This is a genomic window from Paraburkholderia sediminicola, assembly GCF_046030555.1.
Lineage (GTDB): Bacteria > Pseudomonadota > Gammaproteobacteria > Burkholderiales > Burkholderiaceae > Paraburkholderia > Paraburkholderia sediminicola_E.
Window position 1 is genome coordinate 1 of sequence record NZ_JAQQCH010000017.1, and the last position, 57,671, is coordinate 57,671.

Annotated in this window: 40 protein-coding genes (1 of these 40 running past the window's edge); 25 read left to right on the forward strand and 15 right to left on the reverse strand. The window is 62.0% G+C overall.

All coding sequences use genetic code 11. The features are described from left to right. Nucleotides 1–637: 637 nt before the first annotated feature. Nucleotides 638–1,849, reverse strand: coding sequence for an MFS transporter (locus PQQ52_RS22875; protein ID WP_408216231.1), 1,212 nt, complete (start codon nt 1,847–1,849; stop codon nt 638–640). Between the two features lie 388 nt (nt 1,850–2,237). On the opposite strand from PQQ52_RS22875, the gene xdhA reads away from it, so the two are divergent. The 3 genes from xdhA to xdhC all read left to right on the forward strand — a co-directional run bounded on the left by xdhA (nt 2,238) and on the right by xdhC (nt 6,895). Then, a complete protein-coding gene (gene xdhA, locus PQQ52_RS22880; RefSeq protein ID WP_408216234.1) occupies nt 2,238–3,767 on the forward strand; it encodes a xanthine dehydrogenase small subunit in 1,530 nt (509 codons plus the stop codon). 133 nt (nt 3,768–3,900) lie between these two features. After that, complete coding sequence (gene xdhB / locus PQQ52_RS22885) at nt 3,901–6,267, forward strand: xanthine dehydrogenase molybdopterin binding subunit (RefSeq protein WP_408216236.1); 2,367 nt, start codon at nt 3,901–3,903, stop codon at nt 6,265–6,267. A 61-nt stretch (nt 6,268–6,328) separates the two neighbouring features. Continuing rightward, on the forward strand, nt 6,329–6,895 hold the full coding sequence (gene xdhC, locus PQQ52_RS22890; protein ID WP_408216239.1) for a xanthine dehydrogenase accessory protein XdhC: 567 nt from the start codon (nt 6,329–6,331) through the stop codon (nt 6,893–6,895). 42 nt (nt 6,896–6,937) lie between these two features. Here xdhC and PQQ52_RS22895 read toward each other — a convergent pair whose 3' ends face one another. From PQQ52_RS22895 to PQQ52_RS22905, 3 genes are all read right to left on the reverse strand, one after another. Then, nucleotides 6,938–7,918: a LysR substrate-binding domain-containing protein gene (locus tag PQQ52_RS22895; RefSeq protein ID WP_408216241.1), complete on the reverse strand. Its 981-nt coding sequence runs from the start codon at nt 7,916–7,918 to the stop codon at nt 6,938–6,940. 245 nt (nt 7,919–8,163) lie between these two features. After that, nucleotides 8,164–8,808 (reverse strand): 2-hydroxychromene-2-carboxylate isomerase, encoded by a 645-nt coding sequence (locus tag PQQ52_RS22900; RefSeq protein ID WP_408216244.1) that lies wholly within the window; start codon nt 8,806–8,808, stop codon nt 8,164–8,166. Between the two features lie 238 nt (nt 8,809–9,046). Continuing rightward, nucleotides 9,047–10,534, reverse strand: coding sequence for a TAXI family TRAP transporter solute-binding subunit (locus tag PQQ52_RS22905; RefSeq protein ID WP_408216246.1), 1,488 nt, complete (start codon nt 10,532–10,534; stop codon nt 9,047–9,049). A 691-nt stretch (nt 10,535–11,225) separates the two neighbouring features. Between PQQ52_RS22905 and PQQ52_RS22910 the strand changes: the two genes are divergently transcribed. Both PQQ52_RS22910 and PQQ52_RS22915 read left to right on the forward strand, forming a co-directional pair. Continuing rightward, nucleotides 11,226–11,579 carry a BON domain-containing protein gene (locus PQQ52_RS22910; protein ID WP_408216249.1) on the forward strand — a complete coding sequence of 118 codons (354 nt, stop codon included), beginning with the start codon at nt 11,226–11,228 and terminating at the stop codon, nt 11,577–11,579. A 340-nt stretch (nt 11,580–11,919) separates the two neighbouring features. After that, nucleotides 11,920–12,168 (forward strand): hypothetical protein, encoded by a 249-nt coding sequence (locus PQQ52_RS22915; protein ID WP_408216251.1) that lies wholly within the window; start codon nt 11,920–11,922, stop codon nt 12,166–12,168. Between the two features lie 146 nt (nt 12,169–12,314). Here PQQ52_RS22915 and PQQ52_RS22920 read toward each other — a convergent pair whose 3' ends face one another. Beyond that, complete coding sequence (locus PQQ52_RS22920) at nt 12,315–13,103, reverse strand: sulfite exporter TauE/SafE family protein (RefSeq protein WP_408216254.1); 789 nt, start codon at nt 13,101–13,103, stop codon at nt 12,315–12,317. Between the two features lie 168 nt (nt 13,104–13,271). Beyond that, a complete protein-coding gene (locus PQQ52_RS22925; RefSeq protein WP_408216257.1) occupies nt 13,272–13,919 on the reverse strand; it encodes a LysE family translocator in 648 nt (215 codons plus the stop codon). Nucleotides 13,920–14,234: 315 nt separating this feature from the next. Here PQQ52_RS22925 and PQQ52_RS22930 point away from each other — a divergent pair, with 315 nt between their 5' ends. The 4 genes from PQQ52_RS22930 to PQQ52_RS22945 all read left to right on the forward strand — a co-directional run bounded on the left by PQQ52_RS22930 (nt 14,235) and on the right by PQQ52_RS22945 (nt 19,493). Then, the gene (locus tag PQQ52_RS22930; RefSeq protein ID WP_408216260.1) at nt 14,235–15,128 is read left to right on the forward strand and encodes a LysR family transcriptional regulator; all 894 of its coding nucleotides are present in this window, start codon (nt 14,235–14,237) and stop codon (nt 15,126–15,128) included. A 330-nt stretch (nt 15,129–15,458) separates the two neighbouring features. Further along, a complete protein-coding gene (locus PQQ52_RS22935) occupies nt 15,459–16,436 on the forward strand; it encodes a hydroxymethylglutaryl-CoA lyase (protein WP_408216263.1) in 978 nt (325 codons plus the stop codon). Next, nucleotides 16,433–17,713, forward strand: coding sequence for a CaiB/BaiF CoA transferase family protein (locus PQQ52_RS22940; protein WP_408216265.1), 1,281 nt, complete (start codon nt 16,433–16,435; stop codon nt 17,711–17,713). Before PQQ52_RS22935 ends, PQQ52_RS22940 begins: the two co-directional genes overlap by 4 nt. A gap of 295 nt (nt 17,714–18,008) precedes the next feature. Then, nucleotides 18,009–19,493, forward strand: coding sequence for an MFS transporter (locus PQQ52_RS22945; RefSeq protein ID WP_408216268.1), 1,485 nt, complete (start codon nt 18,009–18,011; stop codon nt 19,491–19,493). 1,219 nt (nt 19,494–20,712) lie between these two features. Here PQQ52_RS22945 and PQQ52_RS22950 read toward each other — a convergent pair. Then, the gene (locus tag PQQ52_RS22950) at nt 20,713–21,696 is read right to left on the reverse strand and encodes a helix-turn-helix domain-containing protein (RefSeq protein WP_408216271.1); all 984 of its coding nucleotides are present in this window, start codon (nt 21,694–21,696) and stop codon (nt 20,713–20,715) included. Between the two features lie 318 nt (nt 21,697–22,014). On the opposite strand from PQQ52_RS22950, the gene PQQ52_RS22955 reads away from it, so the two are divergent. Both PQQ52_RS22955 and PQQ52_RS22960 read left to right on the forward strand, forming a co-directional pair. After that, nucleotides 22,015–22,791 (forward strand): SDR family NAD(P)-dependent oxidoreductase, encoded by a 777-nt coding sequence (locus PQQ52_RS22955; protein WP_408216273.1) that lies wholly within the window; start codon nt 22,015–22,017, stop codon nt 22,789–22,791. Nucleotides 22,792–22,867: 76 nt separating this feature from the next. After that, nucleotides 22,868–24,406 carry an amino acid permease gene (locus PQQ52_RS22960; RefSeq protein WP_408216276.1) on the forward strand — a complete coding sequence of 513 codons (1,539 nt, stop codon included), beginning with the start codon at nt 22,868–22,870 and terminating at the stop codon, nt 24,404–24,406. A gap of 113 nt (nt 24,407–24,519) precedes the next feature. Here the strand turns inward: PQQ52_RS22960 and PQQ52_RS22965 are convergent, their stop codons facing one another. Beyond that, on the reverse strand, nt 24,520–26,463 hold the full coding sequence (locus PQQ52_RS22965) for a hypothetical protein (protein ID WP_408216279.1): 1,944 nt from the start codon (nt 26,461–26,463) through the stop codon (nt 24,520–24,522). A gap of 847 nt (nt 26,464–27,310) precedes the next feature. Here PQQ52_RS22965 and PQQ52_RS22970 point away from each other — a divergent pair. After that, complete coding sequence (locus tag PQQ52_RS22970) at nt 27,311–28,396, forward strand: glycosyltransferase family 4 protein (protein WP_408216282.1); 1,086 nt, start codon at nt 27,311–27,313, stop codon at nt 28,394–28,396. A gap of 25 nt (nt 28,397–28,421) precedes the next feature. Here the strand turns inward: PQQ52_RS22970 and PQQ52_RS22975 are convergent, their stop codons facing one another. From PQQ52_RS22975 to PQQ52_RS22990, 4 genes are all read right to left on the reverse strand, one after another. Next, nucleotides 28,422–30,812, reverse strand: a complete 2,391-nt coding sequence (locus tag PQQ52_RS22975; protein WP_408216284.1) for a hypothetical protein — start codon at nt 30,810–30,812, stop codon at nt 28,422–28,424. Between the two features lie 164 nt (nt 30,813–30,976). Beyond that, entirely contained in the window at nt 30,977–31,429 is a 453-nt protein-coding gene (locus PQQ52_RS22980; protein WP_408216287.1) for a GDP-mannose mannosyl hydrolase, read from the reverse strand. A gap of 72 nt (nt 31,430–31,501) precedes the next feature. Continuing rightward, nucleotides 31,502–31,651 carry a hypothetical protein gene (locus tag PQQ52_RS22985; RefSeq protein WP_408216290.1) on the reverse strand — a complete coding sequence of 50 codons (150 nt, stop codon included), beginning with the start codon at nt 31,649–31,651 and terminating at the stop codon, nt 31,502–31,504. Between the two features lie 178 nt (nt 31,652–31,829). Then, entirely contained in the window at nt 31,830–34,133 is a 2,304-nt protein-coding gene (locus PQQ52_RS22990) for a hypothetical protein (protein WP_408216293.1), read from the reverse strand. 801 nt (nt 34,134–34,934) lie between these two features. Between PQQ52_RS22990 and PQQ52_RS22995 the strand changes: the two genes are divergently transcribed. The 9 genes from PQQ52_RS22995 (at nt 34,935) to PQQ52_RS23035 (ending at nt 47,357) form a co-directional block, all read left to right on the forward strand. Continuing rightward, the gene (locus PQQ52_RS22995) at nt 34,935–35,921 is read left to right on the forward strand and encodes a GlxA family transcriptional regulator (RefSeq protein ID WP_408216593.1); all 987 of its coding nucleotides are present in this window, start codon (nt 34,935–34,937) and stop codon (nt 35,919–35,921) included. 103 nt (nt 35,922–36,024) lie between these two features. After that, on the forward strand, nt 36,025–37,614 hold the full coding sequence (locus tag PQQ52_RS23000; RefSeq protein ID WP_408216295.1) for a sugar phosphate nucleotidyltransferase: 1,590 nt from the start codon (nt 36,025–36,027) through the stop codon (nt 37,612–37,614). Nucleotides 37,615–37,672: 58 nt separating this feature from the next. Continuing rightward, nucleotides 37,673–39,058, forward strand: coding sequence for an undecaprenyl-phosphate glucose phosphotransferase (locus tag PQQ52_RS23005; RefSeq protein ID WP_408216298.1), 1,386 nt, complete (start codon nt 37,673–37,675; stop codon nt 39,056–39,058). Between the two features lie 67 nt (nt 39,059–39,125). Continuing rightward, nucleotides 39,126–40,265 carry a polysaccharide biosynthesis/export family protein gene (locus PQQ52_RS23010; RefSeq protein ID WP_408216301.1) on the forward strand — a complete coding sequence of 380 codons (1,140 nt, stop codon included), beginning with the start codon at nt 39,126–39,128 and terminating at the stop codon, nt 40,263–40,265. A 49-nt stretch (nt 40,266–40,314) separates the two neighbouring features. Next, complete coding sequence (locus tag PQQ52_RS23015; protein ID WP_408216304.1) at nt 40,315–42,549, forward strand: polysaccharide biosynthesis tyrosine autokinase; 2,235 nt, start codon at nt 40,315–40,317, stop codon at nt 42,547–42,549. 78 nt (nt 42,550–42,627) lie between these two features. Further along, the gene (gmd, locus tag PQQ52_RS23020) at nt 42,628–43,746 is read left to right on the forward strand and encodes a GDP-mannose 4,6-dehydratase (protein ID WP_408216307.1); all 1,119 of its coding nucleotides are present in this window, start codon (nt 42,628–42,630) and stop codon (nt 43,744–43,746) included. A gap of 5 nt (nt 43,747–43,751) precedes the next feature. Next, on the forward strand, nt 43,752–44,711 hold the full coding sequence (locus PQQ52_RS23025) for a GDP-L-fucose synthase family protein (RefSeq protein ID WP_408216309.1): 960 nt from the start codon (nt 43,752–43,754) through the stop codon (nt 44,709–44,711). Between the two features lie 114 nt (nt 44,712–44,825). Then, on the forward strand, nt 44,826–45,968 hold the full coding sequence (locus tag PQQ52_RS23030) for a glycosyltransferase family 4 protein (protein ID WP_408216312.1): 1,143 nt from the start codon (nt 44,826–44,828) through the stop codon (nt 45,966–45,968). A gap of 54 nt (nt 45,969–46,022) precedes the next feature. Then, nucleotides 46,023–47,357, forward strand: coding sequence for a glycosyltransferase WbuB (locus tag PQQ52_RS23035; RefSeq protein ID WP_408216315.1), 1,335 nt, complete (start codon nt 46,023–46,025; stop codon nt 47,355–47,357). A 31-nt stretch (nt 47,358–47,388) separates the two neighbouring features. Here the strand turns inward: PQQ52_RS23035 and PQQ52_RS23040 are convergent, their stop codons facing one another. Then, nucleotides 47,389–47,895, reverse strand: a complete 507-nt coding sequence (locus PQQ52_RS23040) for a hypothetical protein (protein WP_408216317.1) — start codon at nt 47,893–47,895, stop codon at nt 47,389–47,391. A 176-nt stretch (nt 47,896–48,071) separates the two neighbouring features. On the opposite strand from PQQ52_RS23040, the gene PQQ52_RS23045 reads away from it, so the two are divergent. The 3 genes from PQQ52_RS23045 to PQQ52_RS23055 all read left to right on the forward strand — a co-directional run bounded on the left by PQQ52_RS23045 (nt 48,072) and on the right by PQQ52_RS23055 (nt 53,459). Continuing rightward, nucleotides 48,072–48,692, forward strand: a complete 621-nt coding sequence (locus PQQ52_RS23045) for an LbetaH domain-containing protein (protein ID WP_408216320.1) — start codon at nt 48,072–48,074, stop codon at nt 48,690–48,692. Nucleotides 48,693–48,920: 228 nt separating this feature from the next. After that, complete coding sequence (locus PQQ52_RS23050) at nt 48,921–50,663, forward strand: FAD-dependent oxidoreductase (RefSeq protein WP_408216323.1); 1,743 nt, start codon at nt 48,921–48,923, stop codon at nt 50,661–50,663. A gap of 381 nt (nt 50,664–51,044) precedes the next feature. After that, nucleotides 51,045–53,459 carry a glycosyl hydrolase family 95 catalytic domain-containing protein gene (locus PQQ52_RS23055; RefSeq protein WP_408216325.1) on the forward strand — a complete coding sequence of 805 codons (2,415 nt, stop codon included), beginning with the start codon at nt 51,045–51,047 and terminating at the stop codon, nt 53,457–53,459. Nucleotides 53,460–53,560: 101 nt separating this feature from the next. Here PQQ52_RS23055 and PQQ52_RS23060 read toward each other — a convergent pair whose 3' ends face one another. Next, entirely contained in the window at nt 53,561–54,787 is a 1,227-nt protein-coding gene (locus PQQ52_RS23060) for a glycosyltransferase (RefSeq protein ID WP_408216327.1), read from the reverse strand. Beyond that, a complete protein-coding gene (locus PQQ52_RS23065; RefSeq protein ID WP_408216329.1) occupies nt 54,784–56,277 on the reverse strand; it encodes an O-antigen ligase family protein in 1,494 nt (497 codons plus the stop codon). The genes PQQ52_RS23060 and PQQ52_RS23065 overlap by 4 nt, the downstream gene beginning before the upstream one ends. Nucleotides 56,278–56,559: 282 nt before the next feature. On the opposite strand from PQQ52_RS23065, the gene PQQ52_RS23070 reads away from it, so the two are divergent. After that, nucleotides 56,560–57,671: the 5' portion of an acyltransferase family protein gene (locus PQQ52_RS23070; protein ID WP_408216331.1), read on the forward strand. The gene runs 73 nt beyond the window's last position; the window shows 1,112 of its 1,185 coding nt (coding positions 1–1,112); it begins with the start codon at nt 56,560–56,562; its stop codon lies beyond the right edge, outside the window.

Sequence of the window (57,671 nt, forward strand, 5' to 3'; positions counted from 1 at the left end):
AACCGCTAATTCTTAAGCGGGTCCCCCGCACAGTCGCGGTGGTGGCGCATCTGGAATCCGTGCTCTCGCACATTCAGCCGGAGTGACACAGCACTCATCAACTCCCACTCCGCACTGCGTGCGTCGCGGATGGGGCTGCCAGGAAAACCCGGGGCTTCGGTTCAGCGCTGTGGGGCCGTCGGCTTCGCCTCGGCGACGACGCAGTTGCATGGGAAACCCCGGGCTTGGTTTGGGCGTGGAGGGACCGTCGGCTTCCCCTCGGCGAAATGCCGATGAAGCGCGAGTGCGAAAACACAGCAATTGGTTTTAAGAAGCGCGCTTCGGCGCGCGCAGCGCCGCCGGAAGTATGACGCCCGTGTCACGAGAGCGGAGTGTGCGAGAGCACGGATTCCAGATGCGCCACCACCGCGACTGTGCGGGGGACCCGCTTAAGAATTAGCGGTGTGAGCCGCTTTCTTTGCTTATCTTTCTTTGCGGCGGCAAAGAAAGTAAGTGCCGCCCCGCACAGGGGCGAACACTAATAGACCACTAAGAATTCAAGGAAAGGCCAAAAAACCAAAAACCAAAGCAGCCAGATCAACCAAAAACCGACGCCGCAGGCAACCACCCAATCACCACGCCGAGCAGGCAAAAAAAATCACAGCGCCGCAGGCACATTCGGCACTCGCGAATTGCGCAGATACATCATCGTCGACAGCACGACCGCCATTGCGGAAGCCACCGCTGCAAACAGAAACACCGAACCATAGCCAAACTCCCCAGCGATATAGCCGGCCAACGGCCCAGTAATCCCCAGCGAGAGATCGAGAAACACGGAATAGGCTGACAAAGCCGCGCCACGGCTAGCAGGCGGCACGAGCCCAACCGCTTCAACGCCGAGAGCAGGAAACACCAAAGCAAACCCAAACCCGGTCAACGCCGCCCCAGCAAGGGCAATATGCGGCTCAGGCGCCAACCACAACATCAACAACCCTGCACATTCAAACGAAAACGAAGCAATCGCGACCCGAAATCCACCGTAAGCCTTGATCGTATTGGCGAACAACAGGCGCGCGCCGATGAACAGCGTGCCGAAAACAGTCAACGACAAAGCCGCATTCGGCCAATGCCGTGCGGCATAAAACAGCGTGATGAACGTCGCAATTGACCCAAAGCCCGCCGAGCCGAGCGCCAGCCCGATGCCATGCGGCAGGACCCGCGTGAACACGCTCCGGTACGACATCCGCTCGCCATGCACGATCGGCACCGGCGCGATAGGCCGCGCCAGATAAAAGCCAAGTGCCGCCAGCAGAACCACCAGAACGCCCAACGCGGCGAACCCAACGCTGTGCGCAATGGCTACACCGAGCGGCGCGCCAATCGCGAGCGCGCCATAAGTCGCGATACCGTTCCACGAAATTACCCGGGCGTTGTTGCTCGTGCCCACCCGGCCAATGCCCCACAAAATTGCGCCGGTGCCGCACAGGCTTTCACCAAAGCCGAGCACGAGACGGCTGCACACCAGCAATCCGAGGCTCAACACCGGCCAGCGCACGCATAACACGGCCACCAGCAACAAAATCCCGCTCGCACCGCAGCCCAGCAAGCCGATCGACACCGTTCGCTTCGGCCCCAACGTGTCGGCCGAGCGGCCGGCCAGCGGCCGCGATGCCAGCGTTGCCAGGTACTGCACGCTGATCGCCGCGCCAGCCAGCACCGCGCTGTAACCCAGGTCGTCATGGACGTAGCCAGGCAGCACCGCGAGCGGAATTCCGATCGTCAGATAGCAAAGAAACGTGAAAAAGACGACCGGAATGATCTGCAGGGTCGTCGAAAATTCGCTGCGAGGTGTCGCTGAGTCGGTGGACATGGGGAAAACGAGACTTGAAAACGGCGGAAAGGCGTGATTTTCCCATGGAACCGATTCTCTTGCAGGGGTTGCTTAATAGTTTGGGTGCCCAAATAAAGGTGCCGGATTTCTATAGTGGTCACTTTTCACCCTGCGCGAGCGGCCTTCCCATGCGCATTGGATGAATGACCGTGATCGATAATGGCAGTTAGACTATTTTTTGTATAAAAATATGGCAAAACAGCCACATCAACATAAGTCAACCGCGCCTCAAAACTATCTCTATATCGTTTCGCGGATATGTCCCGCATGCGATCCCTGCTATGGGTTGTATTTATTGACGGTGATAGTTTTCGAATCATCATCGCTGCACGTCCCCACGGACACAGAACATTGAGAGTAACGAGACATGACTGAGCCGATTCGCTTCTACCACCGCAACGCGATCCGTGAGATCAAGGATGCGCCCGTCACCCGCACCGTCCTGCAGTATTTGCGCGAGGACGCGCATTGCACCGGCACCAAGGAAGGCTGTGCTGAAGGCGACTGCGGCGCGTGCACGGTCGTGATCGGTGAGCGCAACGAGGCGGGCGGCGTCGACTTCAAGGCGGTCAACGCCTGCATCCAGTTCGTGCCGACGTTAGACGGCAAGGCGCTCTACACCGTCGAAGACCTGCGCCAGCCGGACGGCTCGCTGCATCCGGTGCAGGAAGCGATGGTGGAGTGCCACGGTTCACAGTGCGGTTTCTGCACGCCGGGTTTCGTGATGTCGATGTGGTCGCTGTACGAAAAGCACGGCCACGAACATAGCTGCGCGAACCGGACCGTGCCGTCGCGTGACGCGATCAGCAACGCGCTGACCGGCAATTTGTGCCGCTGCACGGGCTATCGTCCGATCGTCGATGCCGCCGTGCGCATGTTCGAAGCGCCGGCACCGAAAGCGCCGGTCAACATCGAAGCGCTGTCGAAAACGCTCGCCACGCTCGAGCGCAAGGACACGTTTCACTACCAGCACGCCGGCCAGCAATTCGCCGCGCCGCGCACGGTTGAGGCGCTTGCCAGAATCAAGGAGGCCGAACCGGCCACGCGTATTCTCGCCGGCAGCACGGACATCGGCCTGTGGGTCACCAAGATGATGCGCGAGCTCGGCAACATCGTCTACGTCGGCCAGATCGCCGAGCTGCAAAAGCTCGAAACCAACGACGAGTGGATCGAGATCGGCGCGGGTGTGAGCGTCGAACGGGGCTACACGGAAATCGTCAAGCAGTACCCGGAACTGTTCGAGATGCAGCAACGCTTCGCGTCGCTGCCGATCCGCAATGCTGGCACGCTCGGCGGCAATATTGCCAACGGCTCGCCGATCGGCGATTCGATGCCCGGTCTGATCGCGCTCGGCGCGCATGTGATCGTGCGCGGCGGCGAGATCGAACGCGAAATGCCGCTCGAGGATCTGTACCTCGCGTATCAGAAGAAGGACATGGCAGAGCATGAGTTCGTGGTCGGCCTGAAGGTGCCGACCCGCACCGGTGCGCGTAAGAACCTGCAGTTCCGCACCTACAAGCTGTCGAAGCGTTTCGACTCGGATATCTCGGCAGTGTGCGCCGCGTTCTCCTTCATCGCCGACGGCAACGTGATCCGCGAGCCGCGCATCGCGTTCGGCGGCATGGCCGCCACGTCGAAGCGCGCGACGCACGCTGAAGCCGTGCTGCGCGACGCCGAATGGCACGAAGCGACCGCGCAGGCCGCGATGCTCGCGCTCGGCATTGACTACGCGCCGCTTAGCGATATGCGCGCGACCAGCAACTACCGCCTCGAAGCGGCGAAGAACACGTTGTACCGCTTCTGGCTCGAAACGCGTCCGAGCAATCCGCTGCCGAAGAGCGCGCTGGATGTTCGCGCGGTTGCCGCTGCGTGCGCCCCGGTCGGCGAGAGCGCCTGAGACGGGGCAGAGCGCCCCCAACCCCGGCGCTAAGCGCCAGGCCCCCTAGGGGGAGGTCCCGAAGGGGACTTCCTGCGGGGCGGAAAACCTGGGGTGGCCCAGCGTTTTCTTAAAAGGATACGGAGAAACAAGAATGAATCAGCATGCTGAACCGTTCCTGAAAGACCTTCAGGATCTCGACGACTTTACCCAGGTCCACGTCTCGCGTCCGCACGAGTCCGCACATTTGCACGTGAGCGGCCGCGCTACTTACACTGACGACATTCCGACGCTCGCCGGCACGCTGCACGCCGCGCTCGGCCTGTCGCCGAAAGCGCACGCGAAGATCGTGTCGATGTCGCTCGACAAAGTACGCGCCACGCCGGGTGTGGTCGCGATCTTTACCGCCGAGGATTTCCCCGGCGTCAACGACGTCGGTCCGATCATCCACGGCGACGATCCGATTCTCGCGGACGGCCTCGTGCAGTACGTCGGCCAGCCGATGTTCATCGTGGTCGCGATCTCGCACGAGACCGCGCGTCTCGCTGCACGCCGCGCCGAAGTTGTCTACGAAGAATTGCCCGCGATTCTCACCGCACAACAGGCCCGCGCCGCGAATCAACACGTCTTGCCGCCGATGAAACTCGCGCGCGGCGAAGCCGGTACGAAGATCGCCCGTGCGGCGCATCGCGAAGCCGGCGAGATGCTGCTCGGCGGCCAGGAACAGTTCTATCTGGAAGGCCAGATTTCGTACGCGGTGCCGAAGGACGATGACGGCATGCACGTCTACTGTTCGACGCAACACCCGACTGAAATGCAGCACATGGTCGCGCACGCGTTGGGCGTGGCATCGCACAACGTACTGATCGAATGCCGCCGCATGGGCGGTGGTTTCGGCGGCAAGGAATCGCAATCGGGTCTGTTCGCGTGCTGCGCGGCGCTGGCTGCATGGAAGCTGCTGTGCCCGGTCAAGCTGCGTCCGGACCGCGACGACGACATGATGGTCACCGGCAAGCGTCACGACTTCCACTACACCTATGAAGTGGGCTACGACGACAAGGGCGTGATCGACGGTGTGACGGTCGACATGACCTCGCGTTGCGGCTTCTCCGCCGACCTGTCCGGTCCGGTGATGACGCGTGCGCTGTGCCACTTCGACAACGCGTACTGGTTGTCCGACGTGACGATCGACGGCTTCTGCGGCAAGACCAACACGCAGTCGAATACCGCGTTCCGCGGCTTCGGTGGCCCGCAAGGCGCGTTCGCGATCGAGTACATCATGGACAACGTCGCGCGTTCGGTCGGCGAGGATTCGCTCGATGTGCGCCGTCGCAATCTGTACGGCAAGACCGAGCGCAACCAGACGCCGTATGGTCAGGTGGTCGAAGACAACGTGATTCACGAACTGATCGACGAGCTCGAAGCGACCAGCGAATACCGCGCGCGCCGTGCAGCGATCAACGAGTTCAATGCGAACAACGAAGTGCTGAAGAAGGGACTGGCACTGACGCCGGTCAAGTTCGGCATCGCGTTCAACGTGACCCACTTCAACCAGGCCGGCGCGCTGGTGCATATCTATACCGACGGTTCAGTGCTGGTGAACCACGGTGGCACCGAAATGGGCCAGGGTTTGAACACGAAGGTCGCGCAAGTCGTCGCACATGAACTGGGCATCGGCTTTAACCGCATCCGCGTCACGGCGACGGACACGAGCAAGATCGCGAATACGTCGGCGACCGCTGCATCGACCGGTTCGGACCTGAACGGCAAGGCGGCGCAAGATGCCGCGCGCCAGTTGCGCGAACGTCTGTCGGCCTTCGCCGCCGAGCGTTTCGGCGCAGGGCAGGTGTCTGCTTCGGAAGTGCGTTTCGTGCACGACCGCGTGGTGGTCGGCGAGATGATCGTGCCGTTCGAAGAAGTGATCGCGAAGGCCTACGTCGCGCGTGTCCAACTCTGGTCGGACGGCTTCTACGCGACGCCAAAGCTCTACTGGGATCAATCGAAGCTGCAGGGCCGGCCGTTCTACTATTACTCGTACGGCGCGGCGGTGTCGGAAGTGGTGATCGATACGCTGACCGGCGAAATGCGCGTGCTGCGCGCGGATGCTCTGCATGACGTTGGCGCATCGCTGAACCCGGCGCTCGACGTCGGCCAGGTGGAGGGCGCGTTTATCCAGGGCATGGGCTGGCTCACGACCGAAGAACTGTGGTGGAACGCGGGCGGCAAGCTGATGACGCACGCGCCGTCCACCTACAAGATTCCTACGGTCAACGATACGCCGCCGGACTTCCGTGTGCGCCTGTTCAAGAACCGCAACGCGGAGGACAGCATCCATCGTTCGAAGGCGACCGGCGAGCCGCCGCTGCTGCTGCCGTTCTCGGTGTTCTTTGCCGTGCGCGATGCCGTGTCGGCCGTGGGTAACCACAAGGTCAACCCGCCGCTGAATGCGCCCGCGACCAGCGAGGAAATCCTCAAGGCAGTCGGCGCAGTGCGCGCAGCAACCGCGGCGGCGCGGCAGTAGCCGTCAGAAACCGTCAGGCAGAGCCATCGTGCAAATATCGAAACCAACTGGATTGATCGCCATGAACGACTTTTCTTCCGTTCAGATCGGCCGGCGCAGCGCCGTGGAAGCACCGCGCCCGGCGCCGATGCACATCGTGCTGTTTGGCGCGGGGCATGTTGGCCATGCGCTCGTCACGCTGCTTGGCCGCTTGCCGTGCGTGGTTCAGTGGGTCGATGAGCGCGACGAACTGTTCCCCGACGAAACGCCCGCCAACGTGCAGATCGAAGCGACCGACACGCCTGACGCAATCGTCGATACGGCGCCACCCGGTGCGTATTTTCTCGTGATGACGCATAACCACGCGCTCGACTTTTCGCTCGCTGCGCGCATCATGCGGCGGCGCGATTTCACCTACTTCGGCATGATCGGTTCGAAGACGAAGCGGGTGAAATTCGAGCGTCGTTTGCTGGATCGCGGCGTGGATCTGGACCGGCTGGTGGAGATGACGTGCCCGATCGGCGTGACCGGCATTGTTGACAAAGCGCCTTCGGCGATCGCGGTTGCGGTATGCGCTGAGTTGCTACAGATCCGTACACGGCAGGCCGCGGCGCAGGCAGTGACGCAGAAGCTTTACGCAAGCGTCTAAGCGGCAAGAGCCAAGTGTAACGTCAAGCACCAAACCAGAACGTCAGCCCTCCGCGGCTGACGTTTCTTTTTTTGCCGGCCGTTTCGCGCGCCGCACCTTCTGCGCGATCAACCCGTCCGACACTTGCGACATCAACGCGCGCAGCCAGCCGACATCGCTCGGCCGGTCCGGCTGCGGATGCCATAGCTGATAACACTTGATGCGTGGAAACGGAATCGGCACTTCGACCACCGCGAGCGGCAGGATGCTCGCATAGTGCATCGCGAAACGGCGTGTCGTCGTAAAGATCAGATCCGACTGGAGCAGCGTTTGCGGTACGAGGCCGAAGTAGGGCAGCGTGGCGACGATACGCCGCTCGGCGCGGGCCCGCGCGAATCCGATATCGACGGCGCCGCCGCTCGCGCCGCTGTATGCCGTTGGCGCGAGATGTGGCGCGGCGAGATACGCTTCGCGCGTCATCGGTGTGCGCGCGAGCGGATGGTCGGCGCGCATCAGACACACCACCGTGTCGGAGAACAGGTCGCTGCGCTCAAAACGCAGATCCGGCTTCGGCCAGTTGCCGATCACCAGATCGAGTTCGCCCGCATCGAGCGCGGCCGAATGGTCGAGCATCGGGCTCAGCGAATCGATTTCCAGACGCGCATGTGGCGCCGCTTCGCGGAACTGCGCGATCACGGTCGGCATGAAGAAGTCATTCAGATAATCCGGCGCGGCCACGCGGAAGGTACGGCGTGAGCGGCCGGGGTCGAAGTCACCGTGCGGTGTCGCCACGAAATCGACTTCGCGCAACACGCGTTGCGCCGAGGCCAGCAGCGATTCGCCGTATTCGGTCGGCACCATGCCCGATTTACCGCGCACAAGGATGGGATCGTTCAGCGTCTCGCGCAGTTTGCGCAGCGCGGTGCTGATGGCAGGCTGGGTCTGATTCAGACGCAGTGCGGTTTGCGTGACGCTGCGCTCGACGATCAGCGTGCGCAGCACGCGCACGAGCCAGATATCGAGGGAAGCGGCGGAATCGTCCATGGTTTAGGCGAGGCGATGCAAGCAGGTCGGGCCCGGATGAAGCGTCGGTCGGAGCCGCCCGCGAGTCAGATCGCGAGAGCGGGGCGCAAAGGTTATAACCTTAGGCCCGTTTGCGGTGTGGCGGCATAGCGGGCACGGTATGGCCGGCATCAGGACGCCCTTTTTGGCGCAATCACGTCTGAAAAGACATGCACAGACGCAAGCGCGGCGTGCCTGTTTGCACGAAACTTACGCCTCGCTTTCGTTCAGTTGTCCGCCAAGCCTGAAGGTAGCGAACTGACCCGCTTCACTTCCTTCGACTCGAGCCAGTTCGGCGTGCGTGCGCAATACAGCACCATCGGCAACGCGTCTTCGCCCCAGAACAACTGGTCGTTCAGACAGAAGGTCGGCACGCCGTAGACGCCCAGACCGATCGCATCCGCGGTGTTGCGCTGCAATTGCGCTTTCACCTCTTCGTTCTTGATGAGTTCCGGGCCGTCCGGCATACCCACGCGCTCGCATAGTTCGGCGAACGCAGCATCGCTCGACGGATCGCGGCCTTCACGCCAGATGAAACGGAAAATTTCGCGCACGAAGCCGATGTCGCCCTTCGCCGCGGTGGCGAGCAGGAGCGGTTTCATCGATTCGAACGGATGGGCCGGCGGCATCTTGAACGGAATGCCGAGTTGCTCCGCGCGAAACAGCGCGTGGCGATACAGGAAGGTGCGTTTGGCGGGCACGCTGTAAGCGGGCCGCTGGCCCCAGTGGCGATAGAGGTCGTTCAGCACGACCGGCGTGAACGCGAAGTCGAAGCCCGGCCATTTGTCGTGTTGCTCGAGCAACAGGTAAGTGAACGGTGAGACAAAGTCGTAAAACCACAGCGGTTGCCTGGCGTCGATGCCAACGGTCATAAATGTCTCCCGAATTGCCTGTTCCGCACGGTGTCGTCTGCTGGACCGTCGGAATTGTAATGATCTTACGCGGTGCGGCCGCCGCTTGCACCGTTTGGTTTCTCGCCGACGACGGACGGCACGGCGGACATCGTGCCTGGTTGCTGCGCCGTCGTGGCGGCCGCTGTCAAATCAGATCGGACGCAGCCACTCCAGCAGACGTGTGCGCCGACCGCGGGAGGCTGTCGATATTGAGTCCTCAGGCGGGGCGGCCAGCCGGCGGTTCGTCTGCCTCGGCGGCTCCCCGCTCCTCAGGTGATTCAGTGGTGTCGCCGTCTTCTGCTGCGCGCCCGGCCTCGGGCGGTTGCGGCCCGTCGCCGGGTTCGGCCGCTGCGTCGCGCTGAGCCTCGCGGCTATGCGTGAGCCGCTCGCGCACGAAACCGATATGCTCGCGCAGCACGTAGAACTGATCCGCATAGGCAAGCGGCATTTTCAGACCGTTCACCGACTCTTCAATCGTATCGAGCCGCTCGATCAGCGACGCGCGTTCGGCGGCCGAGTACTCGCTGAGCGCGCTTCGTTCGATCGCGATCAGCGCGCCGTACCAGCGGTAGATGCGCGATTTCACCCGCCATGCATACAGCGCCGGCACGAGACGCAGCGCCGGAATCAGCAGCACGATCAACGGCACCACGACTACCAGCAACCGGTCCGCGAGACTCGCCAGCCAGAACGGCAGGACCCGGTAGAGGAAGCTCTTGCCTGATTTGTAGTAGCGGGCAGCGTCGTCGCTGATCGGGAAATCGTGTGCGAGCGGGGCGGGGAATTCGCCGGCGCGCTGCATGACGTTCGCCTTGCCGTGGACCTCGCGCGCCGCTTCGATCAGCAGATCGGAAAGCGCGGGGTGCAGCGAGTTGCGCGCCACCAGTTCGGCGGTTGGCGCCACCATGTGAATGGGGGCGGACGGCAGATTCTTGCCGAGGTCGAACGCGCCCATCGGCATCTCGAGCTGCGTCAGATACGGAAAACGACGGGTGTAGGCATCGGCCTGGGTGAAGTCGTAGAACTGCACATTCGGCGTGCGATAAAGCTTGCCCATTACCGCCGGTTGCGCTGAATCGCCGGCCAGAAAAGCCGCATCGATTTTGCCGGCGACGAGTGCCTGGGCGGCGTCGTCGCCCGAGAGGGGCAGCAGTTTGGTCGGGCCGCCCGGCACGATGCCGTTTGCCTTGAGCAACGCGAGCGCCAGCTCACGTGTGCCGCTGCCCTCGGCACCGACGGCGAGCCGCAAGCCCTTGAATTCGGAGAGGCGCGTGACCGTCGGTCCGTGATAGAAGATCGCCAGCGGTACATATGCCACGCTGCCGAGCGACATCAGGTCCCCGCTCACCGGGCCGGGTGAGACGCCGTCCTGCACGAAGCCGACGTCGACGTTCGAGTTCGGGTCTGACAGCCGTTTGAGATTCTGCAGCGAGCCTTCCGAGGACAACACGTTCAGGGTGATACGGTTGCGCGCCAGAATCGTCTTGTACTTCTGCGCTGCATTCCAGAAGGTGCTGCCTTCGGGGCCGGCGCTGATCGTCAGCGTATTGGGTGGGGCGGGCTGGATCAGGCGCACGGCGACCCAGATCGCCGCGATGGCGATCAGCAGGATCGGCCCGAAAGAGACCGCCAGATCGCGCCAGGAGATCGCCACGAAACGGGCGACGAGACGGGGAGGGCGTTTGCGGCCGGTGGCTGGCTTCATCAGGGACGTGACGGCTACGGTCGAAAGTGAACAGGGTGGCGGCGCTCTGCGGCGCGCGAACCGGGTCGAGGCGTTTGCGCTGTGCGGGCTGGCCGCGGCGAAATGCGCATAAGCCGTACAAGCCGCGCGGCAGGGCATGTCGCGCCGATGGTACCTGAGAATCGCGCGGCGGCGCAGTGTCCGGCTGGGGCGGGCGCCGTCAAACCCGTAACAATTCGTGAACGGCGCGTGAACGGCGCGTGACGGTCCATGAGCGGGGGCTGAACCCCTCGTGAACGGCGGATGAACCACGCCCCGACCTAAATATGAACGACGCATGAAAAAAACACGGTACAAGTCCCCACGGCAGCCGGCACGCACCTCGCGGTATGACTAAACCCTTTGCGCTTCTGGCGCGGCTAGATTAAATTGTGGATCGCTGCCGCGATCAGACGTTTGCGCGGCGTGACCCGGCAAGACTGACAAGAACCGGGCGCGCCAGCGGACTTCGCGGCTTGCCGGCTCTCGTACCGCATCGCATGCGTGGCATCGTGCGATTCACGGCGGCCGGCCTCTCTCGCCTCTCGCACACCGTGTTGCAGCCATAGTTGGCCGTCGCTGGGCCGCGCTTTGCCGCGTCCGCAGCATGGTCGCCCGTAGTCGTAACGAAACCGCTTGTACATGCGGTCCAATGTGTAGCTAAGGAGAAACTATGAAATCGGTCGGTTTTCTGAAAACGCTGGGCTCAGTCGTGGCGATGGTGGTGGCGTGCAATGTGTACGCTCAGGCAAGCGATGCAACGGCGACGGGCACGACCGCAGCGCCGGCTGCAAGCGCCAAGGCCGGCAAGAAGGCCAATAGCCAACTGGGTCGCAAGGTGCGCAGCGCGCTCGCCAAGGCGCAAGGCATCGACGTTTCGAACATCGCCGTGCGTGCGCGTGGCGGTGCGGTGACGCTGACGGGCTCAGTGCCTGACCAAGGTCAGATCGACGCTGCCGGTGAAGCGGCCAAGGGCGTCGCCGGCGTGACGTCGGTGGCGAACAAGCTGACCGTTGTTCAGCAGTAAAACGGCGGGAGTGAGCAGGCCGCGATAAGCGGCCTGCCATCAAGCGGCTTGCAGGAGGCGCGTGAGGCGCCGGCAGGCGCTTAGGGCTGCATCGGAGGTGCGGGCGATTCGATATCGCTATGCGCCAACATGATGCATGCCAGCGCAAGGGTTCCGGCGAATAGCCAGAGCCCTTTTTTTTCGCTTTATTTTTCGTAGCGGCGATTTTTGAAGCGATGATGATGGTTCAGACCCGTTGTGGGCTGAACCCTGGTACCGTAACGGTCCGTCTGTACGCTGTGACACACAATTGACGCGTCGCGAAGCGTACTGTGATGCAAGTGGAACCGGAGTCAACGCCATGGAAACCACGCTGTTGCGCTATACCGATTTGCCGATCGGCGATCGGGCGGCTTTCGAACTGGTGTGCGCACGGCACGGTTTTGCGCCGGCGCATTTCGACATCAGCGCCTGCCTGGATCCGGGCGACACCGCGCGCGAACGCCTCGTCACGATTCGACGCGGCGGCTGGGCGCAGTGTTATCACGACCATCACGGCCAATGGGTCAGGCAGTTCGAGACCGATCTGACCTGTCGGTTTTTCAAATAGAGACGGCCCGGAAGGGGAGCGCTGGCGTTTTTGCCGGCGCCTGAAGCAGGCGCCAAAGTCAGGCACCCAAAGGCCAATGCCACAGGCAGCTACCCAAGGCAGGCACTTCAAGCTGCGTACCAAAGTCGTCTGTCAGGATTCCCGCTTCATGCCAGCACGAGGCGCACGCCGACCAGCGTGAGCGTTGCGGCGAGCACATTGCGCAGGAGCGCGTCCGGTGCGCGCGACGACAGATAGCTGCCGATCGCGATGCCCGGCAACGATCCCACCAGCAGCGACAGCAGCATCGACCAGTCGACCGAACCCAGTAGCCAGTGCCCCGCGCCCGCCAGCAGCGTGAGCGGCACCGCATGTGCGATATCGGAGCCGACGATGCGCGTGGTCGGCAGCAACGGATACAGCAGCAATAACACCGTCACGCCGATGGCGCCCGCGCCCACCGACGTCAGCGACACCAGCACGCCCAGCACCGCGCCGGTCAGCATGGTGAGCGCGAGCGTGCGCCCCTGCCTCGGCGCGCGCTGACGGCGCGCACCGAGCGCCGCGAGTTGCGGGCGGAATATGAGCGCCACGGCTGTCACCAGCAGGGCGGCGCCGAGCACGATCTGGATCACCCGGCCCGCGCCCGGGGTGTCCATCCCGTAACGATGCAGCAGGATCAAGGTGATAGTGGCCGCAGGGACGCTGCCGGCCGCGAGGCGCAGTGTGATCTGCCAGTCGACGGAGCCTTTCAGGCCGTGCACAAGGGTGCCGGTCGCCTTGGTGGCGGCCGCGTACAGCAGATCGGTACCGACCGCGGTCGCCGGATGCACATTGAACAGCAGAACCAGGATCGGCGTCATCAGCGAGCCGCCGCCAACGCCCGTCAATCCGACCAGAAAGCCGACGAACAGGCCGGAGACGGAGTACAGCAGATCGATGTGGGGAAGAGCCATTGAGCAGACCGCTGACGGTCGGGTGGGTTGGACAGGTTAGGCGGCAAGGCCGGCGCGCGCTTGCCGTCGGGCGTCGGCGAATGTCGGCGACAGGCCCCTCGCGGCGCGGCGAAAGCCGCTATTGTCGCAAAACTGCCGGGCTTGCGTACGCCAGCGTCTGAATCCCACTCACAGCGCGCGGCGAATCTCGACGATGCCGAAGGCCGCCAGCGTGAACCCGACGATCCGGTCGATCGCCACGCGCAGCTTGCTGCCGATCGCATGACGCGCGAGCGACACCAAGGTCACGAGAAAACACCACCACGCGATCGAACCGCAAAACACGCCGCCTACCGTGGTCAACGCGATGCTCGATGAAAACGCGCCACGCGGCGCGAGCGTCGTGAACAATGCGGCGAACATGATAACGGTCTGCGGGTTGGTCAGCGTGAGCAGTAACGAACTCGCATACGCGCGCAACGCGCCGGCGCGGCCCACCTGAGCGAGCTTGCCGTTGCTATCGCCGTTGCCGTCTGCGGCGTCGGCGGGCGGTTTCTGCAATAGCGTACGCACGCCGAGATACAGCAGAAACACACCGGCGATCAGATGCAGGGGCCGGTCGTAGGCAAGCATGAATTGCGAAATGCCGACCAGCCCGAGTGCCGCGATCAGACCGTAGCATGCATCGCCGCTCGCGATGCCGAACCCGATCGCCAGCCCCGCGCGCGGACCGCCGGTCAGCGTGCGGCGGATGCACAGCATGCCCATCGGCCCGACCGGCGCGGCAATCGCGAGGCCGACACCCGCTGAGGTGATGAAGAGACTGGTGGTGGACATGGCAAAGCCTTTATCGGTTGTTCTGCTTCGTAGGTCGTCGCGCGCTGTGCTTTTCGCATGCTTGTCGACGGGCGTCCGGCCGACGCGCCCTCAAGCATAGCCAGACCGAAAATCCCGGGCAAGGCTGCGAGGATCCGGCAGCACAACCTGGCACACCTGCAAACTACGCCGCTCGGCACATGATCGGCCCTCGCAACTCAGCACCCGATTGACCGCGCAAACCAGCGTGCCGGTCGTGGATACCCTGGGATGGACTCGCCCGCCGCCTTCCTCGGGCATAATTTTCCCACTTCAAACATCGGGGCACGCCCGTCCATGTGGCAAATCGATCAGGTGACGTTGCGCCTGTTTATCGCCGTCTGCGAAGAAGGCACGATTGCGCGCGCGGCTGAACGCGAGTTCATCGCGCCGTCCGCGGTCAGCAAGCGGCTCGCGGATCTCGAAGCACTGGTCGACGTCGCGCTGCTCTCGCGCAGCCAGCGCGGCGTGCGCGCGACCGCGGCCGGCGAGGCGCTGCTCAGGCACGCGCGGCTCATCATGCGCGGTCACGAACGCTTGCAGGCGGAGCTCAGCGAATACGCGGCCGGCGCGCGCGGTCATGTGCGGGTGCTGGCGAATGTGTCGTCGATGGTCGAGTTTTTACCCGAGGCGCTGTCGGTGTTTCTTAAAGCCAATCCGCAGATTCGTGTCGACGTCGAGGAGCGTGTCAGCGCCGAGATCGTACGCGGTCTGGAAGAGGGCGTAGCCGATCTCGGCATCTGCCGCGATGTGGTGCCGATGGGCAGTCTCGACGTGCTGCAGTATCGCTCCGATCATCTCGCGCTGATCGTGCCGCGCGATCATCCACTGGCCGGTGAGGCCGCAATCAGCTTCGATCAGACCTTGGCATTCGATCATCTCGGGCTCGCATCGAACGCGTCGGTGAACGCGCTCATGCAGCGCATTGCGGTGGAAAAAGGCAGCGAGCTCAACTATCGAACCTACGTATCGACCTTCGATGCCGCCTATCGGTTTATCCAGGCAGGCCTCGCCGTCGCAATCCTGCCGAGCGAAGCGCTGCCCAGGCATGCCGCCGACGAATACGGCATCGTCGCCGTGCCCTTGCAGGAAGCATGGGCAGAGCGGCGCTTCGTGATCTGCATGCGCGACCGCAATGCGCTGACGTTGGCGGCGTCGCATTTACTCGATCATTTGCTGCGCTCGGTCTGAGTGCCGGCTGCGGTTTGCTTTTTGGTGTAGCCGGGACGCCCTCTGAACGCCTGCTGAGCGTTTTACGGTCATCCGCCCGAAGGCCTCTCTGACGTTCCCGCCGTTCTTTGCACGCTCTCACAACGTGCTCTTGGCATCCTCTGAAAAGCCCTTAAGGGTTTTCCCTTTGCGACGGCGCACGCCCGTCCCGATTGCGTCTGCCGCCATCGCGAGCGGCGATGGAGTACGTCGTCAACGCAGACTTTGCTGCGCGACCGCACGCGGGCACGCTGTCACACAGCTGCTTCATCCCCGTATTCCACGCAAGGTTCAAGACCGGGATTCAAGACCATGAGTGACACCCAGGAGCGCGTCGTCGTGACCGAAGTCGGCATGCGCGACGGCCTGCAAAGCATTACTCGCACAATGCCTACCGAGTTCAAACGGCGCTGGATCGATGCCGCGTATGCTGCCGGCGTGCGGCATATGGAGGTCGCGTCGTTCGTGCCGGCTAAGCTGCTGCCGCAAATGGCCGACGCCGACGAAGTGATCGCCCATGCGCTCACCTACGACGATCTCATCGTGACGGCCTTGGTGCCGAACCTGAAGGGCGCGCAACGTGCGCTCGACTCCGGCGTGCACCGGATCGTCGCGCCGATTTCGGTGAGCACGGCGCATAGCGTTGCCAATGTTCGCAAGACGCCCGCCGAGATGATCGAGTCATTTGCCGCGATGCGCGAGCTGATCGATAGCGCTGCGAGTGCGAACTCGCGGCGCGTCGAATTGATCGCCGGTCTGTCGACGGTGTTCGGCTGCTCGTTGCAAGGCGTGGTGCCTTACGCCGACATCGCCGCGATTGCGCGCGCCACGTTGCGGGCAGGCGCCGATGTCATCGCGCTTGGCGACACCACCGGCGAAGCGACGCCGCGCCAGGTCGGCGAAATCATCGAACTGGTGCGAGAGGTCGCGGGCAGCAAGCTGCGCTCGCTGCATTTCCATGACACGCGAGGCCTCGGCCTGGCGAATACGCTGATAGCGCTACAGCATGGCATCCGCGAATTCGACGCGTCGCTGGCCGGCCTCGGCGGCTGCCCGCATGCGCCGGGCGCGACCGGCAATGTGAACACTGAAGACCTCGTGTTCATGCTCGACAGCATGGGCTACGACACCGGCATCGATCTCATCAGACTCATCGCGTCGCGCGACGTCCTCGCCGACGGCTTGCCCGGCGAGCCGTTGTACGGCTATCTGGCGCGTGCCGGTTTGCCGAAGCAGTTCAGTGCCGCTGCGCTACGTTTTGAATCTTCCGACTCACAGGTGCTGCAATGAATCCGGTTTCTTCTACGTCTGCTTCCACGTCTGCATCTGCATCTGCATCTTCCGCTTCATCTGCGCCTGCGTCGTCGGCGGAGCAGCGGAGCGCGTTGCCGCTTGCGGGCATCCGGGTGATCGAGTTGTCGCATATGGTGATGGGGCCGACCTGCGGGATGATTCTTGGCGATCTCGGCGCCGAAGTCATCAAGGTCGAGCCGCCGCGCGGCGACGGTACGCGCCGTTTGCTCGGCACAGGTGCGGGGTTCTTTCGCACCTTCAATCGCAACAAGAAGAGTGTCGCGCTCGACCTCGATAGCGAAGCGGGACTGGCCGCGCTGCACAAGCTGGTCGATACCGCGGATGTGTTCGTCGAGAACTTCAAGCCGGGCCGCATGGCGAGCCTGGGTCTCGATTACGCGTCGCTGCGCGAACGCAATCCCAAGTTGATCTACGTCTCGCACAAGGGCTTTCTGAACGGTCCATACGAACATCGTCTCGCGCTCGACGAAGTCGTGCAGATGATGGCCGGCCTCGCCTACATGACCGGACCGGTAGGCCGTCCGTTGCGTGCAGGCAGTTCGGTCAACGACATTATGGGCGGCATGTTCGGCGCAATCGGCGTGCTTGCCGCGTTGCACGAACGGCATACGAGTGGACGCGGCAAGGAAGTGCAGAGCGCCCTGTTCGAAAACTGTGTGCTGCTCTCCGCGCAACACATGCAGCAGTTCGCCGCGACCGGCGTGCCCGCTGCGCCGATGCCCGAACGCATCAGCGCATGGGCCGTCTACGACGTGTTCCAGCTTGCCAACGACGAACAGATGTTTATCGCCGCGACCGGCGACGGTCAGTGGCGCGCGCTGTGCGCGATTCTCGGCCGCGCCGATCTGCTGGCCGACCCGCGCCTCGCGACCAACAACGAGCGCGTGCTGGCGCGCGAATGGTTGCTGAAGACGCTTGGCGAAACCTTGAGTCGTTTCGAAGGCGCGGCGCTCGTGCCGCTGTTCGAACGTGACCACATCCCGTTCGCGTCGATTACGAAACCCGAAGACCTGTTCGCCGATCCGCATCTGAACGAGAGCGGTGGTCTTGCTCGATTGACGCTGGATGACGGAAGCGAAACCGCGATGCCCTTGCTGCCGATTTCGATGGATGGCGCTCGCCTGCAACCGCGCCAGCCGATCGCAAAGATCGGCGAGCACACCGCTGACGTGCTGCGCGGTTTGGGCTACGACGAAGCGCAGATCGCGGCGTTGGGCGGCGGCGTGACGAAGTCGCCGCGGGAAGCGGCGTGACCGCAGCGGTTCCTGGGGCGGTAGCCAAAGCCGCATGAGTGTCTCGGCTAACGAGACGTCGAGCAGCGACCTAAAAAGCGCCTGCGCAAATGATGGGCGTAGCGCCGCTGCGTTGCGGAGGCTCGATGTATTGAACGTAGTCAATCAAATCTCATCCGGCGTCAGACCGGCATTCAACAACCATTTTGCACGGGCTCGGAGCAACTGCTTTGCATGGGACCATGCGTAACGCGCTAACGCGCGAACTCTGGTCGACAGTTAAAGCGCTAACTCCGATCGACAATGGAGACGGACGATGAAATCGTCGAATCATGTGGTGTATGCGACGGCGGTCGGCGATGCTGGCGCGCTGGGTGGTGTGCCTTCGGACGCCGATACATCGGTAGGCGCTCGCGCTGATGCAATAGCGCTGGAGGGAGCCCGCATTTCCGCGCGGCTCGACCGCTTGCCCGCCACGCGCTCGATCTGGCAACTGGTGATGCTGCTGAGCCTCGGCTTGTTCTTCGAACTGTACGACCTGATGTTCTCCGGCTACATCGCGCCGGGCCTCGTGCGCAGCGGCATTCTCACCGCGACGACGCATGGTCTGTTCGGCACCAGCGGCGTGGCGAGTTTCATCGCGGCGTTGTTCGCGGGCCTCTTTATCGGCACGGCGGCATGCGGCTTTCTCGCCGACCGCTTTGGCCGGCGCGCGATCTTCACGTGGTCGCTGCTGTGGTACACCGCGGCCAACATCATCATGGCGTTCCAGGACACGGCGCTTGGGCTCAATCTCTGGCGCTTCATCGCGGGGATCGGTATTGGCGTGGAGATCGTGACGATCGGCACGTATATCTCCGAGCTCGTGCCGAAGCATGTGCGGGGCCGCGCGTCGGCCTTTTCGCAGGCAGTTGGTTTCTGCGCGGTGCCGATCGTCGCATTTCTATCCTATTTGCTGGTGCCGCACCGTTACTTTGGCCTCGATGGCTGGCGTCTGGTCGTGCTGACCGGCGTGACGGGCGCGATCGTGGTGTGGTGGATTCGTCTGCGTTTGCCGGAGAGTCCACGCTGGCTGGCACAGAAAGGCCGCATCGAAGAAGCCGACGCGGTGATGAAGCGACTCGAAGCGCGTGTGGAACGAGAATATGGACGGCCTTTGCCGGAGCCGGCGTTGCCCGAACCGGTGCGCGCGCGCGCGGCGTTTCGCGATCTGCTGGTGCCGCCGTATCGAAAGCGCACGCTGATGCTGATCATTTTCCACGTGTTTCAGACGATGGGTTATTACGGCTTCGCGAACTGGATTCCGACGTTGCTGATCAAGCAGGGCATTACCGTCACGACGAGTTTGATGTACGCGAGCATCATTGCGATTGCCGCGCCGCTGGGACCGTTGCTGGGGATGTTGATTGCGGACCGCTTCGAACGTAAGACGGTGATCATCTGCATGGCGGCGGTGAACGTGGTGTGCGGGTTGCTGTTCAGCCAGGCGCGTGAGACGGTGTTGCTGGTGAGTCTGGGCGTATGTCTTGTGCTGGCGGGCAATATTATTTCGTATAGCTATCACGCTTACCAGGCCGAACTATTTCCGACGAGTATTCGGGCGAGGGCAGTGGGATTTGTTTATTCGTGGAGCCGGATTTCGGCGATGTTTTCCGCGTTTGTGATTGCGGGGTGTTTGAGCCGGTTTGGCGTGAATGGGGTGTTTGTGTTTATCTCGGGAGCGATGGTGATCGTAATGCTTGCTATCGGGACGCTTGGGCCGAAGACGCGGGGTGTCGCCTTGGAGGATATTTCGAGGTAGTGCTTTGCGGATGGGTGATGCCCGCCTGGCGGGGCGGGCTTACTCGCTTAGTGCGTGCTTAGTGTTTCTTCGGTGTTGTCGATGCGGGTTGTGCTACGCGGATCGGCGGCGCGCCCGAGGGTGAAGTTGCCGGTTTCAGTTTCTTCTCCTGTTTCGGTTTCTTCGCTTCGCGGTTACTGCGTACTTGACCTTTTGCCATGATGGACCCCCAGTTGGCGTTGTCGCTCCGCGAGGGAGCAGTAGGGCTGTAGTGTGCGCTGGTTTTGGGGTTTATGGGTGGGGTTTTGTTGTTTTTTGCCTGTGCGGCGCTTTGTTTGTCTGTGTTTTTATGGTGTTGGCCTTTCCCTCTTTTGTTTGCCTGCGCGGCGCTTATTGTTGTGTGCCTGCTTCTTTGGCCTTTCCTTGTTTTCTTATTGGTTTATTAGCGTCGCCCCTGTGCGGGGCGGGCACTTACTTCTCTTTGCCGGCCGCAAAGAGAAGTAAGCAAGAGAAAGCGGCTCAAACCGCTAATTCTTAAGTGGGTCCCCTGGCTCGGACGGGATAGTGGTGCATCTGGAATCTGTGTCCTCGCTCATTTAGCGTTAATGACAAAGGATTCGTCAGCTCCCACTCCGCACTGCGTGCGTCGCGGACGGGTCTGCCAGGAAAACCCGGGGCTTCGTTTGGGCGCGGTGGGATCATCGCCTTCGCCTCGGCACAGCGAGGCCCCACTCATGGACGAACCCCACCGCGGATGAAATGTTGATGTGTCGCACCCACAGCCACAGCCACAGCCACAGTCTTGATTGTGGCCGCGGTGGCGATGTAATGACGAGTGTGGGTATTGAAACGTGTGGGCCGAGACGTAGCGGAGGGGATGAGTTACGCTTCGGCGCGCGCAGCGCCGCCGGAAGTATGACGCCCTTGTCACGAACGTCGAATGTGCGAGGACACAGATTCCAGATGCACCACTATCCCCTCCAAGCCAGGGGACTCACTTAAGAATTAGCGGTTTGAGCCGCTTTCTCTTGCTTACTTCTCTTTGCGGCGGCAAAGAGAAGTGAGTGCCTGCCCCGCACAGGGGCGACACTAATAAACCAATAAGAAAACAAGGAAAGGCCAAAGAAGCAGGCACACAACAATAAGCGCCGCGCAGGCAAACAAAAGAGGGAAAGGCCAACACCGCGGGCAACCAGACAATAAGCGCCGCGCAGGCAACCAAAACAAGCAAACCCCAAAATCACCGCGCACGCCCCCTATTGCGCCGCCAGGTCTCCGACGGCAACTCCCCAAACTGCCCCCGATACTCGTTGGAGAAATTCCCAAAATGCCAAAACCCCCACCGCGTAGCGACTTCGGTCACCGAAGCGGAACCACGCAATTCGCGCCGCACATGATCAAGCCGAACAGCCCGTATATACGCTGAAGGATTCACCCCAAGGGTATCCTCAAACGCATATTGCAAAGTTCGCCGGCTCGCGCGAAACCGCGCACACAGCTCCGCCACGGACAGCGGGCAATCCGGCGACTCTTCCACCACTTCACGAACACCGCGCACAAGTTGCCAGTTCCGCGCGGTACGCGCTTCGACATTCCCGTGCGGGTCCACATCGTGCATGTCCGGCAATACCTCGGCGAGTCCGAAGATCACGGATTTCTCAAATGATGCCGCCACGCCCGCGTCATCGAGCAACGTCGGCGTGGCAGCCACCGCGTCGAGCAAATGCTTCAGTACCTCGCGAAAGCCCTGCAATCTCGCAGGATGGACATTCAATACGCCAGGCCTCGCGCCCAGCAGCGACCTGATCCCGTCGAGCTGCGAGCGCACCAGTTCATCGCCAATCGCAGCAGGCTCGATCTCCAGATTCACCACGACGTGTTTGTCGGGCGATAAAAACTCGAATCCGCCGTCCCCGGAAAACACATGCAGGCCGTCGCGATGGCTCGTCTGCCCGCACAACAGCGCGTGTCCTTCGAGTTGAAATGGAATGCCCACCGCCAGTTTGGATAGCGCCACCTGGCCGCGTTGATAGACGGTGCGGTTCAGGCGTTCCACCAGCACCCGCACGCCGCCCGCGACGAACGAACTCACGGAGCCGTCGAAGGGGCCGCGCGAAATCTGGCAATAGCTCTGGTTCCACGCGTCGAGCAACATCGCCTGCTCGTCGATGTTCCGGCAACAGTGAATCTCGACGGCGCTGCTTGTCTGATTGACCGGCTGCATAGCTTCTCCCGATTCTGTTGGCGCTCCCCGAAAGCCTCGTGCCGATCAGTGTATGCGAAAAAAAATTTGCGGCGCTGTGTTGGAGCGACCCATCCAGGGCACACACGCGGCTTCCTGGCCCGTGTCCGCATAGATCGCGAACACGACGGCTGCCAGATACGGCAAGCATTCAGGCCCAGATGTAATGCATTTGTCAGCATGCCGGATTTTTACGGGATTTTTACGTTTTTGCCAATTTTGGATAGTCGCCGCTTTTTGCCGCACCTACCTTGTGCACAACGCAATGCAATGCATTGGGCACTAGAACAGGAGTCACGCATGAGCAGGTCGGCAGGCAGGCTGGAAGGCAAGATCGCAATCGTGTCGGGTGGCGCAACCGGCGCGGGCGGCGCGGCGTCGCTGCTGTTTGCGCAGGAAGGCGCGCAGGTCGCCGTGGTCGATATCAATACCGATGCGGGCGAGGAAGTCGTGACGCGCATTCGCGCGGCGGGCGGCACGGCCGAACTGTTTGCCGCCGACGTGTCGAAGCGCGAAGCCGTGGACGCCGCCGTGGCGAACATCGTCGCGCGCTTCGGGCGCATCGACGTGCTGTTCAACCACGCCGGCAGCATCGTCGTGAAGCCGTTCGTGGATACCACCGACGAAGACTACGACTGGCTCATGAACGTCAACGTGAAAAGCATGTTCATGATGACGCGCGCGGTACTGCCACACATGCTCATGGCAGGCGGCGGTTCGATCGTGTGTACGGCGTCGATTTCGTCGGTGGCGGCCACGCCGCTCGAAGTGCTGTACTGCACGACCAAGGGCGCGTGCGCCATGTTCGCGCGCTCAATTGCCGTCGAGTATCGCGACCGTGGCATTCGCTGTAATGCCGTGTGCCCCGGTTTCATCGATACGCCGCACGGGCGCCGCGAAATCAGCGCGCTTGCGAAGTATGGCTTCGATGCGAGCGAGGCGGCGCTGTCGGCTCAGCAGGGCCGTCTGTGCGCGCCGGAAGAAGTCGCACGCGCCGCGCTCTTTCTCGCCAGCGACGACGCCAGTTTCGTCAACGGTGCGCACCTGTACGTCGACAACTGCTTTACGGCTGCGTGAGCCGGTCCTCCGTCGCGCGGTCACGCCTCTGCATCGCTTAGCCGCTTCGTCATAACCCTGTTCAAAGGATCGTGTCATGGACATCAACACGGCCGTGCCGCCGGCGGACCCCGCCGACAACGACGTCAAGCTGTTGCACAAGATGGGCTATGCGCAAGAATTGTCCCGGCGCATGGGGGCGTTCTCGAACTTCGCGGTGTCGTTCTCCCTGATCTGCATTCTGTCGGGCGGCATCACGTCGTTTCAGATGGGCCTGTCGGCAGCGGGCGGGGCGTCGATCGGACTCGGCTGGCCGCTTGGCTCGCTGTTCGCGTTGATCGTGGCGGCAGCGATGGCGCAAATCGCGTCGTCGTATCCGACGGCCGGCGGTCTTTACCACTGGAGTTCGATTCTCGGCGGCAAATTGTGGGGCTGGCTCACCGCGTGGATGAATCTGCTCGGTCTCGTGTTCGTCGTCGCCGCGATCAATTACGGTACCTATGACCCGTTCTTTCGCACGCTGATCGCGCCGATGTTCGGTGTAAGTCCCGATTCGCTCGGCTGGTGGCAGCAGACGCTCTTTCTGACGGTGATCACCGCTTCGCAAGCGTTCCTGAATCATCGCGGCATCCGTATCACCAGCAAGATCACGGACCTGTCGGGTTATCTGATCTTTGTGGTGACGGTCATGCTGGTGGTGTCCCTGCTGGTGTATTCGCCGGTCAAGATCGATCTGTCGCGGCTCTACACGTTCACCAACTTCACAGGTGTCGATGGCGGCGCGTGGCCCAAGCAGACCATCGCCATGGCGTTTCTGTCCGGCCTGCTGCTGACCGCTTATACGATTACGGGCTTCGACGCTTCCGCGCATACCTCGGAGGAGACGCATCAGGCGGCGCGCAATGTGCCGCGCGGCATTGTCGGCTCCGTGTTCTGGTCGACCACGTTCGGCTACGTGATGGTGTGCGCGTTCGTGCTGGTGATGCCGGATATCACTGCGGGGGTGAAGCAGGGCACCGGCTTCTTCGAAGCGATCCTTGCGCCGATTCCGGGACCGCTGCGCATCCTGATCGAATTGCTGATGTTCTTCATCAACTACGTATGCGGTCTCGCGGCCGTCACGTCGACCTCGCGCATGATGTTCGCCTTTGCCCGCGACGGTGGTTTGCCCGGCTCGAAGTGGCTGCGCAAAGTGAATGCGGCACACCGCACGCCTGGCGCTGCGATCTGGACCTCAGCGGTGCTGGCGATCGTGGTGACGTTGTACGGCGATGCATTCACGGTGCTGAGCGCGGGTAGCGCAGTGTTCCTGTTCATCTCGTACGCCATGCCGATTGCGGCTGGAATTTTTGCCGAAGGCCGCACGTGGAAAGAAAAGGGCCCGTTCCAGTTAGGCATGCTGTCGAAGCCGTTCGCGGTGGCGGCGGTGTTCGGTGCACTCGTGCTCGCCTATGTCGGCATGCAGCCGCCGAATCAGAAAGTGGTCTACGTGATTGTCGGATTGCTCGCGGTGTTGCTGGCGATCTGGTACGGCGCGGGCGTACGCAAGAGCTTTGCGGGGCCGCCGATCGGCAAGGTGTCGAAGGAACGCGAACGGGAACTGAGCGGTATGGAGGGGCAACTGGGGGAGAGCTGAGTCTCAACGAGTGGGCGGCCAGTTGCCGCCACTCATGGCTGAAAAAATATCGTCAGCCGGCCCTGGAGCCGGCTGACGTTTTCACATCTACTGCGTGGCGTCCTGTTCGTCAGTTAGATACCGGTGTATCCCACCGGAACGGTCGCATTGCCCTTGGCGACCGACGCGTTGTTCGACACCACGTACACCGGCGATTCAGTCAGGTTGAGCGTCAGCGTACCGTTGGTGTAGTTCGCGCTCGACGCATTGCCCATCATGTCGATGACCTTCACGGTGCCGCTCGTGCCCGGTGCGTCCACCGCGAGGCTATACGGCACGCTATAAGTCGAGCTGAAGCCGACGCTCGCGTCCCACGCGCTATTGTTGTGCGCCCACAAGGCGGTGATCACGGCGCCATTGCCTACCTGCTGGAACGCGTAGGCGTAGATGCCGGTTGGCGTGCCGTTCACCGGTCCGAGCGTATGGGTGCCGTCGAGCGTGTGCGTCATCGCGCTGATCGCCATGGCAACCGGTTTCGGGCTGATGTTCGTCGCACCGAATGCGCCTTGCGCATCGCTCAGGTCGAAGAACGTGCCGTAGCCGACTTCGCCCGGATAGTCCGCGCCGTAGAACACGTAGGTCTGATCCGCGCCTTCGCCGAGCGTGATGATGTGCATACGCGCCGCAACCGCAGCTTGCGCATACAGCACGTTCGCGGTCGGGTAATTCGGACCGTACGAGGTGCCGAGATCGTAGCTGATGCCGGCTTCCGTCGAGAACAGCTTCATGCCCGGACGGTAATCGGCGGCCATTTCCGCGCGCAGATCGCGCATCTGGCCGCGCAACGAACCGTCCGCGGTCGACGGGTCGCTGTCGTAGCGCTCCGGCGGATGCGACGGCGACGTGCCCGCGTCGTAGTAACCATGCGTAGAGACGGCGTCGATGTATTGGCCGAAGCCGAGCGGCGCGAGGCGCTTCAGGCGCGTTGTGGTCAGGCTCGGGAACGCATCGGTCGGGCCCATCACCACCGCGTTCGGATCAGTCGAGTGGATGCCTTGATAGACGGACTGATACAGCGCGATGAAGTTGGCATCGGTGTCGGTCCAAAACTCGTTAGGCTCCCACGTCACCTGATAGTAGTTCGCCGACTGGGTCGGGAAGTATGCCGCGCGAATCGCATTCGATTCCGTGCCGACACGGCTCATGTAGTTCTGGTAGTACGAAAGATTGGTCGGTACGCTCGTGTCGTCCTGGAACGCACCGGTGCTGCTCGCCCACGCAGGGATGCCGTCAAGACGGATCAGGCGCATCACGTTGCCGCTCTTGTAGAACGGATCGAGATTGTTTGCCGAGGGGTTGAACGTGTTCGCTCCGTTCGGTTCCATCGTTGAGAGCTGGCGGTCGTCGATCGTCGACGAGATGCCCAGATCCGCAAGCAGCGGACCATTGTCGTTCGCGCCCTGCATGCCGAAGCGGTGCTGTTCCTGATGCGCATAGGTGACAGCGGGAATGACGGCCGACAGGTTCGGTGTCACGCCGAAGGTCGCCATGCCGACCGGGCGCGTGCCGGCTTGCGGCAACTGGCCACCGTTCTGCGCGAGCGTGCCGGTCGCGGCGAAATAGCCGGCGAGCGTCGAGGTGCAGTTGAGTGTGACGGTCCTCGAACCACTCGGTACGGCCGTGCTGCCGCTCGCTGCCACTCTGCCGAAGGTGTCCGTGACGGCCCAGTTCAGCGTGTCGGCGTTCGGCACGTTGGTGGTGAAGGCAAGCTGGAAAGCGCTGCCGGCGGCGAAGATGCGTGTGCCGTCCGAGCTGGGTGTGTCGGCGGAAATGGTAGCGCTGCCGGAGCCTGCCGTGACGGCCGGCGATGTACAGCTGAGTGTCGCGACGGTGTTGCCCGCGCCGTTCACCGTGGCGGTCCCGCCGGTGCTGCTGTTTCCTGCCGCAGTCGAACTGGATGAACCGGCGGTTCCGTTGGCCTGGGTTGCTGCGGTGCTGCCGGAGCTACCACCGCCGCCGCCGCCGCAACCTGCTAGTGCCAGAGAAAGTGTCGAGAGTACGAGTAGTTGCGATTTCATCAATCTGTAACCAATGCGTTAGCTGAACATTCGTCCACCTCTTCGCGCAAAGCGCGTCCGGAGGCGGAACGAACATCCGGGTTCAATTGCAAGCCAGCCGATGAGTGAGGCCTCGGCACTGACCGTCCTGTGTGCGCAACGGGTTCGTTGCGCGAGAGTGATGCCTTCCCGGGTTGTCGGCCCCAAACGCATTTCTCTGCAGAGAAATTCATGTCATGCGAATCCGTGCCGCTCGTGCTGGCGGGTTGGCGGAATCGAACGACCGGGGAACGTACGACGAAACAACAAAAATTTCGGGGAACAGCGCGGTTCACATCGCAGTACGTGAATTCATGGCGCAAGCCAATGAACTATTTTCTGTTCTGTAAGTAAAGCAGGCTCAAATGGGAAGATTCGACCGCCACAATACGCATTAGTATGTTTAAAAAAAGTAACGAGTCGTTACGTATGAACAATAATGCAGTACTAATTGCATTGATCACATCAAAGCATATGTATGGTGAGACCAGTCTTTATCCGCCAAACAGAAGTGGGGTCGAAAAGATTTGCAGCGGATACCTAACTATACGAATTGGTGTAAACCGCAGCGTAATGGGCGATAGCGCTCATTCCATAGCGGATGAAAACTTGGAGATGGCGGAAAAGTGCTGGGCCTTCGGTGTAAGGTTTCCTCGCGATAGTGACTTCGCGGCGGAACTGTCGCTGTTTTACGGAGATGAGGTCGCGCCTCGCGAAAGAGACGCGCCAGATAGACGATGATGAGGAGCGAGGTTTTTTGGGGCCGGTACTTGCTGGTTGGAATGTTTATCCGCTGCGCAAAAAAGGCGGTTGTCCAGAGAGATAAATCGTGAGAATTCTTCAGTTGGTTCACGCACCGCGACTATCCGGGGCTGAGGTACTTGTAAAGGGGCTCGCGATTCATCATCAGCGCGGCGGCCATGAGGTCTGCATTGCATCACTGCTTCCACAGCAGGACGATTTCCTCGACATTCGCGCTGAACTTCAGGCCGCGGGCGTCACCTGCCTGTTCCCGAGCGTCCACTACGGCAGGCTGGGCAAACTGCTGCATCTGTATCGCGTGGTCCGTCAATTCCGCCCCGACTTTATCGTGGCGCATGCCACGCTCGCCGCACTCTACGTGCGTCTTCTGCCCGTGCACACGCCGATCGCCTGGGTGATGCACTCCGGCGTCAACGACTTCGAGAACGGCGCGCTCAAGCGGGCCGAGCGCCTGTTGTCCAGGCGAGCGAGAGCGATCATCGGTGTGTCGCAGCAAAATATTGACGACTACCTGCGAGAGATCGGCAAACATCCGGCTATGGTCGTGATCCCGAATGGCGTGGACGCGTCACTGTTCGCCGAGGACGGCGGCACGTCGGCACTGGATATCGAAGTGCCCGCCAAGCAGATTGTTCAACTGGGCCGCTATATAGAAGGGAAAAGTCAGTTGGACACGGTTCGCGCGTTCGAGCGTGTCGTGCAGAGCGAGCCCGAGGCGCGTTTGCTGCTGTGTGGTGTCGTCGAAGATATTCCCTATCACCAGGCGGTGCTGTCGCTCGTTCGTCAGCTTGGGTTGGACAGCCGCGTGACGGTGTGCGGGCCGCGCTCGGATGTCGCCGCGATCCTTCGCTCCTCGCGCGTCTTTGCCATGCCTTCCCGATTCGAAGCGCAGAGCATTGGTTTTCTGGAGGCGCTCGCCTCGGGCATTCCGGTCGTGGCGAGCCGGATTCCGTCGTTCGGCTTTGCCAGTGGATTCGCCGGTGTCAATCTCGTCGATACGGCCGATCCCGAGGCCTACGGCCGTGCGTTGCTCGGGGCACTGGATATGCCGCGCGCGAACCGGCAACTGGCGGGATACACATTGCATGACACGGCAGATCGTTATATGAAGATCGCGCGGCAGTTCGTCCGGCCGATGCAAGTCTCAGCATGAACCGCCTCGGATCGACGGGATCGCGCTACTGTGCCAATCGGTCGATCCGCACCGTCTCCGAGAACCGGCCCGGTAGCTCACCAAGATCCTGAGCTGCGCCCAGGGCGAAACCCACGCCTACCGGATAAGTTGTCAGCGCCGGTGCGCCGCCGGTGAAATAGAAATCGCCAAGCGTCGCGTCAGTTCTTCGATAAAGCACGAGCTCCGCATTACGCTTGTCACGCACGAAAGCCGGGATAACATCCGACCACGACATGCCGTGCAATGTCGCCGCGTGGGCCGGTACGCTCGCCGCGTCAGTCGTGTCGAGCGTGGCAATGTCGATGGCCGCGTCCTCGTTCGTTCCATCGAGATGCGGTGTCAAAAGAATCAGCGTATTGCTCGCGTTGCCCCGCACGGCGCCTACCGTCACTTTGACGAAATCAGGTGGGAAACTCGCCGGCAATAGTTTGCGTTCGCCGATGGTCATGCGTGTGCCGTCGTTGGCGAGTTGCGTCATCGCGAGCCGACCGTCAGTGGTATCCATCGCGACCAGTGACGCACGTGACCCTGGTTCCTGGATTGGTAGAAGATTTGCGTTCTGTCGCAAGGTTTTCGCCTGTGCCATGAGCGCCGGCGCTGAACCCAATGAACCCGATGAGACCGTGGAAGACGCTATCCAGAGGTCGAGCCCGCTATCGGCTCGCTTCTGCGCGATCAACACGCCGGCGCGCCCCGTTCCGCTAAAATCCGCTGCCACGTATTGCTGCGTCAACTCAGGCTTGAACGCGTTGCTGGTCTGGAGCCAGAGACGTGGCGCTTCGAAGCGATCACCTGTACTCCGAAGCAACCAGAACGCTGTGCCGCCGCGGCGCGCGGTGATGACCATCAAGTCCGCTTTGCCGTCGCCGTCGAAGTCGCCGAGCAGGAAGCGTGCGCTGTCGAAGCACAGCTTGTCATTCGCGCAACTCGGCGCCATGGCGCGAGGATCGAATGGAACGGTGCTCGCGTACCAAAGCGCAGGACGCGACGCTTTCATGAGCGACGCCATATACACGTTGAATCCGGGTCCGTCGTGTTGTCGCTGCACATAGACCGCGGCTTGCTCGCCGGTGCCGTCGATGTCGCCAACCATTGCAGTAGCGAGCCGAAGATCGGTTGCCTGGGTGTGTTGCGTAGTCGCCCAACGGTAGCGCGTGGTGAGCTGCGTGCAGCCCCGCATGGTGAGCTTGCCGTCGTTTTCGCCGAGACAGTGTCGCTGCGGGGTATAGATGAGACCGAAGTCCCATGGTGTCCAGCGTTGCGCCATGTCCCATTGATCGCAGGTCTCGGAGGTTAGATAGCCGTCGCGTTCGGCGATGCATTGCGAAGTCGCGACGCTGACAAGCGCGGCGTTGCGCGTATTGCCCGGATAGACGGTCAGCGGGTCCCAGCGCCATTGTTGCGAGGAGGAGCCCGTGCACGCGGCGAGTGCCGGCGTCTGGTCGCTGCCCGCGGCAGTCAGACAGCGGCTCGTCGCCGCATTGAATAGCTGAATAGGACGCGACTTGAAATCCGCAATGCGATGATCGCTGCGATCGCCCAATGCATAGCGGCGCGCGACCCAATTGCCATCCCACTGAAACTCGCCGAATACATGGGCGAACTCATTGCCGTCGACGGAAAAATAGCTGGCGACGATATCGCGCTTGCGCTGAACTTCAGCCGCCGGAACATTGCTGGGCCAGTCGCCGGTCGGATAGGTGACGTGGTATTCGATCGGCACGCTTCTGTTCAGCGTCTGGGCGACGTGGCGCGCGATGCGCGCGGCGTAGATGTGATCGGGATGCTCAAGAAACGGTACGGTGTCCGGATTGAGCGTGTAGATCTGCGACGCCTCGGCGAGTATCGCTTTCAGCGTGGCTGACAAGGCGGCCCGATCGTATTGCACGCGCACTGAGCCGTCGGCGTTCATGGGATAGGTGGCGAGCGTGGCGTGTTGTTCCCACAGGAGGCCGAGCGGCACGCGGCCACCCCGTACGGCACCGCCGGGCAGCCGGAGTTCGAGCAGACGGACCTGCGGCTTCGCCTTCAACACCATCTGATGCACGAGCTTGCCGGCGATCGGAATATTCGTTTCGATCCATTCGTCAGGTGCCCCCGCCATACGCGCATAAGCGAGCCGCGAGGCTCGCTCGCGGGTTTGCACGTAAGCGAAATCCGCACCGTTGGCGCCGCCGATCAGATGCACGGTGGTGATGCACCAGCCGGCGTCGAGCCGCTCGCTGATGCCTGGGTCCACGAAGAGCAGATCGTCATCAAGGTGGGCGACGACCGTGACCAGCGTACCGGCGCCGCAATCCGCCGCTTGCGCCGAGCCGGGCAGGAGAGCGAAGAAGAGTAGCGCCAGAAAGGCAATGGATGAATCGCGAACGAGCCTGGTTGCCGATGATCGCATGTTGATCCGAACCCTGACGGAGAGTTCGATCATACTGTACCGGCATGGGCCGCCACGTTGGCGAACTCACAGTTGGCGGCACTTTCACGTGCCGGCTATGGGTCATCCAGGCGCTGGAGTTGTCGGCGCCGACGGTAGCCTTGGCACAAGCGGCGAAGCTGGCGCTAGCGGAAATAAGCCTTGGTGTTCTCGTGAACATCGGCACGCGCGAGCAGCGCCGACGGCGCGAGCCAGAGGTATTCACTGTGCTGATCAAGCCGGCCGACTGAGACGGTGCTGGCGAACTGCAGCGCATAGGCGAGCACGATGTAGTGCGTCGACACGTCAGGCTCGGCTGCGAAGTTGTCTTTGTAGTGATGCTCGAATATGCCTTCAAAGCGTGCGGCCGAGCGCGTCAGCCTCGCTATGCCTAATTCGGCGTCGGCAATGCGTGCGAACGCGGCGTCGAGCGTTTCGTCTTTATGAATGCGCCCGCCAGGAACGAACCAGGTGCCGCGAGCGGGGCGATTGCGACGATGACCGATCAACACGCGGCCCTCGGCATCGCTGACGATCAGATCGATCGCGACCAGCGGCGTCAGACGCACCACGTCCAGGAAATCGATCTCGGTCAGCATGTCATCTCCTGCGGGGCGTGCGCCGGGTAAGCGCGGGTAAGCGCGGGTGATCGTGAGGCATTCCTGAAGGCGCTAGTAGTCGCGATGATGCTCATCGTCCCGGGTGAGACGCTCAGAGACGGACGCGAGCAGCAATGCGATCAGAATCGCGCCGAGCGTGGCGAAGAGAAACGCGCCGGCCATCGCGGCGAGCACCAGCATCGTCCATGCGAGGCCGCTCATTTCTCGGCTCCAGCGCGTTGATATGCACGCGAACCAGCACCCGCCTGGATTCTACGTGCGCAGACAACGCGCTGCCCTGTCACATCACGCCGAAGTATCGGCACATCGCGACAGCGCCAGCGGTGTCTAATCAAGGAAGCGCCCGCCGCGGTCATTACACGCACCATGCACGGCAAATCTAGCGGGAAACGTAACCCTCCGGGGTCGTGACCGCATCCTTGAACACGCCGGCGTTGAAGGAGACGACATAGATCGGCGTTGGCGACAGCTTGAGGCTCGCCACGCCGTCGCGATACGGTAGGGTCGATGCGTTGCCCATCATGTCCAACACTGTGACGTCGCCCGACGTGCCGGGGGCATCGACGCGCAGACGATAGTCCGCGCTCTGGCTCGCGCTGAAGCCGGTTTTGGCGTTCCATGCGTCGTTATCGTGCGTCCACAGCGCGGTTACGATCCTGCCGCCGCCGAGCCGGCGGAATGCGTACGCGTAGACGCCTTTGGGCAAGCCCTTGAGTGGCCCGAGCGTATCTGTTCCGTCGATGATCCGCGTCATCGCCGCCACGGCGAGCGCGGCAGGTTTGGGGCTGATGCGGGCGGCGCCGTAGGCGCCTTCCGGATGGTCGAGTTCGAAGAAGAGACCGTAGCCTGGCGCGGCGTCCGGCATGTCCGCGAGGTAGAACACGTAGGTCATGTCCGCGCCTTCGCCGAGCAGGATCAGATGCGTGCGCGCGACGACCGCCGCTTGTGCGTACAGCACGTTCGCGCCTGGATAGTTCTTGCTGTACGCCTGCCCGATGTCGTAGCTGATACCGGTTTCGGTGACGAACAGAGGCGCGCCGGGTTTCAGGTACTGACGCATCTCATGGCGCAGCGCCCGCATCGCGGCAGGTAGCGCGCCTGGCACGGTGCCGAGATTCCCCGGGTCGGCGACGCGCTCTGGGGGATGCGACGGCGTCGTGCCGATGTCGTAATAGCCATGAATGGTCATACCGTCCATATAGCGGCCGATGCCGAGCGGGCCGAGGCGGCGCATCCACGTCACGTTGGCCTGCACCGACGCGTACGTCACCCCCATCACCACGGCATGCGGGTCCGTCTGATGAATGCCCTCCCACACGGCCTTATACATCGCGATGAAATTCGCGTCGGAATCGCGCCAGGGCAGTCCGCCATCCGCGTCGGGTTCCCATGTCACCTGATAGTAGTTGTCGCGCTGTTTGGGAAAGTAGGTCATCCGCGTGCGGTTGGACTCGGTGCCGACTTTGGCCATGTAGTCCTTCATTTGCGCGAGCGAGGTTGGTGCATAGCTGTGCGTCTCTTTGCCGGTCGGGCTGGCCCACTGAGGAATACCGTCGAGCTGGATCAAACGCATGATGTCGCCGCGCCGGAAGTAAGGGAGTAACTGCTTGCTGGCGGGATCGAACGTGCCCGCGTTTTTCGGCTCTTCCATGTACCAGTTGCGGTTGTCGTTGGCCCACGAAAGGCCGAGCGCCGTATAGACCGGCCGGTAGCCATCGCCGTCGCAGCAATGCTGTCCGGGCGCAAGATAGGCGGTGCCCTGTCCGCCGAATCGATGCAGGTCTTCGTAAGGAAAGCGTACGGCTGGTAAAGCAGTGGACGTGTCGGGCAGTACGCCGAAAGTGGCGATGCCCGCAGGACGCGTACCGCGCGATTCGAGTTGACCGTGTGCCTGTTCCAGCGAAGCGGACACGGCGAAGTAGCCGGCAACGCTCGACGCGCAACTGAGGGTCGATAGCGTGGCGCCCGCCGCGACGGGGAAGTGGCCGCTGGCGCGCACGGCATTCCAGCTGTCGCGAATCTGCCAGTTGAGTGTGTCGTTTTGCGTTGGACGTGTTGTGAAGAGGAGCGCGAAAGGCTTGTCCGCTGCGAACAGGCGCGTGCCATCGCTCGGCGTGTCCGCTTCCAGCAGGTCGCCGTTTGCGGGCACGCGCACCTGTGAAGAGGGCGCGGCGCAGCGCAGGCCCTGCCCGGGCGGCGCCTTCAATACAGTAGGTACGGTGGCTGCCGATTCCGGCGCGGTGTCTTTGTTCGCCGAGACAGCCGGGGCCGCTTTCGTTGGTGCGCCCGCATCGGCTGCGGCGATCGCGGTGACCGCAACCGCGCAGCGCTTCTCTACGCCGGGTGCCGGATCGCCGAACACGCCGTTATTGCAATCGGCACTGTTCGAGAACGTCTTTACGACATGCTGCTCTGCTGTGCCGTACAGCACGTCACGTGTGCCGTTGAAGCGGCACGTGCCGTATTCCGCTGCGCACGGCGTCCACTTTCTGCCGTCGACCGTCAGATCGGCACTGCTTGCGCTATCAGGACCGGCTGAAGTACCCGCCGCGCCGCACGGCAAAGTCGCGAAGCCCAGCAGGATGAATGCTGCCGTCGAGGCAGCGGCGCGCAGGACTAACCCGTGAGCCGCAAAGGCGCTGGCGAGTGTTCGCGGCGCGCGATATTCGCGTACATTCGACATGTGTTTCCCGTGTCGTTCGACATACATGTTCCGGCGACAACGCGTCGCTGAATCGCTAGTTGACCAGGCCAGACCCGCCTCAGGCTACCTCGTATCGCGATCTGTTGCGGAAACCGCATAGGCTATTTCCGCAATTCGATGGCGGAATTGCACCGGCTCTCATCCGACAGAATCCGCCATTGGCCCGTCTATTGCCGGGCGAGATAAAAGTGTCTTATTGCTGTGTTTCACGTTTGAAACATTAATCGTCCTGTTTATATTCTCTCGATCTAATAACAACGAATTAAATAATTTTGCCCAGCGCGAAAGTGATTATATTGGAGACTGTTTTAGATATCCCGGCTTGCCGGGCATATCGTCAGAAGAAAGTCCCGCTGGAATCCATTAGAACAATGGCTGGTGCAAGTAAGGCGGCTGCACTCATTCTGACAATGTGACAGGAATAAGTCACTTCAAATCCGCGGAACGTCGGGCGGATCAAATTGCAACTCAAGCATTTCGAGTGGCGATTGTATGTGCGCCAACACACGAAAAATCGTATTAATCTGTATTGAGATTCGCGAAACGTAAATTCATTCATATGTTGAATCGGTATTTAATTCATTGAAAAAATAGTAGTGGAACAATTGTTCCGGGAATAACTGGCCGGCCACCATATCGAAACGCCAACATGTCTGCACTTTCGGTCATGGCGGCTAAATGCTTGATTGCAGATGGCTATGATGCACTGCACAGAGCATTCTGCTGTGTGGGCGTTCAAGGTTTAAAAGTAGATCCGTTTTCTGGTGAGAGAGGATGACTATGACCTGCGCGAGTCTCGAGTCCGCAATGTTGCGCTGGGTGCACGCACCGAATAAGGGAATGCGGCGCATCGCAATACTGATGTTCAACGACTGCTCGCTGCAGGGCGCGGGCGTGGTCGCCGAAGTATTCCAGGCCGCGAATGAACTGGCATCGTCCGGTTCGGGCGGCTGGTTGTATGACGTTTCCTTCCTATCCGCTGATGGCGGCATGGTGACCTCGTCATCGGCGCTGCGGGTCTGGACAGACGGACTCGACGCGCGGCATTACGGCGGCTTCGACGCGTTGTATGTAGCCGGCGGCAAAGGCGCATTCGCCGCATCCGGCGACGAGCGGCTGATCGCCTGGTTACGGCGGGTTCGCCGCAATACCGGCATGATCCGGCCGATCGCGGAAGGGCGCGCGCTACTCGAAGCGGCGTATGTGCCGGACGGCAAGGAAGGCAGCGATTTCCGCCAGCAGCAACCGATGCCGTCGCGCCAGACCGAGCAGAACGGCGATGCGGGTGACCGGCTCGAATCGATGAGAAGCGCGCTCGCCATGATCAAGCGCGACCTCGGCGGTGCGGCCGCTCGCACAGTGGCCGAGCGCCTGCTCGCCGATTCGTGCTCGAACCTCGCGCCACTGCTTGGCGAAGACGGCGGTTTGAGCCCTGGTGACAAAGTGCGCGCGGCGGCGCGCTGGCTGCAAGAGAATTGCCAGCAGTCAATTTCGATCGCCGACGCGGCTCAGTTCGCCGCGATGAGCGAGCGCAACTTCCTGCGTCGCTTCAAGATGGAAATGGGTATCACGCCCTCGAGTTTCCTGTTGCATGAGCGCCTTGCGGTGACCTGCAGCCTGCTGACCGAGTCGGAGTTGCCGGTGGACAAGATTGCCCGGCGCACCGGCATGGGTAACGGCGATCGTCTCGCGAAGGTCTTTCGCAAGCGGATGAGAATTTCCCCCACTGAGTTCCGGATTCAAAGCCGCCGCATGGTCGGCGGATAGCGTACGCGCCGCGAGGCGGCTGAGCGCGCTTGCCACGCGATATTTTGGTGCAGCACTTCGGTAAGTATTTCGTCGACTTCAGAAAACTTTAAGGAATGCGAATATGTTGACCAAGGGAACTGTGAGCGCCGCATCGGTGAACCCGGACAGCGCGAGCGCCGGGACAGCCGGTGCGCATTGCGCGCGCATCGTCCCGGTCATTCTTGCCGGTGGCTCGGGCACGCGGCTGTGGCCGGTGTCGCGTGAAAACTATCCTAAGCAACTGATCGACGTCGTCGGCTCCGACTCGCTGTTGCAGGCGACCGCGCGACGTATGGACGGCTTTCCCGCCGGCTGGAACGTGGATGTGTCGCCGATCATCGTGTGCGGCGAAGAACACCGTTTTGTGATTGCCGAGCAGCTTCTTGAAAACGGCGTGGACGCGCGTCTGATCGTCGAGCCCGCGCGACGCGATACCGCGCCGGCGTTGACGCTCGCGGCGTCGCTCGCGTGCAAGGACGGCGACGACGCAATTCTCATTGTGATGCCGGCCGACCATTCGATTGCGGATGTACCGGCTTTGCAAGGTGCGCTGGAACGTGCGGCCAGGTACGCAGAACGCGGTTTGATCGCCACACTGGGCGTGCCGCCCACGTGCCCCGATACGGGCTTCGGCTATATCCGCATCGGCGCGGAATTGTCTGATGGCGGTTATGCAATCGACGGCTTTGTCGAGAAGCCGGCGGAGGAAATCGCCGCGCAGTACGTCGCCGCGGGCACGTACTGGTGGAACGCCGGGATCTTTGTCGTGCGGGCACGTGTGTGGCTCGATACGCTGAAACGCCTGCAGCCGGAGATGCACGCAACCTGCGAGCGCGCATTTGCGAACGGCCGCACCGAAGGCGCGTATTTCCGTCCGTTAGTGGACGCTTTCCTGAGTTCACCCGCTGACTCGATTGACTATGCCGTGATGGAGCGCCTCACTGACGTGAGCGATGCGAGCGACCTGAGCGCGACGGAAGAGACAGCCGCGACCTGCGGCGCGGACCCGCAAGCGGCCGGTGCGAATCCATCAGGCGTCGTCGTGCGGCTCGATGCGGGCTGGTCGGATCTCGGGTCCTGGGACGCCGTCTGGGCCGCGATGGAAAAGGACGTTAACGGTAACGCCGGGCGCGGCCGCGTGACGTTCGAAGGCGCGGTGTCGAGCTACGCGCATTCTGAAGGCCGGCTCGTTGCCTGTGTCGGCACGACCAATGTGGTGGTGGTCGAAACAGCGGACGCCGTGCTGGTGGTCGACCGTTCGCACGTGCAGGACGTCAAGGGCCTGGTGTCGCGCATCAAGGCGCAGCACGCCCCCGAGGCCGATGCACATCGCAAGGTGCGCCGCCCGTGGGGCTTCTACGATTCCATCGACCGCGGCGAACGCTTCCAGGTGAAGCGCATCGTCGTCACGCCGGGCGCGAAGCTCTCGTTGCAACTCCATCACCACCGTGCCGAACACTGGGTCGTCGTGCGCGGCACGGCGCTCGTCACGCGCGGCGAAGAGCAGTTCCTGCTTAGCGAAAACGAATCGACCTACATCCCGCTCGGCACACGTCACCGGCTCGAAAACCCCGGGAAAGTGCCGCTCGAAATCATTGAAATCCAGTCAGGCACCTATCTCGGTGAAGACGACATTGTGAGGTTCAACGACAACTACGGGCGCTGCTCCTAACCGCACGTCCGGAATCATTTGCGGAAAAAGAACGAACGGCAAGAACGAGGTAAGCAAAATGCGCAAGTTTCAGGATTTGCTCGCGCGAGTTTTCGATGTCGCGTTGGTGCTCGCGGGGGCGGCGGTGGCGTCGCAGATCCGCTTCGACTACCTCGCCCAATCCGGGTTCTATTGGGCGCTTGTCATGTTTTCCGCCGCCTTTGCGTTGGCCATCTTTCCGGCGTTCGGCGTCTATGAATCATGGCGCGGCCGCTCCAAACTCTCGCTGGCCGGGCAGGTGTCGCTCGCGTGGCTGATGGTGCAGGGCAGTGCGCTTGTGCTGATGTATTCGCTGCACCGCATCGACTTCGTGTCGCGGCTGTGGTTCTCGTACTGGACCGCGGTGACGGGCGGCCTGCTGATCGCCTACCGGTTGATCACGCATGCGGTGCTCGCTCGGGCGCGCAGTGCCGGACTGAATCTGCATCAGGTCGCGATCGTCGGCAGCGGTTCGCAATGCGACGCGATCATCCGCCGGATCGATTCGGCGCCCGGCACAGGCTTTCGCGCCACGGCCGTCTACAACACGCGCCCGGACGTGTCTGCCGTAACCAGCGCACGGGTGCCTGTCTGCGCGACGGTGGATGCGCTTGCCGACTACATTCGCAGCAATGACGTGCACGAGCTCTGGCTCATGTTGTCGCTCGCCGAAGAGCCGCTGATCTGCAAGCTGATCAGCGAGTTTCGCGACGATCTGGTGAATATTCGCTTCATGCCGGACGTGCGCAGCATTGCATTGTTCGATGGCAGCGGCGTGATCGATCTGCTCGGCGTGCCGGCAATCAACCTCGTCGCGTCGCCCCTGTCGGCCAGTTCGATGCTGAAGAAGGAAATCTTCGACCGCCTGTTCGCCGCCGGGGCGTTGATTGGTCTCGCACCGATCCTGCTCGGCATTGCGATTGCGGTGAAGCTCTCGTCGCGCGGCCCGGTTCTCTTCAAGCAGAAGCGTAAAGGCGCGGACGGCCGCGTCTTCACGATCTACAAATTCCGCTCGATGCGACCGCATACCGAGCCCAAAGGCACGCTCAGGCAAGCGACGCGCAACGATGCGCGCGTCACGAGAGTCGGCGCATTTCTACGCCGCACGAGCCTCGACGAACTGCCTCAGTTTTTCAACGTGTTGCGTGGCGACATGTCGGTCGTCGGACCGCGTCCCCATGCACTCGAGCACGACGACCTCTATCAGAAAGTGGTCGCCGGCTACATCAATCGCTATCGGATCAAGCCGGGCATTACAGGCTGGGCGCAGATCAACGGCTTTCGTGGCGAAACCGACCGCATCGAGAAGATGGAGCGTCGCGTCGAACATGACCTGTACTACCTGGGACATTGGTCGTTCGCGCTCGATATGCGGATTATCGGCGCGACGATCGTTGCCGGACTGGTGCATCGAAACGCTTACTAAGTAGTTAACAAGCACGCTGGGCGCTCCCTCCCCCGAGGACAGTTTCCTGGCACAAGGAGGAAACACCATGAGCTCGCTTGGTATACGCACGGGAAGTCTCGTGATTTTCACAGTTACAGCACTGCTATCCGGCTGCGGGATCGTACCGGGCCAACAGATGATTACGCCAGCCGCGCTTCAGGACACGGGTGGGGACTACAGCACCGAAGCATCGCAGCAACAGCAGATACCGATTACCGATATCAATCTCGCGCTGCTGCGCAAGATGAACGCGGCGCAGACGGCCATGACACTGCCGCCGGAGACGACCGCGCTGTTCGGCAAACCGACGGCATATAAGGTCGGTCCTGGCGACGTGCTGCAGATCGTCGTGTGGGATCACCCGGAACTCGCCGCCGCGCTTGGCCAGCCCGCGCAGAACGCGAAGACGTCGGACGCCGCGCCTGGTTTTCTGATCGACGAGAACGGCGACGTGCAGTTTCCGTATGCGGGCACGGTGCATGTGGCCGGCAAAGATGTTGCGTCGATCCAGAGGGAACTGCATAGGCGCCTGAGCAACGTGTATCAGAAGCCTGAGGTGACGGTACGGGTGGCTTCGTTCCGGAACGCGCAGGTCTACGTCGACGGCGAAGTGCGCACGCCTGGCGCGCAGTCGGTTACCGACATTCCGCTGTCGCTGACCAGTGTGATCAACCAGGGCGGCGGCTTCAGCGCGAATGCGGATCGCAGCCGCGTTGAGCTGATCCGCAACGGTGTCACGTATCCGATCAACGTGGACGACCTGATCAAGCGTGGCCGCAATCCGTCGGACATCTACCTGCAAGCCGGCGACATGGTGCGGGTGGCTTCGCGCGAAGACAGCGGCGTGTATGTGATGGGCGAGGTCAACAAGCCCGCGACCATCATGCCGATGCGTAACGGCTCGCTGACGCTTTCGCAGGCGATCTCCGACAGCGGTAGCTTCGACTCGAACACGGCAGCGGCCAGACAGTTGTTCGTGATCCGCAATTCGACAAGCGCCTCACCGCAGGTCTATCACCTCGATGCGACCTCGCCGGTGTCCATGATCCTTGCCAATCAGTTCGAACTCCAACCGAAGGACGTCGTGTATGTCGGGCAAGGCGGACTGGTTCGCTTCAACCGTGTGTTGAACCTGCTGCTGCCGGCGATCAATGCGGCTGTGACGGGTGCCGTTCTTGCGAAATAACAACCGTGCAACGTGACCTTGAACCGCCGGGCTTTGTTGGGTGAAGAAAATGGCAATCAACTTCGAAAACCGCTATACCGACGTGTCCGGACCGGACGAGCTGCATCTGTCGGATTATCTGCGCACGATCGTGAGGGGCTGGCGCACGATCGTGATGGTGACGCTGATCGCACTCGCGCTGGGGTGCGCGTATGCCTTCCTCGCACCGCCGACGTATCGCGCGGACGTGCTGTTCCACGTCGAGGACAAGACGGCGAATGCCAACGCGAATGGCAAGGATTCCTTGCCGCCGCTTACCGGCATGTTCGACACCAAGCCCTCGACGGCCGCGGAGATCGAGTTGCTGAAGTCGCGTCTCGTCACCGAGGAAACGGTCAAGAACCTGCACCTCGACATTTCGGCGTCGCCGCGCACCTTGCCGCTGATCGGCGGGATGATCGCGGGGTTGATGAATGGGCAATGGGGTTTCAAGTTGCCATCGTTCATCAACCTGTCGGGCTACGCTTGGGGTGACGAGAGCATTGCCGTATCGCGCTTCGACACGTCGAAGGACTTCTACGACACGACCTTTACGCTGATTGCGGGCGACGCAGGTTCGTACGTGTTGCGCGACAAGAACGGTATCGCGATTCTCTCCGGCCATGTCGGTGAGACCGTGGAAACCGATACTGCCGACGGGCCGATCGCGTTGCACGTCGATAAGCTCGTTGGCGCACCTGGCTCGCGCTTCGAACTGCAGCGCGCCTCGACGCTCGGCACCGTGGATCGCTTGCAAAAGGCGCTCGTAGTCGCGGAGACCACGCTGCAGTCCGGCGTGATTCGCACCAGTCTCGAAGGCGGCGACCCCGCGCTGACCGCGGCGATCGTCAATAGCATGGCGCGTGAATTCGTGCGTCAGGATGTGGAAAGCCGTTCGACCGAGGCGGAGCACATGCTGGCCTTCCTCGATCAGCAACTGCCTGGTTTGCGCAAGGAACTCGACGACGCCGAGCAACGCTATAACAAATTCCGTAATGCGCACGGTACGGTCGATCTCGGTGAAGAGAGCCGCCTGCTGCTTCAGCAGGTTGTCGACAACAAGACCAAGCTGCTCGATCTGCAGCAGCAACGCGCGGAGATGACGCAGCGCTTCACGGCGAATCACCCGGCGGTAGCAGCCCTCGATGCGCAAATCGCGGCATTGCAAGGCGCGGCGGCCACCATGAACCGCAGCGTCGCCGTGATGCCGGATACCGAGCAGACGGCGTTGCGTCTGCTGCGCGACGTGCACGTCGATACGGAGCTCTATACCAATCTGCTGAATAGCGCGCAGCAACTCCGGGTGGCGAAAGCCGGCCAGGTGGGCAACGTGCGCGTGGTGGACTTCGCCGAAACGCCTGACGAGCCGGTGCGCCCGAAGCGCGTGCTGGCGATCCTGATCGCGCTCGGCGGCGGCTTGCTGATCGGCATCATGCTGACCTTCTTCAAGCGCGCGATGTACGGCGGCGTGGAACGTCCGGACGAGCTCGAAGCGGTGCTCGGCGTACCGGTGTTCGCGATCGTGCCGCGCAGCCAGATGCAGCTGCGTTTGCAGGAAAACGTCATGCTGCGCCGCCGCGGGCTTCACGTGCTCGCGCAGCAGGCGCCGGAAGACATCGCGGTGGAAGGCGTGCGCAATCTGCGGACCTCGCTGCAACTATCGCTCGATCACGCCGAGAACAACGTCGTGATGATCACGGGTTCGCGGCCCGACTCCGGCAAGTCGTTCCTGTCGGTGAATCTGGCGGCGCTGGTGGCGTCGGCCAACAAGCGGGTGCTGATTATCGACGGCGACATGCGGCGCGGCGACGTGCATTCGCATTTCGGCATCGGCCATCAGCCGGGGCTTTCGGACGTGCTGAGCGGCGGCGATCTCACGGCGATGATCCAGCGCGATGTGCTGCCCGGACTCGACGTGCTCGCCAAGGGCACGCTGCCCTCGCATCCGTCTGAATTGCTGATGAGCAAGCGCTTCGAAACGATGCTCGACGAACTGAAATCGCACTACGACATCGTGATTGTCGACACGCCGCCGGTGCTCGCCGTGACCGATTCGACGGTGATCGGCAAGTACGCCGCCACGACACTGCTGGTGGTGCGCCACGGCCGCCATCCGCTGAACGAGATTGCCGAGACGGCCAAGCGGCTGCTCAACGGCGGCGTATCGCTCAGAGGCGTGTTGCTGACCGACGTGCCGCAGGAAGGCGCCTTCCTCGGTTCGGGCTACCAGGGCGGTTATTACGGATACGACAGCATCGCCGGTTGAGGTGGCGGCTTCATGACGGGGCCGATCACCTGATTGTGCTATGCGCTGGCATCGAAGATTAACGAGGGGGAAAGTTCCATGAAACGCAAGGTCGCGCTGATCACCGGCATCACTGGACAGGACGGGTCGTATCTCGCCGAGCTGCTGCTCGCCAAGGATTACGACGTACACGGCATCAAACGCAGGTCATCGCTGTTTAATACAGACCGTATCGATCATCTCTATCGCGACCCACACGATCCGGATCAGCGACTCTTTCTGCATCACGCGGACCTGACCGACTCGACCAGCATTCTGCGCGTGATCCAGCGTGTGGAGCCCGACGAGATCTATAACCTCGCGGCGCAGAGCCACGTGGCGGTTTCGTTCGAGGAGCCGGAATACACGGCTAACGCGGACGGCCTCGGTGCGCTGCGGATTCTCGAAGCAATCCGGATTCTCGGGCTTCAGCACAAGACGCGTTTCTATCAGGCTTCGACCTCGGAACTGTACGGCCTTGTGCAACAGATCCCGCAGTCGGAGACCACGCCGTTCTATCCGCGCAGCCCATACGCGGTTGCCAAGCTGTTCGCGTACTGGACGACGGTCAATTATCGGGAAGCCTACGGGCTTTATGCCTGCAACGGGATTCTGTTCAATCACGAATCGCCGGTGCGCGGCGAGACCTTCGTGACGCGCAAGATCACGCGCGCCGTGGCGCGGATTGCCGTGGGCATGCAGAAAATACTCTATCTCGGCAATCTGTCGGCGTTGCGCGACTGGGGCCATGCGCGCGACTACGTGGAGATGCAATGGCGCATGCTGCAACAGGAGCAACCGGAGGATTACGTCATCGCCACCGGCGTGCAGTACAGCGTGCGTGACTTCGTCCGGCATGCCGCGGCCGAACTAGGCGTCACCGTGCGTTTCGAAGGCACTGGCGTGGATGAAATCGGCGTCGTCGAGAAGGTGGAAGGGCGTGAGGTCAAGATGTCGCCCGGCGATGTGATCGTGCGTGTCGATCCGCGCTATTTCCGGCCCGCCGAAGTCGAGACGCTGCTGGGTGATCCGTCGAAAGCCCATGCCAAGCTCGGCTGGCAGCCGACCACGCCGTTCAGCGCGCTCGTCAAGGAAATGGTGCGCGCGGATTATCAGATTGCACGACGTGACGCACTTGTCACGCTGGCCGGTTTCACGGCGTTGGAACATCACGAGTAACGGCGATGAACAAACAAGCACGCATTTTCGTCGCGGGCCACCGTGGCATGGTGGGCTCCGCGCTGGTCAGGCGGTTGAATGCCGAGGGCTACCACAACGTCGTTACGCGTTCGCGGGCAGAAGTCGACCTGATGGATCAGGCTGCCGTGAACGGCTTCTTCGAGCGGGAGAAGATCGACGTGGTGCTGCTCGCGGCCGCGCGCGTGGGCGGCATTCTCGCCAATGCGTCGCAGCCGGGTGAGTTCATCTATGAAAACCTGATGATCGAAACCAACGTGATTCATGCTGCGTATCGCGCGCAAGTCGAGCGGCTGGTGTTCTTCGGTTCTTCATGCATTTATCCGAAGCAGTGTCCGCAGCCGATCCGCGAGGAGTATCTGCTGACGTCGCCGCTCGAGTCGACCAACGACGCCTATGCAATTGCGAAGATTGCCGGTCTCAAGCTGTGCGAGGCGTACAACCGCGAGTACAACACGCAGTACGTCTCGTTGATGCCGACCAATCTGTACGGCCCTAACGACAACTACGACCTGAACAGCAGCCATGTCTTGCCGGCTCTGCTGCGCAAGGCGCACGAAGCGAAGGTGAACGGCGCCGCGACCTTGACGGTGTGGGGATCGGGCACGCCACGCCGCGAGTTTCTGCATGTCGACGACCTCGCCGCGGCGACACTGTTCGTGCTCGAACACAACGTGACAGAAGGCCTGTTCAACGTCGGGATTGGTGAAGACCTGTCGATTCGCGAACTGGCCGAATGCATCTGCAAGGTGGTGGGTTTCGAGGGTGAACTCGTATTCGACGCGTCCAAACCCGACGGCACGCCGCGCAAGTTGCTCGACGTATCGCGGCTCGCGCAAATGGGTTGGCACGCGACCACTGGTCTCGAGGAGGGCATCGCGTCCACGTATCGGGAATTCGTTGAATTACACGCCGGCTCGACGTCTGTCGCCGCCCTGCATGCATAAGCGCGCACTAAAGAGCCGTTGAGCGCGGTTCTGGAATTGAGGGAATGCGTGGGGCGTTTCGCGCGAGTGACGTGCAACGCACACAAGGACGATTTTTCGAGGAGTGGCATAAAAATGACCGCGTCAGTCACGATCTTCCACAACGTCGTATGGTCGCGTCACAAGGGCGTCGTGTTCTCTGCCTTGCATAACATTTCGTCGTCCGGCGCGATCCGCTACTCGATGGTGCAGATTGCGGATACCGAGCACGACCGTGTGGGTTTTTCAGATGTCGACTATTCGTACCATCGCTATCCGATGCAGAAGCTGTTCGACGGTTGCTACGAAGATGTGCCCACGATGAAGATGATCGCGCGGCTGACGTGGGAAGTGTTGCGGACCAAGTCGGATCTGATCGTTCTGCCGGGCTACCACCGTCCGGAATATTGGGCGATGCTGGCGGCGTGCATTGTGACCGGCAAGCGTCGCGCGGTGTTCTGCGATTCGACCGCGCGCGACCGGCCCAAGAAGCTGCTGACTTCGATTCCGAAACGCGTGTTCTTTTCGCTCTGCGACGGCTATTTCGGTTTCGGCGAGCGCAGCCGGGAGTATCTGCTTTCACTCGGCGCGAAACGCGACAAGATTTTCGTGCCGTGCCAGGCCGCCGCCTTGCCTGGATCGTTCTCGCCGGAGCGTGCGCTGGTCGAGCGGATTGCCGCGCGCGCCGGCAATCCGCCGGTGTTTCTCTACGTGGGCCGTCTTTCGGAAGAGAAAGGCATTGGCACGCTGATCGAGGCGTTCGCCGGTTTGCGGCGGCGTATTCCCGCAGCGAGGCTGCGCATTGTCGGCACGGGACCGATGGCGGAAATGCTGCACGCGAAAGTGGCTGAACTCGAACTGGGCGAAGCGGTGACGTTCGCCGGCAGTTTGCAGGACGAGCCGCTCACTCAGGAATACTACGGCGCGACCTGCATGGTGCTGCCGAGCTATAGCGAGCCGTGGGGACTCGTCGTCAACGAAGCGCTTGCGCACGGCTGCCCCGCAGTGGTCAGCGAAAGTTGTGGTTGTGTGCCGGAGCTGGTGATCGACGGTGTGAGCGGCTATGCATTTACGGCGGGCGATGTCGCCGGATTGCAGCGCACGATGCTCAAGGCGATGGAGGCTTTCGCCGACGCGGGCGGCACGGCGCACCGTTGTATGGATGTGATCCGTCGTTTCGATCCGCCTTCTGCAGCCGCCAATATCGCTCGTGGCTGCGCGCTGATGCTGAGCGACTGACGCGCCTCACGGCCCGTCGCGCCTGCGAAGCTCTAACACGTTCTGGCAGTCACAATGAAGATCCTGATCTACGGCCTCAACTACGCACCTGAACTGACCGGGGTGGGTAAGTACACGGCGGAAATGGCTGCGCTTCTGGCCAGCCGCGGCCACGAGGTTCGCGTGGTGTGCGCGCCGCCCTATTACCCCGAGTGGCGTGTTGCTGCGGGCTACGTGTCCTGGCGGTATCAGCGCGAGATACGCGATGGTGTGACGATCTGGCGTGCGCCGCTGTGGGTGCCGGCGCGTCCCAGCGGCCTGAAGCGGATGCTGCATCTCGCGAGTTTCGCGGTGAGCTCGTTGCCGCTGCTCGCCCGGCAGGTGCTATGGCGCCCCGATGCCGTGATGCTGATCGCGCCGACGCTGATCTGCGCGCCTGCCGCGCTAGCGCTCGCGCGCGTGATTCGCACACGAGCCTGGCTGCATATACAGGACTTCGAAGTCGATGCAGCTTTCGACCTCGGTCTTCTGAAAAGCTCGCGCGCGGCCCGAGTGGCACGCTGGATCGAAAGCACGCTGCTGCGGCGCTTCGATACCGTGTCGTCGATTACGCAACAGATGAGCTCGCGTCTGGTGGCGAAGGGTGTCGAACCGTCGCGGGTTGTGTGCCTGCCCAATTGGGTGGATGTGTCGACCATCTTCCCGTTGACACACGCGAGCGATTACCGGCGTTTGCTGGGCATTCCGGTTGACCAGAAGGTGGTGCTGTACTCGGGCAACATGGGCGCGAAACAGGGCATCGAAACGCTCGCGGATGCCGCGGCATCGCTTGTCACACGTGCCGATGTCACTTTCGTTTTCTGTGGCAGTGGCGCGGCGAAAGAGAGTTTGCTGGAACGCTGCGCGGGATTGACGAACTGCGTTTTCATTCCGTTGCAACCGGCGGATCGTCTGAACGAACTGCTCAACCTCGCTGACATTCACGTTTTGCCGCAACGTGGCGATGCCGCGGATCTGGTGATGCCTTCGAAGCTCACCGGTATGTTCGCAAGCGGACGTGCGGTGGTGGCCATGGCGCGGCGCGGCACGGGTCTCTACGAGGCGGTGTCGCCACGCGGCGTGGTGGTGCCGCCGGACAACGTCAAGGCTTTGGCGGCGGCAATCACCGTGCTGGCGAGCGATCGCGAACGCCGTGCGGCGCTCGGCAAGGCTGCACGCAATTATGCGGAGCGCGCCCTATCGCCGGAGTCGACGATCGCCACTTTTGAAGCGCGGCTCGCGGCGCTGGTTCGTGAGTCACGTGGCAAGCATGCGGAGGTGGAGGTGCCGTATTTCGGTGGCCCACGACCTTCAACCGCTGCGGGCCAGCGACGCAAGCCGGCTACAAGGGAGGAAGCCGCGCCGGATTGATCCGGTACGCGGCCATCTCATGAATGCAATGTCACCACGGGGATCGATAGACGGCGTGTTTGCCCGGATCGTACGGATCGGCGTAAGTGGCTTTCGCTGCGCCTTCGGGCATCAAGCCGTCGGCCGCATTCGGACCGCCTGGCTGGCCGGCCACGCGCACCTTGCCATTGGCGGCGGCCTGCGCCTTATTGCGCTGACCCTTGCCCACGATGGGCTGGACGCCTTGGCCGCCGCCCAACACCGTCATGCGTTGTTCGTCCAGCAGCGCTGCCTGTTGGGCATCGGCGGTATTGCCTTGCTGCGCGTCTGGCGAACCATATTCATGCGGGGCGCCAAGCAACTGCGCTTCGCTGTTGCGACGCGCAGCGCCCGGGTCGGCGCGCGCAGCTGGGGTGGGGGTGCCGTAGGCGGTCGCAGCCGTGGCGGCAAGGGTCGGTGCAGCGGGCGCGGGGGGCGCGTTCTGCGCGAGCGCCGGTGCGGCACACGTGGCGATGGCGAGAAGCAGCGAGGTTGTCGTATGCCGAAACAGGGTGGTCATCGTATGCCCCGGGGAGATGCGGTCTCAATAGAGCTATCGTGCGCCAACCAGCACGTGGGGAACCGCCAAAACGCTTGCCCGTACGGCCATGAAGGCAGCTTCAGTAAGGAGTCGAAACATAATGTAAGCGTGGTGCGACGGTGTGTTGATTCAGGTTCGTGGTCTGGAGAAAGCTGATGGGTAACGTTGCCGACGATCCGCAGATCGGGCGCACGCCGAAAGTCGAAGGCGTCCGCGAGGATGTCCGCGTCATCGATCTCAGCCAGGCCGGAAAGGGCAACTATCGCGCGAAGCGCGGTGCCCTGATCGAGCTCATCTGGTTTGTCGTTGAAGCGTGCGTGATCAACAACAAGTTGCTGCCTCTCTCGTCGGTACGGGTTGGGCTATTGCGTCTGTTCGGCGCGAAGATTGGCATGGGGTGCCGTTTCGTGCATCCGCTGCGCGTGAAGTCGCCTTGGAATCTGGAAGTGGGCGATAACTGCTGGTTCGGCGTCGACGTCTGGATCTACAACCAGGCGCTGATCCGCATCGGCTCGAACGTCTGTATTTCCCAAGGCACGTTCCTGAGCGCCGGGTCTCACGATATGAGCACCACGATGGATTTGCGCGTCGCGCCGATCGTCATCGAGGACGGTGTCTGGATCACCTCGAAGTGTGTTGTGCAGATGGGTGTGACGATCGGCCGGTCGGCCGTGGTGACGCCCTTGTCCGTCGTGCACCGTTCGCTCGATCCAGAGGGCGTGTATGGCGGCAACCCGTGTCGTTTTATCCGGAACCGTTTCGATTCCGTGACCTGAAGCACAGAGAGAAAACCGCAGCGTTTATACGCTGGGGAGGCCAAGTCGTTGACAAGCCGGCATGTCGGCGGCCGCAATGGGATTGTCGATCGATTCTTTAATCGACACTCGCGGCGATGCCGATGAGGTGTTCGGTAACGACGCGTGCGTGGTTTGCTTGCCAGCCCCGGTTGGATGAGTAGCCGGATTGACGCACTCAGAGATGCATGATGAAGATGGGGAGTAGGGATGTTCATCGATACTCGCACTGTTGAACACAACACGGCCGTCGAAACGGCGGTGTGCATCATCGGCGGAGGGGTCGCCGGCATTACGCTTGCGCTGGAGATGTCGAGGGCGGGAGTCGACACCTGCATGCTCGAGAGCGGGGGCTTTGGGCCTGATGACGAAACGCGCGACCTCTATCGCGGCGAGAACGTTGGGCTTCCCTATTCTTTCGCGGACGGCTCGCGTAGCCGCTACTTCGGCGGCAGCAGCAACTGCTGGGGTGGCTGGTGCCGTCCGCTCGATCCGTGGGACTTCGAGAAGCGCGACTGGATCCCGCACAGCGGCTGGCCGTTCGGCCTCGACGAACTGGCGCCGTACTACGCGCGCACACATGAATTGCTGAAGCTCGGTCCGCAGAATTTCGACCCTGCTTACTGGGAACGCGAAATCGGCCGCCATGACGTGCGCCGCATACCGCTTGCGACTGGCGATATGCGCGATACGGTCGCGCAGTTCAGCCCCCCTGTGCGTTTCGGCAAGGCGTATCGCGACGAGTTGTCGCGCTCATCGCGGGTGCGCGTGTTTCTGTACGCGAATGTCCAGAATATCGACGCCGACGCTCAGGGCACGTCCATTTCGCGACTTCAGGTGGCGACCGTCAGTGGACGCAAGATGACGGTGACCGCCAGGATTTTCGTGCTGGCCACGGGCGGCATCGAGAATGCGCGCCTCCTGCTCGCCTCGAATAACGTGCAGACGACGGGCCTCGGTAATGCCAACGATCTGGTGGGCCGCTACTTCATGGATCATCCGCGAATGATGTCCGGCAAGGTGCGTTTTCGTCCGGGCAACGCTCGCAATAAACTATATGACATCAAGTATCACTATCAGAATGCCGCGGTGTCTGCACACGGCACGAAGATATCCTCACAGTTCGCACCGAAGCAGGAGTTGATGGAGCGCGAGAAGTTGTTGAATTCGCGCGTGTGGCTCTATTCGCGCTGGTACGGCGAAGGCACTGCAGGGTCCGAGGCACTGATCCACTGCAAGGAAGCGCTGTTGCAGAAAGACCAGCCGGGGCGCAGCCTGAAAACCGATCTCGCGACGATGATCGCGCATCCGCTGCATACCGTGGGTTATGGCTTAACGCGGCTCCTGCAATGGCCGGCGCTGATCACCGATGTGACGTTGCAGGCGATCGTCGAGGCGGTGCCCGATCCCGATAGCCGCGTGACGTTGTCGTCAGATAAACGCGACCGGTTCGGCATGCCGCGCGTGAAGGTGGAGTGGCGTCTGGGCGAACAGGTGCAACGCACCTTCGACAAAACGTTCGCGTTGCTCGCGCAGGAGTTGAAGATGGCCCGCATCGCGGACGTCGAACTCGACGCGCCGCTGGAAGGCCGGCGCTGGCCGGCGAAGCTGGAGGGCACGTGGCACCACATGGGCACCACGCGCATGCACGATTCACCACGTGAAGGCGTGGTGGATCGCGATTGCAAGGTGCATGGGATAAGCAATCTCTATGTGGCGGGGAGTTCGGTGTTTCCGACTGTCGGTGCCAACTTTCCGACCATCACGATTGCCGCGCTTGCGCTACGCCTCGCCGGCCATCTGGTGCGGCAACTCGACGTTCCGGATATCGTCGGCAACATGCGGTGCGACGCCGCCAACAATTCGCTGATATCGATGCAGCCGCAGCAACCTCAAGTCGAAACCCTGCCGATCGCAGCCGCGACTTTGACGCCGTGGATGAAGGAGCAATGAAGAACAGCCGGTGACGGTGCGCGCGCGACGGCGCGCTGTTATCGGCTCGATGCTCGGGCGTCTCGCGCATGTCGCGCACGGGCACACACGCATTGCTGTCCCGCTCACATAGCGGGAAATACCGCCTGACGCCCCCTCGCTTCGCTCTGTTATTTCTGCGTCCCCTCCCGCGCCCCGCCCATCGATTTGCAGATGCACAAAACCCTCGCCGGGCGTATGCCGTGCGTCTTCGCGTCGGGGAAGTAGCCGAATCCTGATGCCGTTTTGCTGCGCGCGTACCGAGGGAAAGACCTAATGTCTGGAGAATCCCGGTGAAGTGCATATTTGCACAAACTATTCATAGGTGGATTTTCGGGGAAACTTCGCGAACCAGGAAACAGGATGAAAATCTCCGTCAACCAGAAGCGTCGCAGGCTCCTCAAGCTCGGCGGTGTAGCCGCCATCCTGCCAGTGACAGGCACCGGCAACCATGCCGCGATACGTTCGGCACAAGCCGGCGAGCCCGGCACCTCCCCAACCACCGATTCACTTTCCGCTTCCGCACAAGCTGCTTCACCGCTCACCTCCGCCGATCAGGCACTGCTGTTCCAATACGATCAGCCGGCCGTCGAATCCAACATCCAGTTTCAGGGCCTGCCGGTCGGAAACGGCCGTCTGGGTGCGCTGGCAGGCGGCGCGAGCGAGAGGGAGGCGCTCTACCTGAACGAGATTACGTTGTGGTCGGGCAGCAAGGACGTCGTCGACCTGTCCTATACGACGACAGGCATGGGCACCTATCTGTCGCTCGGCAAGCTTTATATCGATCTGCCCGGTCATGCCGGTGCCACGAGCTACCAGCGTTCGCTCGACATCAGCAATGCACTCGTGCGCACGCAGTACAGCGTCGGCGGCAGGACCTACCGGCGCGAGATCTTCAGCAGCTTTCCCGACAATGTGATCGTCGTGCGGCTTACTTCGGACGGCGGCACCTATAACGGCACCGTCTCGCTCATCGACGGGCAGGGCACCCAGACCATCGGCGAGTCGAATCACGCGATGTCGTTTTCGGGTTCGGTTAGCGGTAGCGGAGAGCTGTACGCCTCATACCTGTCGGTCATTCCGGATGCGGGCACCGCGCGGTTCGACTCCGCCAATGCGCAGATCACGCTGCAGAACTGTCCGGCACTCACGATCATCTTCGCCGCGCGTACCGACTACACCGGGCGCTACGTCGACAGTTACCTGACAGGCATCAACCCGCGCAGCGCCACGATCGCCGACGTGACGAACGCTTCGGCTCGAGGCTACTGGGATCTGCTGTGGCGCCATGTGCGGGACTATCGCGGGCTCTTCGGGCGTATGGAGTTGAACCTCGGCACCTCGAGCGCCGCGCAGAAGGCGATGCCGATCCCGGCCCGCCTGCAGGCGCGCGGGGCGAACGCCGCTGTGGCCGATCCCGAACTCGAAGCGATGTACGTGCAGTTTGGGCGCTACCTCACGATCTCGTCGTCGCGCGGCTCGATGCCCGCGAATCTGCAAGGCTTGTGGAGCACCACGAACAACCCGCCGTGGATGGCCGATTACCACACCGACATCAACGTGCAGATGAACTATTGGCTCGCCGACCGCGCCGGTTTGCCTGAGTGCCAGCTGCCGTTTGCCGATTACGTCACCGGGCAGTTTCCGTCGTGGGTCCAGTCCACGCGGAATCATTTCAACGATGCCGCCAACGTGAATTACAGCAATTCGAACGGCAAGGTGGCGGGCTGGACGGTGGCGATTTCGACCGGCATCTACGGTTCGATCGGCTGGGATTGGAGCCCGCCTGCGAGCGCGTGGTATTGCCGCACCTTGTGGAATCACTATCAGTACACGCTGGACAAGCGCTACCTGGCGAACATCTATCCCGTGATGAAGTCCGCTTGCGAGTTCTGGCAGGCGCGCCTGATTCGCGACCCCGTGACGGGGCTGCTGATCGACGACAAGGACTGGTCGCCGGAGCAGGGTCCTCACCAGCAGCTTGGCATTACCTATGCGCAGGAACTCGTCTGGGATCTGTTCACCAACACGGTCGCCGCAAGCCAACTGCTCGGCAAGGATGCAGATTTCGCGCAGACGCTCGCGACGATGAAGGCGCAGCTCTATCTACCGAAAGTGAGTCCGACGACCGGGCAGCTTCAGGAATGGATGAGCGACAGTGTTGTCGGCGAAACCGGGCACCGGCATCTGTCGCCGCTGATCGGCTGGTTCGAAGGTGAGCGCATCACGCTCGACAGCGATCCGAAGCTCGTAGCCGGCGTGAAGGCGTTGCTGACCGCGCGCGGCTTCAACTCGTTCGGTTGGGGGCTGGCATGGCGAATTGCCTGCTGGGCGCATTTCCACGACGCCGCCACCTGCTATTCGATGATTCCGAAGCTGCTGAACTACTCGGCAGGCAACGATGGGGTGAATGGCACGTTTGCCAACATGTTCGATGCCTACGCGCTGTCGAGCAATTCGTCGGCATTCCAGATCGATGCGAACTTCGGTGGTCCGGCGGCGATACTGGAAATGCTGCTGCAAAGCAGGATGGATCGCATCACGCTGCTGCCCGCTTTGCCGGCGCAATGGGGCACGGGAAGCGTCAAGGGGCTGCGGGCAAAAGGCGGGTTTGCGGTGGATCTCGCGTGGAGCCGTGGGGCGTTGTCTTCCGTCAAGCTCACCAGCGTAGGCGGGACGCGGACGAACCTGTTCTACGGTAACGCTTCGCGAGCGGTCGCGATACCCGAGAACGGCACGGCGAGGTTCGACGGCAACCTGCGGCCCGTTTCCTGGTAGCCTCACATCGAAACCCTGCCGATCGCGGTTTCGAACTTGACGCCGTTGATGAAGGGGCAACGAAGAACAGCCGGTGATGGTGGACGCCAGGCGGCGCACCGTCACCGGGTCGGTTGAGTGCTCGGTTGAGTCGCCCCGCGCAGCGTGGTGTGCGCGTTTTCACGCGTTTCGCTGGCATTGCCCTTCGTTTCCAGCAGAGCCGTCAACGCGCTGACCATGGTTTCAATCCGGAAGCGGGTTTGAAATGTGCTGACCGCCTGAGCGCGCATGATCGTGCGAGCGGTATCGTCGAGTTCGAGCCAGCGCACGAGATTCTTTTCCGTACCGTCGACGGTATCGGCGGCAACCATCCCCGCGCCGTCCGCTTCGATCTCGCGCCACACGTTGACCTTGTCGGAGATCAGCGCCGGCAGTCCGCAGCCGAGCGCCTCGGCAACCGCCACGCCGAAGTTTTCCTGATGCGAGGGCAGAATGAACACGTCGCTTGCATGAAACGCGCCCCACTTGAGATCGCCCTGCAGCATCCCTGGCAGGCTGATGCGATGCGCGATGCCGGCCGCCTGGGCCTGGGCGCGCAGACTTGCCACCCAGCCGGTCTCGTCGGGACCGGCAATCATGAGATGCAGCGACGGGTCGCGGCTCGCGACGCGCGCGAACGCATCGATCAGCAGATCGCAGCCTTTCTTCGCATGCACGCGACCGAGAAATAGCACGATGCGTTTGCCGCGCAAACCGGGCACGGCTTGCAGGAATGCTTCGCGCAAGGGCTCGGCTTCGAGCGGCGGCACGGTCGTGCCGTATGGCACGATCCGCTCATGCGCCCGGTATAGCCAGAACGATTGACGGGCGCGCGTGCGCTCTTCGTCGGTCGTAAAGATGACGGCGCGCGCATCGCGCAGCACCCGGTATTCTGCCCACGGCCAGTACAGCCACTTCTTCAGATGCTTGAGCGGGTAAGCCTGTTTGAACCATGGGTCGAGCATGCCGTGCACGTACACGTAGTAGGGCACGCCGCTTCGACGCAGCGCTTTCCACGCCGCGAAGCCGTGGTACTGCCACAAACCGTGCACGATGACAGCGTCGAACCGGTTCGCGTTGGCGGCGAGCCACGGTGCGAGTTGCACGCTATAGCTGTAGCGGCTATTGACGGGGCCGAACGCATGAACCGGAAACGGGAAGGCCGCGAGGTAGGCGTCGCCCGGCGCATCGCAGGTGGCCACTTCAATTTCGTGTCCGGCGTCCTGCATCGCGACACCGCTGCGGCGAACGCCTTCAACCGGACCACCCGCGCGTGGGTCGATGCTGGCAAGCAGATGGAGAATTTTCATCGGACGATATTCGATCGATTGGTGCGGCGCGTCGACGTAGTGCGCGACACGAGGGCGCCGAAGTGACTGGAGCCGGGCGCAGCGGTTGCCGCGCGTGACATGCCGAGCGCCGTCGCGAGATCGGCGCGGCCCATGCCGGGCCGGATTCTGCCTGGCAATTCAGGCATGGCGGCCGGGCGCAAATGCGGGGGAGTGGGCGCGCGCCTCACTCGCGCCGGCAGCGCGCGCTGCAATCGCGCGTGCGTGGCGATCATCAAGCCGAGGGCAATGCCGAATATCAGCCCTGAGAAACGCGGCCCGAGCGGATTGCCGCCGATCGAGGTGGCCGGCAACGCGGCAAACAGCATGATGGCGCGTCCTAGCACCGGCAGCATGGGCGCGTCGGGAACGACCGAGCGCCAGTAGCGATACGAGAAGAAGCAGATCGCCAGCGCAGCCAGGGTCGCCAAAGGCATGGCGATGCCGAACAACAGCCCGCCTGCAAACAGTTGATAGATCCAGAAGTTGTGACCCGCAGCCCATTCATTGATCGCGTAGAAGTCTTTCTCGCTGATCTGGCCGGCGAGGTCCGGCAGATACGCAGGGGAATAGCGATAGTAGTGCCCGTAGCCTGCACCAAACAGCAGTGTTTCCGGCGACGCTGTCACCTGGTCATACTGATCGCGCATCTCGGCGAGGCGGGTGATGGTGGTCGGATCTTTGCCGGTAACGGTTTCTTCCGACGCGAAAATGCGCTGCGTCCAGTGCTCCGCGACGGTCGGAAAGCTCAGCGCCGCGATGCCGGCCACGCCGGCCAGTACGGCGCCTACGATCACCGTGCGCGCGGCCGCGCGCCAGACTTGCTGGATCGATGGCGCGGACAGCGCCATGGCAATCAGAAACAGCAATACGGTGCCAACCAGCAAACTGCGTGTGACGCTCAGCAATTCGATGATTACGCTGCCGGCGAACACAGCGATGGTGAAAAAGGAAAAACGCCTCGCGACGATGAATTCGTGCAGCAGCACGGCTTGCAGTCCAAGCAACGTCACGGAGATGATGCGGTAGCGGACGTCGTCGAGATCGCCTCCAGTCGCCATGCCATAGACGAAGGTAAACACGAGACTGACCACGTTGGCGAAAAACAGCGCTTTCTCGAACTGCGAAATTCTGTATTCGCTCCACGGTCGGCAGGCCACGAGATAGCCCAGTGCGAACAGCACGAAGGGGAGCAGAACGCGCAGATAATTGCCGGTGTCGTTGTCCTGAATGAACTGGGCGACGATGCTGCCGAGCACACACAGCAGCACGCTAAAGGTGACGATCGAGCGCAACCGCGAGCGGTCGCGAAAGCGCGGCGCAATCAGCACGAGGGCGAGCCCCGCAGCGATTACCGGGATCACGAGTCCGGACTGCGCGAAATGGCCTACGTTGGCGTTGGTCGCCTTGTAGTCCAGCGCAAGCGGTAACAGAAAAAACCATATCCATAGCGTCGCATACTGATGGCGCATTGCTGATTCCTCCCCGTGCTGTCGATCCGCCGTCGGTCTATAGCGGACGGTCTCGCATCGGGTCATTGTGCGGGAATATCCTCGCTTGCCAATTCCGCGCTTGCGGTTTCGTCGCCCATTGCCTGGGTTCTGGCGACAGGGGCAAGGGCGGCCCCTGCAAGACGCGCGCACACTTGCTCATGTTGTCGGCCAATGTCTTGATGTTGGCGCGCACGTGCGCCTTACGCCACCGAAGATGCAAAAAGGGACATGCGCCCGTGAATGGCGATAGGGGAGAACAACATGAAATTATTCGGCGGGGCGAGATCCGTAACAGCCGGACGGGCCATCGAACTGGATTTCGTGCGCGGCATCGCCATTATCATGGTGATGGGCTTTCATTTTCATGCCGTTCATACCGACAACTTCCTGATCCAGATCATCGAGTACCCTCTGAAGAGTTTCGGGCGGGAAGGCGTCAATCTGTTCTTCACACTCAGCGGTTTTCTGGTTGGCGGCCTGCTGCTTCGACAGTACGCCGAAACCGGTAACATCAACGCAAAGCGCTTTATCGTCCGGCGGATTTTTCGCATCTGGCCCGCGTATTACGTACTGATCGCATTTCATGTGCTGGCCGGACGCCATCCGTGGAATACGTTTCTGATTCAGAATTTGACCCACCTGCAGAACTATCTGGGCACCTCGATTACCCAGACCTGGAGTCTCGCGGTCGAAGAACACTTTTATCTCGTTCTGCCGGCGCTGCTGTTGCTATTCGCGCGCTGGCGCCTCAGTGCGTGGACGATTGTCAGCGTGCTGACCGCCATCTGCGCGGTGGTGCTCACCGCGCGCTGTTTCGCGGTGGCGGGCGGCGACCTGGAGGGCGCTTTCGCGTATACCCAATATCGCATCGACAGTCTGCTGGTCGGTGTGATTCTGTCCGCGATCTACTGGATGAAACCGGCCGTTTATCAACAGATCGCGAAGCACAAGTGGCTACTTATCGTGAGCATCGTGCTGCTGTGCGCGTGGCTCGCCCTTGCGACGAAACACATCGCGCTCGACGAAAGCATTGGTTATACGATTCAGGCGCTCGGTTTCGCCGCGCTGATCGTGTTCGTGCTGGAGTATTCCGGATCGCTGCGTTCGTCGTGGGTGTATCGCGGGGTCGCGTGGATTGGCCTCTATTCGTACGGCATCTACCTATGGCATTCGCTCGCGCTTGCCCCAGGCGACATGCTGATTCGCAAAATGACCGCCATGGGTCTCGCGCCGAGCGTAATCTGGATCGTGGCGCTCACCGCGCAGTTCGCTTTCGCGATTGCGATCGGCTATGTGACCACGCGCGCGATCGAGTATCCGTTCCTGCTGATGCGCAACGCGCTGTTCCCGGCCAAGCGCAATAGTGCGGTGCG

Excerpts from the sequence above, each read along its gene's own strand:
- PQQ52_RS23050 (WP_408216323.1), top strand. The coding sequence starts at position 48,921 with ATGTTCATCGATACTCGCACTGTTGAACACAACACGGCCGTCGAAACG.
- PQQ52_RS23035 (WP_408216315.1), top strand. The coding sequence starts at position 46,023 with ATGAAGATCCTGATCTACGGCCTCAACTACGCACCTGAACTGACCGGG.
- PQQ52_RS22990 (WP_408216293.1), bottom strand. The coding sequence starts at position 34,133 with ATGTCGAATGTACGCGAATATCGCGCGCCGCGAACACTCGCCAGCGCC.
- PQQ52_RS23000 (WP_408216295.1), top strand. The coding sequence starts at position 36,025 with ATGTTGACCAAGGGAACTGTGAGCGCCGCATCGGTGAACCCGGACAGC.
- PQQ52_RS22930 (WP_408216260.1), top strand. The coding sequence starts at position 14,235 with ATGTGGCAAATCGATCAGGTGACGTTGCGCCTGTTTATCGCCGTCTGC.
- xdhB (WP_408216236.1), top strand. The coding sequence starts at position 3,901 with ATGAATCAGCATGCTGAACCGTTCCTGAAAGACCTTCAGGATCTCGAC.
- PQQ52_RS22995 (WP_408216593.1), top strand. The coding sequence starts at position 34,935 with ATGACCTGCGCGAGTCTCGAGTCCGCAATGTTGCGCTGGGTGCACGCA.
- PQQ52_RS22895 (WP_408216241.1), bottom strand. The coding sequence starts at position 7,918 with ATGGACGATTCCGCCGCTTCCCTCGATATCTGGCTCGTGCGCGTGCTG.
- PQQ52_RS22900 (WP_408216244.1), bottom strand. The coding sequence starts at position 8,808 with ATGACCGTTGGCATCGACGCCAGGCAACCGCTGTGGTTTTACGACTTT.
- PQQ52_RS23065 (WP_408216329.1), bottom strand. The coding sequence starts at position 56,277 with ATGCGCCATCAGTATGCGACGCTATGGATATGGTTTTTTCTGTTACCG.
- PQQ52_RS22980 (WP_408216287.1), bottom strand. The coding sequence starts at position 31,429 with ATGCTGACCGAGATCGATTTCCTGGACGTGGTGCGTCTGACGCCGCTG.
- PQQ52_RS22975 (WP_408216284.1), bottom strand. The coding sequence starts at position 30,812 with ATGCGATCATCGGCAACCAGGCTCGTTCGCGATTCATCCATTGCCTTT.
- PQQ52_RS22985 (WP_408216290.1), bottom strand. The coding sequence starts at position 31,651 with ATGAGCGGCCTCGCATGGACGATGCTGGTGCTCGCCGCGATGGCCGGC.
- PQQ52_RS22920 (WP_408216254.1), bottom strand. The coding sequence starts at position 13,103 with ATGGCTCTTCCCCACATCGATCTGCTGTACTCCGTCTCCGGCCTGTTC.
- PQQ52_RS23040 (WP_408216317.1), bottom strand. The coding sequence starts at position 47,895 with ATGACCACCCTGTTTCGGCATACGACAACCTCGCTGCTTCTCGCCATC.
- PQQ52_RS22950 (WP_408216271.1), bottom strand. The coding sequence starts at position 21,696 with ATGCAGCCGGTCAATCAGACAAGCAGCGCCGTCGAGATTCACTGTTGC.
- PQQ52_RS22910 (WP_408216249.1), top strand. The coding sequence starts at position 11,226 with ATGAAATCGGTCGGTTTTCTGAAAACGCTGGGCTCAGTCGTGGCGATG.
- PQQ52_RS23055 (WP_408216325.1), top strand. The coding sequence starts at position 51,045 with ATGAAAATCTCCGTCAACCAGAAGCGTCGCAGGCTCCTCAAGCTCGGC.
- PQQ52_RS22905 (WP_408216246.1), bottom strand. The coding sequence starts at position 10,534 with ATGAAGCCAGCCACCGGCCGCAAACGCCCTCCCCGTCTCGTCGCCCGT.
- xdhC (WP_408216239.1), top strand. The coding sequence starts at position 6,329 with ATGAACGACTTTTCTTCCGTTCAGATCGGCCGGCGCAGCGCCGTGGAA.
- PQQ52_RS22960 (WP_408216276.1), top strand. The coding sequence starts at position 22,868 with ATGGACATCAACACGGCCGTGCCGCCGGCGGACCCCGCCGACAACGAC.
- PQQ52_RS23015 (WP_408216304.1), top strand. The coding sequence starts at position 40,315 with ATGGCAATCAACTTCGAAAACCGCTATACCGACGTGTCCGGACCGGAC.
- PQQ52_RS22965 (WP_408216279.1), bottom strand. The coding sequence starts at position 26,463 with ATGAAATCGCAACTACTCGTACTCTCGACACTTTCTCTGGCACTAGCA.
- PQQ52_RS23025 (WP_408216309.1), top strand. The coding sequence starts at position 43,752 with ATGAACAAACAAGCACGCATTTTCGTCGCGGGCCACCGTGGCATGGTG.
- PQQ52_RS22915 (WP_408216251.1), top strand. The coding sequence starts at position 11,920 with ATGGAAACCACGCTGTTGCGCTATACCGATTTGCCGATCGGCGATCGG.
- PQQ52_RS22935 (WP_408216263.1), top strand. The coding sequence starts at position 15,459 with ATGAGTGACACCCAGGAGCGCGTCGTCGTGACCGAAGTCGGCATGCGC.
- PQQ52_RS23030 (WP_408216312.1), top strand. The coding sequence starts at position 44,826 with ATGACCGCGTCAGTCACGATCTTCCACAACGTCGTATGGTCGCGTCAC.
- PQQ52_RS22925 (WP_408216257.1), bottom strand. The coding sequence starts at position 13,919 with ATGTCCACCACCAGTCTCTTCATCACCTCAGCGGGTGTCGGCCTCGCG.
- xdhA (WP_408216234.1), top strand. The coding sequence starts at position 2,238 with ATGACTGAGCCGATTCGCTTCTACCACCGCAACGCGATCCGTGAGATC.
- PQQ52_RS23005 (WP_408216298.1), top strand. The coding sequence starts at position 37,673 with ATGCGCAAGTTTCAGGATTTGCTCGCGCGAGTTTTCGATGTCGCGTTG.
- PQQ52_RS22940 (WP_408216265.1), top strand. The coding sequence starts at position 16,433 with ATGAATCCGGTTTCTTCTACGTCTGCTTCCACGTCTGCATCTGCATCT.
- PQQ52_RS22955 (WP_408216273.1), top strand. The coding sequence starts at position 22,015 with ATGAGCAGGTCGGCAGGCAGGCTGGAAGGCAAGATCGCAATCGTGTCG.
- PQQ52_RS22875 (WP_408216231.1), bottom strand. The coding sequence starts at position 1,849 with ATGTCCACCGACTCAGCGACACCTCGCAGCGAATTTTCGACGACCCTG.
- PQQ52_RS23060 (WP_408216327.1), bottom strand. The coding sequence starts at position 54,787 with ATGAAAATTCTCCATCTGCTTGCCAGCATCGACCCACGCGCGGGTGGT.
- gmd (WP_408216307.1), top strand. The coding sequence starts at position 42,628 with ATGAAACGCAAGGTCGCGCTGATCACCGGCATCACTGGACAGGACGGG.
- PQQ52_RS23045 (WP_408216320.1), top strand. The coding sequence starts at position 48,072 with ATGGGTAACGTTGCCGACGATCCGCAGATCGGGCGCACGCCGAAAGTC.
- PQQ52_RS22945 (WP_408216268.1), top strand. The coding sequence starts at position 18,009 with ATGAAATCGTCGAATCATGTGGTGTATGCGACGGCGGTCGGCGATGCT.
- PQQ52_RS23010 (WP_408216301.1), top strand. The coding sequence starts at position 39,126 with ATGAGCTCGCTTGGTATACGCACGGGAAGTCTCGTGATTTTCACAGTT.